The 57256-nt window shown below is 74.2% G+C and carries 50 protein-coding genes, 2 tRNA genes and 1 riboswitch; of the genes, 27 read left to right on the forward strand and 25 right to left on the reverse strand.

The window, feature by feature from the left end; translation table 11 throughout:
• Positions 1–142 precede the first annotated feature (142 nt).
• The 10 genes from ndk to ACWFNE_RS14700 all read right to left on the reverse strand — a co-directional run bounded on the left by ndk (position 143) and on the right by ACWFNE_RS14700 (position 11509).
• Complete coding sequence (gene ndk / locus ACWFNE_RS14655; RefSeq protein WP_452123167.1) at positions 143–595, reverse strand: nucleoside-diphosphate kinase; 453 nt, start codon at positions 593–595, stop codon at positions 143–145.
• 32 nt (positions 596–627) lie between these two features.
• Positions 628–1077 carry a DUF4233 domain-containing protein gene (locus ACWFNE_RS14660; RefSeq protein WP_452123168.1) on the reverse strand — a complete coding sequence of 150 codons (450 nt, stop codon included), beginning with the start codon at positions 1075–1077 and terminating at the stop codon, positions 628–630.
• Complete coding sequence (locus ACWFNE_RS14665; protein ID WP_452123169.1) at positions 1074–2828, reverse strand: MDR family MFS transporter; 1755 nt, start codon at positions 2826–2828, stop codon at positions 1074–1076. Before ACWFNE_RS14665 ends, ACWFNE_RS14660 begins: the two co-directional genes overlap by 4 nt.
• Before the next feature lie 86 nt (positions 2829–2914).
• Positions 2915–3553 (reverse strand): TetR/AcrR family transcriptional regulator, encoded by a 639-nt coding sequence (locus ACWFNE_RS14670; RefSeq protein WP_452123170.1) that lies wholly within the window; start codon positions 3551–3553, stop codon positions 2915–2917.
• Positions 3554–3611: 58 nt separating this feature from the next.
• Positions 3612–4367, reverse strand: a complete 756-nt coding sequence (gene dhaM, locus ACWFNE_RS14675; protein ID WP_452123171.1) for a dihydroxyacetone kinase phosphoryl donor subunit DhaM — start codon at positions 4365–4367, stop codon at positions 3612–3614.
• Positions 4364–5041, reverse strand: a complete 678-nt coding sequence (dhaL, locus tag ACWFNE_RS14680; RefSeq protein WP_452123172.1) for a dihydroxyacetone kinase subunit DhaL — start codon at positions 5039–5041, stop codon at positions 4364–4366. Before dhaL ends, dhaM begins: the two co-directional genes overlap by 4 nt.
• 34 nt (positions 5042–5075) lie before the next feature.
• Positions 5076–6071: a dihydroxyacetone kinase subunit DhaK gene (gene dhaK / locus ACWFNE_RS14685; protein WP_452123173.1), complete on the reverse strand. Its 996-nt coding sequence runs from the start codon at positions 6069–6071 to the stop codon at positions 5076–5078.
• 205 nt (positions 6072–6276) lie between these two features.
• The gene (locus ACWFNE_RS14690; protein WP_452123174.1) at positions 6277–7698 is read right to left on the reverse strand and encodes a bifunctional folylpolyglutamate synthase/dihydrofolate synthase; all 1422 of its coding nucleotides are present in this window, start codon (positions 7696–7698) and stop codon (positions 6277–6279) included.
• Positions 7695–10916, reverse strand: coding sequence for an isoleucine--tRNA ligase (gene ileS / locus ACWFNE_RS14695; protein ID WP_452123175.1), 3222 nt, complete (start codon positions 10914–10916; stop codon positions 7695–7697). The genes ACWFNE_RS14690 and ileS overlap by 4 nt, the downstream gene beginning before the upstream one ends.
• Before the next feature lie 329 nt (positions 10917–11245).
• Positions 11246–11509, reverse strand: coding sequence for an antitoxin VbhA family protein (locus ACWFNE_RS14700; protein ID WP_452123176.1), 264 nt, complete (start codon positions 11507–11509; stop codon positions 11246–11248).
• Between the two features lie 100 nt (positions 11510–11609).
• Here ACWFNE_RS14700 and ACWFNE_RS14705 point away from each other — a divergent pair, with 100 nt between their 5' ends.
• Complete coding sequence (locus ACWFNE_RS14705) at positions 11610–12299, forward strand: HAD hydrolase-like protein (protein WP_452123177.1); 690 nt, start codon at positions 11610–11612, stop codon at positions 12297–12299.
• Positions 12296–12943 (forward strand): hypothetical protein, encoded by a 648-nt coding sequence (locus tag ACWFNE_RS14710; protein WP_452123178.1) that lies wholly within the window; start codon positions 12296–12298, stop codon positions 12941–12943. Before ACWFNE_RS14705 ends, ACWFNE_RS14710 begins: the two co-directional genes overlap by 4 nt.
• 25 nt (positions 12944–12968) lie before the next feature.
• Here the strand turns inward: ACWFNE_RS14710 and ACWFNE_RS14715 are convergent, their stop codons facing one another.
• A complete protein-coding gene (locus ACWFNE_RS14715) occupies positions 12969–13775 on the reverse strand; it encodes an SDR family oxidoreductase (protein ID WP_452123179.1) in 807 nt (268 codons plus the stop codon).
• A 250-nt stretch (positions 13776–14025) separates the two neighbouring features.
• Between ACWFNE_RS14715 and ACWFNE_RS14720 the strand changes: the two genes are divergently transcribed.
• The 5 genes from ACWFNE_RS14720 (at position 14026) to cofD (ending at position 19878) form a co-directional block, all read left to right on the forward strand.
• The gene (locus tag ACWFNE_RS14720) at positions 14026–15678 is read left to right on the forward strand and encodes a tetratricopeptide repeat-containing diguanylate cyclase (RefSeq protein WP_452123180.1); all 1653 of its coding nucleotides are present in this window, start codon (positions 14026–14028) and stop codon (positions 15676–15678) included.
• 193 nt (positions 15679–15871) lie between these two features.
• Complete coding sequence (locus ACWFNE_RS14725; protein WP_452123181.1) at positions 15872–16939, forward strand: putative F420-0 ABC transporter substrate-binding protein; 1068 nt, start codon at positions 15872–15874, stop codon at positions 16937–16939.
• 19 nt (positions 16940–16958) lie between these two features.
• Positions 16959–17990 (forward strand): putative F420-0 ABC transporter permease subunit, encoded by a 1032-nt coding sequence (locus ACWFNE_RS14730; RefSeq protein ID WP_452123182.1) that lies wholly within the window; start codon positions 16959–16961, stop codon positions 17988–17990.
• Complete coding sequence (locus ACWFNE_RS14735; RefSeq protein ID WP_452123183.1) at positions 17981–18880, forward strand: ATP-binding cassette domain-containing protein; 900 nt, start codon at positions 17981–17983, stop codon at positions 18878–18880. Before ACWFNE_RS14730 ends, ACWFNE_RS14735 begins: the two co-directional genes overlap by 10 nt.
• A complete protein-coding gene (gene cofD / locus ACWFNE_RS14740) occupies positions 18877–19878 on the forward strand; it encodes a 2-phospho-L-lactate transferase (RefSeq protein WP_452123184.1) in 1002 nt (333 codons plus the stop codon). The genes ACWFNE_RS14735 and cofD overlap by 4 nt, the downstream gene beginning before the upstream one ends.
• 23 nt (positions 19879–19901) lie before the next feature.
• Here the strand turns inward: cofD and cofC are convergent, their stop codons facing one another.
• The 3 genes from cofC to ACWFNE_RS14755 are packed head-to-tail and all read right to left on the reverse strand — an operon-like array spanning position 19902 to position 22401.
• Positions 19902–20633, reverse strand: coding sequence for a 2-phospho-L-lactate guanylyltransferase (gene cofC, locus ACWFNE_RS14745; RefSeq protein ID WP_452123185.1), 732 nt, complete (start codon positions 20631–20633; stop codon positions 19902–19904).
• On the reverse strand, positions 20630–21433 hold the full coding sequence (locus ACWFNE_RS14750) for a coenzyme F420-0:L-glutamate ligase (RefSeq protein ID WP_452123186.1): 804 nt from the start codon (positions 21431–21433) through the stop codon (positions 20630–20632). Before ACWFNE_RS14750 ends, cofC begins: the two co-directional genes overlap by 4 nt.
• A complete protein-coding gene (locus ACWFNE_RS14755; protein ID WP_452123444.1) occupies positions 21430–22401 on the reverse strand; it encodes a TIGR03557 family F420-dependent LLM class oxidoreductase in 972 nt (323 codons plus the stop codon). Before ACWFNE_RS14755 ends, ACWFNE_RS14750 begins: the two co-directional genes overlap by 4 nt.
• 295 nt (positions 22402–22696) lie before the next feature.
• On the opposite strand from ACWFNE_RS14755, the gene valS reads away from it, so the two are divergent.
• The 5 genes from valS (at position 22697) to ACWFNE_RS14780 (ending at position 29924) form a co-directional block, all read left to right on the forward strand.
• Positions 22697–25420, forward strand: coding sequence for a valine--tRNA ligase (gene valS / locus ACWFNE_RS14760; RefSeq protein ID WP_452123187.1), 2724 nt, complete (start codon positions 22697–22699; stop codon positions 25418–25420).
• Between the two features lie 138 nt (positions 25421–25558).
• The gene (locus ACWFNE_RS14765) at positions 25559–26368 is read left to right on the forward strand and encodes a transporter substrate-binding domain-containing protein (protein ID WP_452123188.1); all 810 of its coding nucleotides are present in this window, start codon (positions 25559–25561) and stop codon (positions 26366–26368) included.
• Positions 26369–26378: 10 nt separating this feature from the next.
• The gene (locus ACWFNE_RS14770; protein ID WP_452123445.1) at positions 26379–27221 is read left to right on the forward strand and encodes an amino acid ABC transporter permease; all 843 of its coding nucleotides are present in this window, start codon (positions 26379–26381) and stop codon (positions 27219–27221) included.
• Positions 27218–28057: an amino acid ABC transporter ATP-binding protein gene (locus tag ACWFNE_RS14775; RefSeq protein ID WP_452123189.1), complete on the forward strand. Its 840-nt coding sequence runs from the start codon at positions 27218–27220 to the stop codon at positions 28055–28057. Before ACWFNE_RS14770 ends, ACWFNE_RS14775 begins: the two co-directional genes overlap by 4 nt.
• 46 nt (positions 28058–28103) lie before the next feature.
• Positions 28104–29924 carry an AMP-dependent synthetase/ligase gene (locus ACWFNE_RS14780; protein WP_452123190.1) on the forward strand — a complete coding sequence of 607 codons (1821 nt, stop codon included), beginning with the start codon at positions 28104–28106 and terminating at the stop codon, positions 29922–29924.
• Positions 29925–30075: 151 nt separating this feature from the next.
• Here the strand turns inward: ACWFNE_RS14780 and ACWFNE_RS14785 are convergent, their stop codons facing one another.
• The 7 genes from ACWFNE_RS14785 to ACWFNE_RS14815 form a co-directional block, all read right to left on the reverse strand.
• Complete coding sequence (locus ACWFNE_RS14785; RefSeq protein WP_452123191.1) at positions 30076–31278, reverse strand: baeRF2 domain-containing protein; 1203 nt, start codon at positions 31276–31278, stop codon at positions 30076–30078.
• A gap of 336 nt (positions 31279–31614) precedes the next feature.
• On the reverse strand, positions 31615–31908 hold the full coding sequence (locus ACWFNE_RS14790) for a chorismate mutase (protein WP_452123446.1): 294 nt from the start codon (positions 31906–31908) through the stop codon (positions 31615–31617).
• Between the two features lie 125 nt (positions 31909–32033).
• The gene (gene clpX / locus ACWFNE_RS14795) at positions 32034–33323 is read right to left on the reverse strand and encodes an ATP-dependent Clp protease ATP-binding subunit ClpX (protein ID WP_258726620.1); all 1290 of its coding nucleotides are present in this window, start codon (positions 33321–33323) and stop codon (positions 32034–32036) included.
• 199 nt (positions 33324–33522) lie between these two features.
• A complete protein-coding gene (locus ACWFNE_RS14800) occupies positions 33523–34239 on the reverse strand; it encodes an ATP-dependent Clp protease proteolytic subunit (RefSeq protein WP_034624799.1) in 717 nt (238 codons plus the stop codon).
• Between the two features lie 39 nt (positions 34240–34278).
• On the reverse strand, positions 34279–34902 hold the full coding sequence (locus ACWFNE_RS14805; RefSeq protein ID WP_309485068.1) for an ATP-dependent Clp protease proteolytic subunit: 624 nt from the start codon (positions 34900–34902) through the stop codon (positions 34279–34281).
• A gap of 207 nt (positions 34903–35109) precedes the next feature.
• Positions 35110–36501, reverse strand: coding sequence for a trigger factor (tig, locus tag ACWFNE_RS14810; RefSeq protein WP_452123192.1), 1392 nt, complete (start codon positions 36499–36501; stop codon positions 35110–35112).
• 211 nt (positions 36502–36712) lie between these two features.
• A tRNA-Pro gene (locus ACWFNE_RS14815) sits at positions 36713–36786 on the reverse strand.
• A 160-nt stretch (positions 36787–36946) separates the two neighbouring features.
• Between ACWFNE_RS14815 and ACWFNE_RS14820 the strand changes: the two genes are divergently transcribed.
• Positions 36947–37020 (forward strand) — tRNA-Gly (locus ACWFNE_RS14820).
• Here ACWFNE_RS14820 and ACWFNE_RS14825 read toward each other — a convergent pair.
• Complete coding sequence (locus tag ACWFNE_RS14825; RefSeq protein ID WP_452123193.1) at positions 36989–37954, reverse strand: LysR family transcriptional regulator ArgP; 966 nt, start codon at positions 37952–37954, stop codon at positions 36989–36991. The two genes, ACWFNE_RS14820 and ACWFNE_RS14825, sit on opposite strands and share 32 nt — an antisense overlap.
• 98 nt (positions 37955–38052) lie before the next feature.
• Between ACWFNE_RS14825 and ACWFNE_RS14830 the strand changes: the two genes are divergently transcribed.
• From ACWFNE_RS14830 to ACWFNE_RS14885, 12 genes are all read left to right on the forward strand, one after another.
• On the forward strand, positions 38053–38667 hold the full coding sequence (locus ACWFNE_RS14830) for a LysE/ArgO family amino acid transporter (protein WP_452123194.1): 615 nt from the start codon (positions 38053–38055) through the stop codon (positions 38665–38667).
• A 114-nt stretch (positions 38668–38781) separates the two neighbouring features.
• A complete protein-coding gene (locus ACWFNE_RS14835; RefSeq protein ID WP_452123195.1) occupies positions 38782–39348 on the forward strand; it encodes an SGNH/GDSL hydrolase family protein in 567 nt (188 codons plus the stop codon).
• A gap of 323 nt (positions 39349–39671) precedes the next feature.
• A riboswitch (cyclic di-GMP riboswitch) is annotated at positions 39672–39746 on the forward strand.
• Between the two features lie 14 nt (positions 39747–39760).
• Positions 39761–40723 (forward strand): hypothetical protein, encoded by a 963-nt coding sequence (locus ACWFNE_RS14840; protein ID WP_452123196.1) that lies wholly within the window; start codon positions 39761–39763, stop codon positions 40721–40723.
• A gap of 537 nt (positions 40724–41260) precedes the next feature.
• Positions 41261–42196 carry a cysteine synthase A gene (cysK, locus tag ACWFNE_RS14845; protein ID WP_452123197.1) on the forward strand — a complete coding sequence of 312 codons (936 nt, stop codon included), beginning with the start codon at positions 41261–41263 and terminating at the stop codon, positions 42194–42196.
• A 2-nt stretch (positions 42197–42198) separates the two neighbouring features.
• A complete protein-coding gene (gene epsC, locus ACWFNE_RS14850) occupies positions 42199–42783 on the forward strand; it encodes a serine O-acetyltransferase EpsC (RefSeq protein ID WP_452123198.1) in 585 nt (194 codons plus the stop codon).
• A gap of 116 nt (positions 42784–42899) precedes the next feature.
• On the forward strand, positions 42900–43928 hold the full coding sequence (locus ACWFNE_RS14855; RefSeq protein WP_452123199.1) for an LLM class F420-dependent oxidoreductase: 1029 nt from the start codon (positions 42900–42902) through the stop codon (positions 43926–43928).
• 515 nt (positions 43929–44443) lie between these two features.
• The gene (locus tag ACWFNE_RS14860) at positions 44444–45298 is read left to right on the forward strand and encodes an ABC transporter ATP-binding protein (protein ID WP_452123200.1); all 855 of its coding nucleotides are present in this window, start codon (positions 44444–44446) and stop codon (positions 45296–45298) included.
• A gap of 54 nt (positions 45299–45352) precedes the next feature.
• A complete protein-coding gene (locus ACWFNE_RS14865) occupies positions 45353–46402 on the forward strand; it encodes an aliphatic sulfonate ABC transporter substrate-binding protein (RefSeq protein WP_452123201.1) in 1050 nt (349 codons plus the stop codon).
• A gap of 120 nt (positions 46403–46522) precedes the next feature.
• Positions 46523–47485: an ABC transporter permease gene (locus tag ACWFNE_RS14870; RefSeq protein WP_452123202.1), complete on the forward strand. Its 963-nt coding sequence runs from the start codon at positions 46523–46525 to the stop codon at positions 47483–47485.
• On the forward strand, positions 47482–49593 hold the full coding sequence (gene acs / locus ACWFNE_RS14875; protein ID WP_452123203.1) for an acetate--CoA ligase: 2112 nt from the start codon (positions 47482–47484) through the stop codon (positions 49591–49593). The genes ACWFNE_RS14870 and acs overlap by 4 nt, the downstream gene beginning before the upstream one ends.
• A complete protein-coding gene (locus ACWFNE_RS14880) occupies positions 49590–50900 on the forward strand; it encodes an O-acetylhomoserine aminocarboxypropyltransferase/cysteine synthase family protein (protein ID WP_452123204.1) in 1311 nt (436 codons plus the stop codon). Before acs ends, ACWFNE_RS14880 begins: the two co-directional genes overlap by 4 nt.
• Positions 50897–51481, forward strand: a complete 585-nt coding sequence (locus ACWFNE_RS14885) for a CoA-binding protein (RefSeq protein ID WP_452123205.1) — start codon at positions 50897–50899, stop codon at positions 51479–51481. Before ACWFNE_RS14880 ends, ACWFNE_RS14885 begins: the two co-directional genes overlap by 4 nt.
• 124 nt (positions 51482–51605) lie before the next feature.
• Here the strand turns inward: ACWFNE_RS14885 and ACWFNE_RS14890 are convergent, their stop codons facing one another.
• Together ACWFNE_RS14890 and ACWFNE_RS14895 are read right to left on the reverse strand one after the other, a co-directional pair.
• Entirely contained in the window at positions 51606–51938 is a 333-nt protein-coding gene (locus tag ACWFNE_RS14890; protein WP_452123206.1) for an MGMT family protein, read from the reverse strand.
• A gap of 14 nt (positions 51939–51952) precedes the next feature.
• Positions 51953–53050, reverse strand: a complete 1098-nt coding sequence (locus tag ACWFNE_RS14895) for a PP2C family protein-serine/threonine phosphatase (protein ID WP_452123207.1) — start codon at positions 53048–53050, stop codon at positions 51953–51955.
• Positions 53051–53143: 93 nt separating this feature from the next.
• Here ACWFNE_RS14895 and ACWFNE_RS14900 point away from each other — a divergent pair, with 93 nt between their 5' ends.
• On the forward strand, positions 53144–54409 hold the full coding sequence (locus tag ACWFNE_RS14900; protein WP_452123208.1) for a GNAT family N-acetyltransferase: 1266 nt from the start codon (positions 53144–53146) through the stop codon (positions 54407–54409).
• 59 nt (positions 54410–54468) lie between these two features.
• Here the strand turns inward: ACWFNE_RS14900 and ACWFNE_RS14905 are convergent, their stop codons facing one another.
• A complete protein-coding gene (locus tag ACWFNE_RS14905; protein WP_452123209.1) occupies positions 54469–54918 on the reverse strand; it encodes a ribose-5-phosphate isomerase in 450 nt (149 codons plus the stop codon).
• Positions 54919–55133: 215 nt separating this feature from the next.
• On the opposite strand from ACWFNE_RS14905, the gene ACWFNE_RS14910 reads away from it, so the two are divergent.
• Positions 55134–57119 carry a M13 family metallopeptidase gene (locus ACWFNE_RS14910; protein ID WP_452123210.1) on the forward strand — a complete coding sequence of 662 codons (1986 nt, stop codon included), beginning with the start codon at positions 55134–55136 and terminating at the stop codon, positions 57117–57119.
• Positions 57120–57256 lie beyond the last annotated feature (137 nt).

Consider the following 57256-nt stretch of genomic DNA (forward strand, 5'->3'; position numbering starts at 1 on the left):
GGCCTGGGTCGTTGAGGGCGGCCGTCCTGGGGCCCAGTATACGGGCTTGGGGGTCCCGTGCTGGGGTGGGGGAGGGTGGGTCTTGTCCGGGTGGGCCCCCGCGGTGGGGCGTCAACGCGTCAGGACGCTCGGGGGGCGTGCGTCAGAGCGAGGGGAACCAGAGCGCGATCTCGCGCTGCGCCGACTCGACCGAGTCCGAGCCGTGCACGAGGTTCTGGATGACCTTGAGGCCCCAGTCGCGGCCGAGGTCCCCGCGGATCGTGCCGGGGGGCGCGACGGTCGGGTCCGTCGTGCCGGCGAGGGTCCGGAAGCCCTCGATGACCCGCTGGCCCTCGGCGACGACCGCGAGCACCGGGCCGGACTTCATGAAGTCGACGAGCGGGGCGAGGAACGGCTTGCCCTCGTGCTCGGCGTAGTGGGCGCCGAGCAGCGCGTCGTCGGCGGTCTGCAGCTCGACGGCGACGAGCGTGTAGCCCTTCGCCTCGACGCGGCGCAGGATCTCCCCCGCGAGGCCCCGGCGGACGCCGTCGGGCTTGACGAGGATGAGGGTGCGCTCGGTCTGCGGGGCGTCGGCCTGGGATGCGGTCTGCGTCATGGTGCGACCCTAACGGGCGCCGCCCGCACGGTTCACCCGCTGACCTGGCCGGGGTGCGCGGCGTCCCACTCGGCGCGCTCGCGGTCGATCCGGCCGCCCAGCCGCAGGCTCACGACCCACAGCACCACGAACACGCCGCCGACGACGAACATCATCGGGATGACGAGGCCTGTCGCGAGCACGACGACCTGCACGACGGACCCCGCGACGTACCCGCCGGGGCGCCCGGGCATCCGGGAGAGCACGATCAGGACGAGCATGAGGACGCCGCCCGTGACCCACACGGCCGACGGTGGCAGCGGACCGGAGCCGGCGTTCGCGAGCCCGTACGCGACGAGCGTCGCGAACAGCACGAGGAACGCCTCGAGCAGGAGCATCGTCGAGGCGAACTGCTGGCGCGCGGGTCGCTTGCGACGGATCGACCCCGGCGCAGCGGGCTGCGCCGGGGTCGAGTCCGGGAGGGTCGGCTCCGGGGACGTCATCGCGCCAGGTTACCGGCGTCCTCGCGCTCGGTCCGCGCCGCGGGGTCACCGTCCGACCGGCCGGTGCCGTCGCGTCGGTGCGGCTCGGCGGACCCGTCGGGCTCGGTGACCGTCTGCGCCGACGGCGCGGCAGCCGCGTCGAGCACGGCGACCTTCGCCGGGTCCTCGACGGCCTCGCCGCGCGCCACCATGCCGGCGACGTCGGAGAGCGTGACCTCGCGCAGGAACAGCGTGAGGACGAACGCGAGCGCGACGAGCGGGACGAGGTACCAGAACGCGGGGGCGAGCGCGTCGGCGTAGGCGTTCACCACGCCGTCCCGCACGGCGTCGGGGAGCTGCGCGACGACCGCGGGGGTCAGGGAGGACTCGGCGCCGTGCGCGCCACCGCCACCGCCACCGCCGGCGGGGGCCTCGCCCAGCACGGGCACGAGCCGCTCGGTGAGCCGCGTCGTGAAGATCGTGCTGAAGAGCGCCGTGCCGACCGCCGCACCGATCTCGCGGAAGAAGTTGTTCGCGCTGGTCGCCGTGCCGATCTCGTGCGGGTCGACCGAGTTCTGCACCGCGAGCACGATCGTCTGCATCACGAGGCCGAGGCCCGCGCCGAGCACGAAGATCATCGCGCCGAACAGCCACATCGAGATGTCGCCGGTGAGCCGCGTGAGCCAGATCAGGCCGAGCGTCGCGACGGCCATCCCGACGATCGGGAAGTGGCGGTACCGGCCGGTCTTCGTGATCGCGATGCCGGAGCCGATCGCGGTGGCCATGACGCCGACCATCATCGGCAGCATGAGGAAGCCCGACTCGGTCACGCCGGCTCCGGTCGCCATCTGCAGGAACGTCGGCAGGAAGGCGAGGGCCGCGAACATGCCCATGCCGATGATGAGGCCGACGGTGGTCGCGATCGTGAACGTGCGGTTCTTGAACAGGTGCAGCGGGAGCAGCGGCTCGGCGGCGCGGCGCTCGACCAGCACGAAGGCGACGGCGGAGACCAGCGTGAGCGCCGCGAGGCCGAGCAGGCCGGCGTCGGACCAGTCGTAGGAGCGGTTCCCGCTCCAGCTCTGCCAGCTCGTCAGCAGGACGAGGCCGGAGGTCGCGACGACCATGAGGAAGATCCCGGCGACGTCGATCTTCTTGCCCGAGCGGTGGCTCGGGAGCTTGAGCGTGAACCACGCGGTGACGAACGCCGCGACGCCGATCGGGATGTTGATCCAGAAGCACCAGCGCCAGTCGAGGTGGTCGGTGAACAGGCCGCCGAGCAGCGGGCCGATCACCGCGGCGATGCCGAACAGCGCGCCCATCGGGCCCATGTACTTGCCGCGCTCCTTCGCGGGCACGATGTCCGCGATGATCGCCTGCGACAGGATCATGAGCCCGCCGCCGCCGAGGCCCTGGACCCCGCGCCAGAACACGAGCTCGCCGAACGACCCCGCGAACCCGGCGCCGGCCGAGGCGATCGTGAACAGGCCGATAGCGACGAGGAACGGGTACCGGCGGCCCCACAGGTCGCCGAACTTGCCGTACAGCGGCATGACGATCGCGATCGCGAGGATGTACGCGGTCACGACCCAGCCCTGGTGCTCGACCCCGTCGAGCTCGCCGACGATCGTGGGCATCGCGGTGCCGACGATCGACTGGTCGAGCGAGGACAGGAACATGCTCGCCATGAGCGCGCCGAAAATGAGCCAGACGGTGCGCTGGGTGAGGACGACGAGCGGCTTGTCGGGCGCCGTCGACGGGGGTGCGGTGGACATGCGGACCTCTTCGTGGGTGCGTGCGGGTGCGGGTCGGGCGGCGGGTCGGGGGACGGCGGCCGGCCGTGGTGGGCCGGCGCCGGGCGTCAGTCGTCCGCGAGGACGGCGCGCAGGTCGTGCATGACGTCCGGCAGGTGCTCGCGCGCGTCGCCGGCGCCGCCGGCGGAGTCCCAGCGGACGAACGTCGCGCGGGTGAGGATCATCAGGAGCATCCCGAGGAGCTCGACGCGGGCGGGCTCCGCGCCGGCGAGGCGGCGCTGCATGAGCTCCTGGACCGCGCCGCGGTGGCTCTCCATCCAGGCCATCTGCCGTACGAGGAGCCGGGGCTCCTGGCGCGCGAGCTCCATGACGGTCGCGAGCCGGTCGTGGCTGATCATCGGGCTCTCGAGCATCGCGGCGACGAGCACCTCGAGGTCGGCGCCGAGCCGACCGGTGGGCCCGCCGGTGGCGAACGCCTCGGCGACGCCGGGGTCGAGCGACCACGGCTGGATGCCCAGCACGGCGTCGTCCTTGGACTCGAAGTAGTTGAAGAAGGTGCGGGGCGACACGCCGGCGTCGGCGCAGATGGCGTCGACCGTCACGGCGTCGAGCCCGTGCTGCGCGACGAGGCGGTGGGTCGAGTCGATCAGCGCCTCGCGGCGCGCACGCTTCTTGCGCTCGCGCAGCCCTACGGGCAGCTCGGCCGTGTCGGGCGCGGCGTCAGCGGCGGGGTCGACTTTCTGCACGACTGCAACTTTACACCGCCTGCAGATTTGCAGCGGGTGAAGGTTCGCGCGACGCCGGTCACACCTCGCCGAATCCCTCCTCGACGGCCGCGACGAGCGCGTCGAGCGCGGCCCGGGCCTGCGGGCCGCTCGCGGTGACGGTCACGGACTGGCCGCCCGTGACGCCGAGCTTCATCAGCTCGAGGACGCTCGACGCACTGACCCCGTCGACCGTGACGACCGCCTCGAAGCCGCCCACGAGCCGCGCGAGCACCGCCGCCGGCCGGGCGTGCAGGCCGAGCGGGTTGCGCACGGTCACCTCGGCCGTCAGGTGCGCGCGCGGCTCGTGCACGCCGCCCGAAGGCGCCGGCTCCGCCTCGCGCCGGGGTGCCGCGGCACCGGCCCGGCCGCGCCCGACCGGGGCCGACTCGGCCGCCGCGAGCACCTCGTCCGCGGACCCGCCGGTCTGCGCCCGCACCGCCGCCGCGACGGCGCCCTCGACGAACGGCGCGTCGGCGACCCGCACCCGCGCGGCGACGTCGGGATCGGCGAGCTCGAGCACCGACTCGGTCGTCAGCAGCGCGGACCCGAGGTCGACGAGCACGACCGCCGAGCGGCCCCCGTCCGTCGCGGCCGCGACCGCGTGCTCGACCGCGTCGTAGCTGGTCCCGAGCCCGCCCTGCCCGTCGCCGCCCGCGGCGACCAGCGGGACGTCGGGGGCCATCTGCCGCGCGAGCTCGACCGCCCCGTCGGCCAGCAGACGCGAGTGCGAGACGAGCACGAGACCCACGCGCACGCCGGATGCCTCGTGGGCGTCCGCGGTGGACGCGCTCACGCCGCGCCACCCTCCCCGGCAGCACCCGGTGCGCCCGTCCCGGTCGACGCCGTCTGCGCGGCGGCCCGCAGGATCAGCGCGCTCGACGTCGCGCCCGGGTCCCGGTGCCCCGCGGACCGCTCACCCAGGTAGCTCGCCCGGCCCTTCGTCGCGACGAGCGGCACGGTCGCGTCCGACCCGCGCTCCGCGGCGTCCGCAGCCGCCGCGAGGACGTCCGCCGGCCCGCCGCCCGCGTGCGCCGCAGCGACGGCGGCCTCGACCGCGGGGCTCCACGCGTCGACCATCGTCTTCTCGCCCGGCGACGCCTTGCCCCGCACGACGATGCCCTCGAGCGCGGCCTCGAGCATCGCGACGACGCCCGCGCTGTCGAGCGCCGGCGTGCCGGTGATCTTGGCGGCACGCAGGTACGCGGTGCCGTAGAGCGGACCGGCTGCGCCGCCGACGCTCGACATGAGCGTCGTGGCGACGAGCTTGAGCACGTCCCCGATCTCGGCGGGCGGCTCGTCGAGGGCGTCGAGCCGGGCCAGGACCGCGCTGAAGCCGCGCGCGAGGTTCTCGCCGTGGTCGCCGTCGCCGATCTGCCGGTCGAGCTCGACGAGCTCGTCGCGGTGCTCGAGCACCGCCGCCGCCGACGTCCGGACCCACGCCGTCGCCCACGCCACGTCCACCGTCATGCCTGCTCCCGCCTCAGCCGTCCGGACCGCCGCCTCACCACCGGAGAGCGGCGGTGTGCACCGGTGCGTCCCACAGGGCGGTCAGCTCGTCGTCCAGCCGGAGAACGGTCACCGAGGCGCCCTGCATCTCCAGTGATGTCACGTAGCTGCCGACGAGCGACCGGGCCACCTCGACCCCCCGCGCCTCGAGCAACCTGCGTGCCTGACCATAGACGACGTACAGCTCCGAGGCAGGGGTGCCGCCCATACCGTTGACCAGGAGCAGCACCCGCTCGCCCGACGTCAGCGCGAGGTCGTCCGCGACGGCGGTGACGAGCATCTCGGTGATCGCGTCGGCGCTCGCGAGCGGGATCCGGTGCCGACCCGGTTCCCCGTGGATGCCGATGCCGATCTCGACCTCGTCGTCGGGCAGGTCGAAGCTCGGCCGGCCGGCGTGCGGCACGGTGCACGCGGTGAGGGCGACGCCCATGGTCCGGACGTTCGCCACGACGCGCTCGGCGACGGCCGTCACGGCGTCGAGGTCGTCACCGCGCTCGGCCGCGGCGCCGGCGATCTTCTCGACCGCGACGGTGCCCGCGACGCCGCGGCGCCCCGCGGTGTACAGCGAGTCCTCGACCGCGACGTCGTCGTTGACGAGGACCGTGCGGACCACGAGGTCGTCCGCCTCGGCGAGCTCGACCGCCGTCTCGAAGTTGAGGACGTCGCCGGTGTAGTTCTTGACGATCGCGAGCACTCCCGCACCGCCGTCCGCCGCGGTGAACGCCGGGGCGATCTGGTCGGGGGTCGGCGAGGTGAACATCGCGCCGGGGACGGCCGCGTCGAGCATGCCGTGGCCCACGAAGCCCGCGTGCAGCGGCTCGTGCCCGCTGCCTCCGCCGCTCACGAGCCCGACCCTGCCGGCCACGGCGCCTCCGGCACGAGCCACGAACAGCGGGTCGGCGTGCACCGTGACGAGGTCGGCGTGCGCGAGCCCGAAGCCCTGGACGGACTCGGTGACCACGTGCTGCGGGTCGTTGATGAGCTTCTTCACCGGGGACCTCTCCTTCTGTGCGGACGCGTTCCGGGATGCGTGCCGGCCGCCTGCCGGACGCGCGCCGGACCGCCGGCCGCGGCCACCGGCGGCGGCGCCGGGGTCCCCTCACACTCGCTGCGCCCTGGACGAGCGTCAAGCGCACGCCGGGCGCGCGACGCCCCCGGTGCACGTAGGTGCACCGGGGGCGTCGTACGTCCGGGTGTCAGTCGCGCCCGAGCAGCGTCCGCGCCTGCGCGACGAGCACGACCGAGCCCGTGATCAGCACGCCCGCACCGAACTGCACCTCGCTCTCGGCCCGGTTCGACGCCAGCGCGATCGCGTCGTCGAGCCGCTCCGCGACGTGCACGCGGTCCTCGCCGAACACGTCGACCGCGACCTCGGCGAGGTCCGGGACGTCGAGGGCCCGCGACGAGGCGGCACGCGTCACGACGACCTCGGCGAGGAGCGGCTCGAGGCCCGCGAGGATGCCCTCGGGGTCCTTGTCCGCCATGACGCCGACGACGCCGACGAGCCGCGTGAACTCGAACGCCTCCTCGACCGCCGACACGAGCGCGGTGACCCCGGCGGGGTTGTGCGCGGCGTCGACCAGGATCGTCGGGCTCGTCCGGACCACCTCGAGCCGCCCGGGCGACGACATGTCCGCGAAGGCCGCCTCGACGACGTCGCCGCTGAGCGCCGCGCCGCCCGTGAGCAGGCTCTCGACCGCGACGAGCGCGAGCAGCGCGTTGTGCGCCTGGTGCTCGCCGTAGAGCGGCAGGAACACGTCCTGGTACACCGCGCCCGTGCCGCGCAGCGCGAGGAGCTGCCCGCCGACCGCGACCTGGCGGTCGACGACCTCGATGTCGACACCCTCGCGCAGCACCCGCGCACCGCGCTCGGCGGCGGCCTGGAGCAGCACGCCCTCGACGTCCTCGTCCTGCGCCGCGAGCACCGCGGTCGCGCCGTCCTTGATGATCCCCGACTTCTCGCTCGCGATCTCGACGAGCGTGTCGCCGAGGTAGCGCTCGTGGTCCTTGGCGACCGTGGTGAGGACCGCGACCTCGCCGTCGACGACGTTCGTCGCGTCCCACGTGCCGCCGAGGCCGACCTCGATCACCGCGACCTCGACGGGCGCGTCGGCGAACGCCGCGAACGCCATCACAGTGAACACCTCGAAGAAGCTGAGCCGCGGACCGCCGCGCTCGAGCGAGCGGGTGTCGACCATGTGCACGTACGGCGCGACGTCCTGCCACACCTCGACGAAGCGCTGGTCGCTGATCGGCTCGCCGTCGACCGTGATGCGCTCGGTCACCCGCGTGAGGTGCGGGCTCGTGAACCGGCCCGTGCGCAGCCCGTGCTCGCGCAGCAGCCGCTCGACCATGCGTGCGGTCGACGTCTTGCCGTTGGTCCCCGTGATGTGGACCGTGCGGAACGCGTGCTGCGGGTCGCCGAGCAGCTCGCAGACCTCGCGCACGCGGTCGAGGGACGGCTCGATGTCGTTCTCGGGCGCGCGATCGAGGATCGCGGCGTACACCTCGTCGGCGGCCGAGCGCGCGGCCGCCTCGGCCTCGCGGCGCAGGTGCTCCGCCCCGCCCGGCTCCCCGGAGTACCCGGACGGGCCGCTCCCCCGCTTCGCGGCGCTCATGCCCGGGCCACCCGGACGACGAGCTCGGTGCCGCCACCGGGCGTCACGACGATCTCGGTCGCGAGCGTCTCGGCCGCGAGGAACTCCCGGTGCGTCTCGATCGCGGTCAGCCCCTCGGCCGGCACGTCGAGCTCGAGCACGATCCGGTCGCTGACCTGCAGCCCGGCGGCCTTGCGCGCGTCCTGCACGGCACGGACGGCGTCGCGCGCGTAGCCCTCGGCGCGGAGCTCGTCGTCGAGCGCCAGGTCGAGCACGACGAACCCGCCGCCGGGCAGCACCGCGGCGGCCAGGTCGCCCGCTCCCCCGGCGGCCACGACCGTCGTGAGCTCGTACTCGCCGCCCGCGAGCGTCACGTCGCCGCCCGCGGTGCGCACCACGACGTCGCCGTCCGGGGTCTGCTCCCAGTCGCCGGCCTTCGCTGCACGGATGACGTCCTGGACGCCGCGCCCGAGCCGTGGCCCGGCGGCGCGCGCGTTCACGGACAGCCGCGTCTCGACGCCGACGTCGGTCGCCGCGGCGTCGTCGAGCGAGAGCAGTGTGACGCCCTTGACGTTGAGCTCGGCGCGCACGAGCTCCACGAACGGCTCGACGTCCGTCGGGTCCGCGAGCGCGACCCGGAGCGCGCGCAGCGGCTGGCGCACGCGCAGGGAGTGCGCCTTGCGCAGCCCGAGCGCGGTCGACACGATCGCGCGGACGCGGTCCACGGCGGCGACGAGCTCGTCGTCCGCCGGCAGTGCGAGGTCGTCGACGGAGCCGGCAGCGAGGCTCGGCCAGTCGGTCAGGTGCACGCTCCGGCCGCCGGTCAGCCCGCGCCAGACCTCCTCCGAGACGAGCGGCGCGAGCGGGGCCATGACGCGCGTGAGCGTCTCGAGCGCCGTCCACAGCGTGTCGAACGCACCCGCGTCCTCGCTCCAGAACCGCTCGCGCGACGTCCGGACGTACCAGTTGGTGAGCACGTCGAGGTGCTCACGGACGCTCTCGCACGCGCCCGGGACGTCGTAGGCGTCGAGCTGGGCGGTGACCTTCTCGACGAGCGTGCGCGTGCGGGCCAGCAGGTACCGGTCCATGGTCGCGAGCCCGGGCAGGTCCTCGGCGGTCACCCGGCGCGCGGTCAGGCCCTCGCCGCCGTTCGCCGCACCCGCGTACAGCGCGAAGAAGTACCACGTGCTCCACAGGGGCAGCAGCACCTGGCGGACCTCGGCGCGGATGCCCTCCTCGGTCACGACGAGGTTGCCGCCGCGCAGGATCGGGCTGGCCATCAGGAACCAGCGCATCGCGTCGGAGCCGTCGCGGTCGAGCACCTCGGAGACGTCCGGGTAGTTGCGCAGCGACTTGCTCATCTTGCGCCCGTCGGACCCGAGCACGATGCCGTGCGAGACGGCCGTGCCGAACGACGGGCGGTCGAACAGCGCGGTCGCGAGCACGTGCAGCGTGTAGAACCAGCCGCGGGTCTGCCCGATGTACTCCGTGATGAAGTCGCCCGGGTAGTGGTGCTCGAACCAGTCGGCGTTCTCGAACGGGTAGTGCACCTGCGCGAACGGCATCGAGCCCGAGTCGAACCACACGTCGAGCACGTCGGGGATGCGGCGCATCGTGGACCGGCCCGTCGGGTCGTCCGGGTTCGGGCGCGTGAGCTCGTCGATGAAGGGGCGGTGCAGGTCGGTCACCTCGACGCCGAAGTCGGCCTCGAGCTCGGCGAGCGAGCCGTACACGTCACGGCGCGGGTACGCCGGGTCGTCGCTCTCCCACACGGGGATGGGCGTGCCCCAGTACCGGTTCCGGGAGATCGACCAGTCGCGGGCGCCGGCGAGCCACTTGCCGAACTGCCCGTCCTTGATGTGGTCGGGGACCCAGGTGATCTTGTCGTTGAGCTCGACCATGCGGTCGCGGAACTCGGTGACCCGCACGAACCAGCTCGACACCGCCTTGTAGATCAGCGGGTTCCGGCAGCGCCAGCAGTGCGGGTAGGAGTGCTGGTACGTCTCGTGGCGGACGACGACGGCGCGCTCCTCGGCGTGCACCGCGGCGAGCGGGCCGGTGCCGGCCTTGAGGTCGGCGATGACGTGCGGGTTGGCCTCGAAGACCTGCTGACCCGCGTAGTCGGGCACCTCGGTCGTGAAGCGGCCCTTGGAGTCGACCGGGACGACGGGCGTGATGCCCGCCGCGGCGCACACCGCCATGTCCTCCTCGCCGAACGCGGGCGCGAGGTGCACCAGGCCGGTGCCGTCCTCGGTCGACACGAAGTCGCCGACCAGCACGCGGTGGGCGTTCGGGTGGCCCGCGAAGTACGGGAACGGCGGCGTGTACGACCGGCCCGCGACCTCGGCACCCGTGAGGTGCTCGACGACCGTGGCGTCCTCGCCGAGCTCGCGTGCGTAGGACGCGAGGCGCGACGCCGCGAGCAGCACACGGTCCCCGGCGAGCGGGCCCTCGACGGGCGCGACGACGACGTAGTCGATCTCCGGACCGACCGCGACGGCGAGGTTGCTCGGCAGCGTCCACGGCGTCGTCGTCCAGACCAGCGCGAGCTCGCCGGTCTCGAGCCGGACGCCCACCGTCAGCGCCGGGTCCTGGCGCGACTGGTAGACGTCGTCGTCCATCCGCAGCTCGTGGTTCGACAGCGGGGTCTCGTCGCGCCAGCAGTACGGCAGCACCCGGTAGCCCTCGTAGGCCAGGCCCTTGTCGTAGAGCTGCTTGAACGCCCAGACGACCGACTCCATGTAGGTCAGGTCGAGCGTCTTGTAGTCGTTGTCGAAGTCGACCCAGCGGGCCTGGCGCGTCACGTACTCGCGCCACTCGTCGGTGTACTTGAGCACCGACGTGCGGCACGCCTCGTTGAACGCGGCGATGCCCATCTCGTCGATCTGCGACTTGTCGGTGATGCCGAGCACGCGCTCGGCCTCGAGCTCCGCGGGCAGCCCGTGCGTGTCCCACCCGAACCGGCGCTCGACCCGGCGGCCGCGCTGCGTCTGGTAGCGCCCGACGAGGTCCTTCGCGTAGCCCGTGAGCAGGTGGCCGTAGTGCGGCAGGCCGTTCGCGAACGGAGGGCCGTCGTAGAAGACGAACTCGTTCGCGCCGTTCTCGTCGGCGGGGCGCTGGTCGATCGAGGCCTGGAACGTGCCGTCGGCCGCCCAGTGGGCGAGCACGTCCTTCTCGAGGGACGGCAGGTCGGGGCTCGCGGGCACACCGTCGTCGGCGCGGTGCAGCGGATAGGCCATGGTCTTCGGGCTCCCGGGGTCGGTCGTGCGCTCTCGTCACCTGCACGAGGACGACGGCTCCGGCTCGCACCGGTCACCACCGCGGTACCACCCCGCTTGCCGCGACCCGCGAACGGGTGCGCGACCACTCTCCGACGGCTGTGACGGGCCTGCCCCGTCCGGTTCTACTGGGCGGCGCGCTCCCGGGGGCCGGGCGTGCACCGCTGTTCTTCCGGAGGCTCGCCGGTGATGGCCGGGTCGACGCCTGTGCCCGCCATCCTAGACGCCGGTCCGGTGGGTGCCACCAGCGGGAGGCGCGCCGCGCCGGGCCCCCGTCCCGGAGCCACGTGTCAGACCGCGGCCGAGCCGCCCGGGCGCCAGACGGCCTCGTCGACCCAGTGCCGGGTCGCGGCCTCGTCGACCCGGCGGTCGTACTCCTCGGCCGTGATGGCCCCGCTCTCGAGCGCGGTCAGGTTCTCGACGTCCTCGCGGTTCGGCACCCAGCCACCCTCCTCCGCCCGGACGAACGACTGCGCGACCGAGCGGCGCTGCTGCTCGTCGAGCGGCTCGAACAGCTCGGGCCACAGGGCCTCGACGTCGGGCTCCTCGTGCATCGCCGGTCCCCCTCCTCGCGCCGCGCGACGGACGGTCGGGCAGCACGGCCGACTGTACGCAGCGCCGGTCCGGACGTCCTGCGGTGCGATGATCTCGCCCGTGACCTACCGCCTCGCCCTGCTCGACCTCGACGGCACCCTGACCGACTCGGCCCCCGCGATCACCGCCTCGGTGCGCGCCGCGTACGCCGCGATGGGCGTCCCCGCGCCGGACGACGCGACCCTGCGGACGTTCGTGGGCCCGCCGATCTGGGACAACTTCACGGCGCACGGCGTCCCGCCCGAGCTCGTCGAGACCGGCATCGCGGCCTACCGCGCGGACTACGCCGAGCGGGCGACGCGCGACGCGGTCCTCTACCCCGGGATCGCCCGGCTGCTGACCGCGCTGCGCGCCGCGGGCCTGCGCACCGCGGTCGCGACGTCCAAGCCGGAGCCGACGGCCCGCCGCGTCGTCGCGCACTTCGGTCTCGACGTGCTCGTGGACGGCGTGTTCGGGGCGACGTTCGACCAGAGCCGCGCGAGCAAGGCCGCCGTGGTCGCGCACGCGCTGGACTCGCTCGACGCGTGGGACCTCGTGGCGCGCGGGGAGGTGGTCATGGTCGGCGACCGCCACCACGACGTGCTCGGCTCGCGCGCGCACGGCGTCGAGTGCGTCGCGGTGACCTGGGGGTACGCGCCGCCCGGCGAGCTCGACGCCGCGGCCCCGCTCGCGACCGTCGCGTCCGTCGACGAGCTGCGGGCGCTGCTGACCGCGGGTCACGGCGGGACGGGTCCGGTGGGCGCAGCGTGAGCGCCGTCGACGTCCTCGGCTGGGCCGGGTCCGCGCTGCTCGTCTACTCGGTGCTGCAGTCGCGCATGCTGCGGTTCCGCGTGCTCAACCTCGCCGCGTCCGGGGCGCTCGTGGTGTTCAACGCGCTCATCGGCGTGTGGCCGATGGTCGCGATGAACGTCGCGCTGTGCGCGATCAACGCCTGGTTCGTCGTGAGCCTGCTGCGGCGCCGGAGCACCGGGACCGCGTTCGAGTGGGTCGCCGCCGCCCCCGACGACCCCTTCGTCGCCCGCTTCCTGGGCCAGCACGGGGAGGACGTCGCGCGGTTCTGGCCCGCGGCGCGGGCGCTGCCGACGCTCGACGCCGCGCCCCCGAACGTGCTGTGCGCGGTCGTGCTGCACGGCGACGTCACGGTCGGGCTCGTCGTGGCGGTCCGCGAGCGCGACGTCGCCGGCACGGACACGTGGGAGCTGCTCGTCGACTACGTCGTCCCGGGCTACCGCGACTACACCGCCGGCTCGCTCATCTACTCCCCCGCCGGACCGTTCGCGGCACGCGGGGCCGAGCGCGTCGTCAGCACCGGGGTCGTCGCCGCGAGCGTGCGGCCGTACCTGCACCGCTCCGGGTTCACGCTCGATCGGGAGCGGTGGGCGCGCACCCTCTGAGGCGGGCGCGCCCACCTGCCGGTGCTCAGCCCCCCGCGGGCCGCCGGGCGATCTGCGTGTTCGAGACCTGCGCGCGCGGGCGGACCACGAGCGTGTCGATGTTCACGTGGTGCGGGCGGGTGAGCGCGAACGCGATGACGTCCGCGACGTCCTCCGCGAGCAGCGGCTCGTAACCCTCGTAGACCTTCGCTGCCCGCTCGGTGTCGCCGCCGAACCGGACGAGCGAGAACTCCTCCGTCGCGACCGCACCGGGCGCGACGTCGATGACCCGCACCGGCTCGCCGATGAGCTCGAGGCGCAGCGTCGTCGTGAGCATGCGCTCGGCGTGCTTGGCCGCGGTGTACCCGGCGCCGCCCTCGTACGCCCCGATCGCCGCGGTCGAGGTCACGACGAGCACGTCGCCGCGCCCGCTCGCGCGCAGCGCCGGCAGCAGCGCCTTCGTGACGCGCAGCGTCCCGAGCACGTTCGTCTCGTACATCCGGCGCCAGCCCTCGACGTCGGCGTGCTCGACACGGTCGAGCCCCAGCGCGCCGCCCGCGTTGTTGACGAGCGACGTGAGGCCGCCGGTCGCCTCGACGTGCGCGGTGAGCCGCGCGATGTCGTCGTCCGAGGTGATGTCGCACGGGAACGGCTCGGCACCCGTCTCCGCCGCGAGCGCCTCGAGCCGGTCGGCGCGGCGCGCGACGGCGACGACGTCCCAGCCCTCGGAGCGCAGCCGGCGCACCGTCGCGGCCCCGATGCCCGACGACGCCCCCGTGACGACGGCGCGCGACCAGCGCCCGCCGTCGGTCCCGTCGGTGTCCACCTCGGTCGTGCCGTGCGTACCCGTCATGCGTCCGCTCTCCTTCGCTCGTGGTCGTTCCCCCGGTCGTGCGCGTCCGCCCCGCGCCACGTCGTCCAGCGTGGCGCGGCGGTACGTGGCGCCCGCCGGCAGCGAGGAGCGGCGCGACCGAGGGACATCATCTCCGACCCCCGCCACCTGGACGCCCGTCCGACGACATGGCTCAGGTCCCGGCCCGGACCGCCGATAGGAGGTCGAGCAGCGCGCACCCGGGCAGCGCCGCCGGCGGGGAGGTGGTGGCATGTCGGTGACCGACGCGCCGCACGCGACGTTCGCGCACCCGGTGGACGCCCCGGACTGGGACGCGCTCGTCGACGAGCTCGAGCTGCTGCAGGACTCCGACGCACCCGCCTGCGTCGAGCGGGCACGCGAGTACCTCGACCTCGCGCGGCTGCACGGCGACGAGCACGCCGAGATGCGCCTGTCGTGCTGCGTCGCGTTCGCCCACCACGTGCTCGCGCAGGACGCCGACGCGCTGCGGGCCGCGGGACGCGCGCAGCACCTCGCGCACGAGCTCGGCGACCTCGTCTGGGAGTCCCGGGCGCTCGTCTGCCAGGGGCTCGTGCACCACGAGATCGGCGACGTCGAGGGGGCGATCGACGAGCTCGACCGCGCGCTCGGGCTCCGCCGGCAGACCGCCGACGACGCCGGCACCGCGTCGGTCCTCAACAGCCTCGGCACGGTCTACATGGGCATGCCGCACTTCGCGCCCCAGGCCGCGCAGGTGCTCTCCGAGGCACGCCGGCTCTGGCTCGCGGCCGACGACCCCGACCACGCGTCGATGGCCCTGACGAACCTCGCGAAGGCCTACGTCGTGACGAGCGGGCGCCTCGTCGCGGGCAACCCGCGCGGTGCGCTCGCCGCGGCACGCCACGCGCTCGGCATCGCGCGCCAGTCGGTCGACGAGGCCGACGCCGCGGGGCTCGCCCGGACCGGCATCGACGCCCGGCTCGCCGTCGTCGGCGCCCACATGCACGCGGGCGACCTCGAGGCCGCCGGGCAGGCGCTCGAGGGGACCCACGCGATGCTTCGCACGTTCCCCTCGGCGCGTCAGGAGCTGCAGTACCACGGGCTGCGCGGACGCTGGCTCGTGCGCAGCGGGCGCCTCGACGAGGCCGTGCTCGCGCTGTGCGACGGGCTCGACCTGTGCGCCGAGCTCGACCGGCCGGGTGAGCGCATCGAGCTGCTCGCGGCGCTCGTGGACGCGCACGAGGGCCGCGGCGACCTGCCGTCGGCGCTGTCGGCCCTGCGCGAGCTCCACGAGCTGACCCTCCAGCAGGGCGACGCCATCGCGGACCGCCGCGCGCTGCTGCTGAGCTCGCGGCTCGAGGTCGAGCGCGCCGAGCGGGCCGCCGACGCCGAGCGCACCCGGGCCCGTGCCCTCGAGGAGCACAACGCGCGCCTCGAGCACGAGGCGACGCACGACGCGCTCACCGGTCTGCCGAACCGCCGCGCGCTCGACGTCGCGCTCGCGCGCTGGGCGGGCGACCCGTCCCGGCGGTTCGCGTGCGTGCTGCTCGACATCGACCACTTCAAGCGCGTCAACGACCAGTTCTCGCACCAGGTCGGCGACCAGGTGCTGGCCCGGCTCGGCGAGGTGCTGCACGACGTCGTGCGGGCGAGCGACCTCGCGGCGCGCTACGGCGGCGAGGAGTTCGCGATCCTGCTCGACGGGCTCACGGACGTGAACGCGGCCGACGCGTGCGAGCGGATCCGCCGCGTGATCGTCGCGCAGCGCTGGGACGACCTCATTCCGGGCGGGACCCTGACGGTCAGTGTCGGCGTCGCGGTGCACCGCCCCGACGAGACCGTCGCGTCGATGCTCACGCGCGCCGACGAGGCGCTCTACCACGTCAAGCGCAACGGCCGGGACGCGGTGCACGTCGCGCACTGACGGCTGAGCCCGCGCGCGGCGCCCGGGTGCACCGGGGCTACGATGACGCTGGATCCCGGGCTGGACTTGGCCCGGAGCGAGGGCCTGGACATGGGCCCGGGTTCGACGTCGGCGAGCTGCGCCGACCCCTGACGTCGCGGGCCCGACGCTGCGCCCCGAGCCGCACCCAGCACCGCACCCCAGGAGCGCCCCCATGTCCCGCCCTGCCCGTCGCACACGCCAGGCGCCCGCCGCACGCGCGACCGCCCGCACGCGCGTGCGCCGCCACCCCGCCTCCGCCCTCGTCCTCGCGCTGTCCGTCGGTGGCGTGCTCGCCGCGTGCGCGCCGTCGACCGCGACGCAGGAGCCCGTCACCGCGTCGCCGTCGCCCTCGGGCGGCTTCTCCCCCGTCACGCTCGACAACTGCGGGACCGAGGTCACCCTCGACGCACCGCCCGAGCGGGTCGTGACCATCAAGTCGACCGCGACCGAGATGCTGCTCGCGCTCGGCCTCGGGGACGCCCTGGTCGGCACCGCGTTCGCCGACGGACCCGTCCCCGAGGAGTACGCCGACGCCGCAGCCGGGATCCCCGTGCTCTCGGACAAGGTCCCCGGCCAGGAGGCGCTGCTCGAGGTGCAGCCCGACCTCGTGTACGGCGGCTGGGAGTCGACCTTCTCCCCGGACGGCGCCGGGGACCGCGGGGCGCTCGCCGCGCTCGGCATCGCGACGTACGTCGCGCCCGCCGCGTGCAAGGGCGAGGCGTACATGCCCGACCCGCTGACGTTCGACGAGCTGTTCGACGAGATCCGCGAGGTGGCGTCACTGTTCGGCGTGACCGACCGCGCCGAGGAGCTCGTCGCGGAGCAGGAGGCGGCGCTCGCGTCCGTGACCCCGGCGGCCGAGGGGACGACGGCGCTCTGGTACAGCTCGGGCACCGACACCCCGTACGTCGGTGCGGGAATCGGCGCCCCGCAGATGATGCTCGAGGCGGTGGGCCTGACCAACGTCTTCGCCGACGTGCACGACACGTGGACCTCCGCGGGCTGGGAGCAGGTCGTCGCCGCGGACCCCGACGTGATCGTCCTGGTCGACGCCGCGTGGAACACGGCAGCGTCCAAGATCGAGCTCCTCGAGTCGAACCCGGCGACGCGCGAGCTCACCGCGGTGCGCGAGCAGCGCTACCTCACGCTGCCGTTCCCCGCCGCCGAGGCGGGCGTGCGCAACGCCGACGCCGTGGTCGACCTCGCCGAGCAGCTCGCCGCGCTGCCGGCCGCACGCTGACGGGCGGGCGACCCCCGGCATGGACCGAGCCCCCTGGCGTCCGCCGCTGACCGTGCTGCTCGCGGTCGGCGGCGCGCTGCTCGTCGCCACGGTGCTCGTGACCGTGACGATCGGGCCCGCGGACATCGCGGTCGCCGACGTGGGCCGCAGCATCGCCGCGCACCTCGGGCTCCCCGGCGCTGCGCCGGTCCCGCGCCTGCTCGACGCGATCGTGTGGGAGCTGCGCCTGCCGCGCGTGCTGACCGCCGCCGCGGTCGGTGCCGGGCTCGCGCTCGCGGGGGCCGTGATGCAGAGCCTCACGCGCAACCCGCTCGCCGACCCCTACCTGCTCGGGCTGTCCTCGGGCGCGTCGCTCGGCGCGGTCGCGGTGCTCGTCGTCGGCGTCGGGCTGCTCCTCCCGGTCGCGGCGTTCGCGGGTGCGGTGGCCGCGCTCGTCGCGACCCTCGCGCTCGCGCGCACCGGTGGTGTGCTGACCCCGGGGCGGACCGTGCTCGCGGGCCTCGCGGTCTCCCAGCTCGCCGCCGCCGGCACGTCGTTCGTGATCTTCTGGACCGCGACCGGCGACTCCTACCGCGAGATCCTCAGCTGGCTCATGGGCTCGCTCGCGGGCGCCACGTGGTCCTCGGTGTGGATCGCGGGCGGCGCGCTCGCGGTCGTGGGCGTCGTGCTGGTGCTCAGCGCGCTGCGGCTCGACGCGTTCGCGTTCGGGGACACGTCCGCCGCGGCGCTCGGCATCGACGTGGGCCGCACGCGCTGGACGCTCATGACGCTCGTCGCGCTGCTCACGGGCGCGATGGTCGCGGTGAGCGGAGCCATCGGCTTCGTCGGGCTCGTCCTGCCGCACGCCGTGTCCGTGGTCACGGGGCCCGCGCACCGCCGGCTGCTGCCCGTTGCCGCGCTCACCGGAGCCGTCTTCCTCGTCTGGGCGGACACGCTCGCGCGCACGCTGTTCGACCCGCGCGAGCTGCCCGTGGGGATCATCACCGCGCTCATCGGCGTCCCGGTGTTCGCGGTGCTGCTGCGCCGCGGTCGGGGGGTCGCATGGAGCTGACGCTGACGGGCGTGCGGACGCGGCTCGGCGGGCGCTGGGTCGTCGACGGGATCGACGCGACGCCGCCCCCGGGCCGCCTGACAGGGCTGCTCGGCCCCAACGGCGCGGGCAAGACGACGCTGCTGCGGCTCGTCGCGGGGCTGCTCGTGCCCGAGGGCGGGGCGGTGCTCGTCGCCGCCGGGGACGACGTGGCGGGCGCCACGGTGCCGGCCGGCCCGTCGACCCCCGGCGCCTCCGGGCGCACCGCCGCGCGGGCCCCGGGGCAGGTCCCCGTGCACGGGCTCCCCCGCCGCACCCGTGCCCGCCGGATCGCGCTGCTCGAGCAGGAGTCGTCGAGCACCGTCCCGCTGTCGGTGCACGACGTCGTCGCGCTCGGCCGCATCCCCTACCGGACGGTATGGGGCACCGACCCGGACCCGGCCGCGGTGACGCGCGCGCTCCAGCACGCCCGCGCCGAGCACCTCGCGGAGCGCCCGTGGTCGTCGCTGTCGGGCGGCGAGCGCCAGCGCGTGCACGTCGCGCGCGCCCTCGCGCAGGAGCCCGAGCTGCTGCTGCTCGACGAGCCGACGAACCACCTCGACGTCAGCACCCAGCTGAGCCTGCTCGCGTTCGTCCGCGACCTCGGCACGACGACGGTCGCGGCGCTGCACGACCTCAACCTCGCCGCGGCGTTCTGCGAGCACGTGCTCGTGCTCTCCGACGGTCGGCTCGCCGCCGCCGGGCACCCGCGCGACGTGCTGCGCCCCGCGCTCCTGCGCGAGGTCTACGGGGTGGACTGCGACGTGCTCACGCACCCGCGCACGGGGCGCCCCGTCATCGCGTTCGCGGACCCGGTCGGCGACGCGGCGCCCACCTCCCCCGCACCCCCGACCGACGGAGCGCCCGCATGAAGATCACGGTCCTGTCCGGCGGCGTCGGCGGTGCCCGGTTCACGCGCGGGCTGCTCGCCCACCTGCGCACCGTCCTTCCTGGCGGACCGGGAGACGCCGGGGGCACGTCCGCCGAGGTCACGGTCGTCGCGAACACCGGCGACGACATGTGGTTCCGCGGCGTGCGGGTCTGCCCCGACCTCGACACGCTCCTGTACACGCTCGGCGGCGCGGTGCACGAGGACCAGGGCTGGGGCCGGCGCGAGGAGACGACGCGCACGAGCACCGACCTCGCCGCGTACGGGCTCGGGGGCGAGTGGTTCACGCTCGGCGACCTCGACCTCGCGACGCACCTGGCCCGCACCGAGCTGCTGCGCACCGGGCTCGGGCTCGCGGACGTGACGGCCCGGCTGTGCCGACGCTGGGCCCCCGGCGCACGCCTGCTGCCGATGACCGAGCAGGAGGTCGAGACGCACGTCGAGGTCGACGGACCGGACGGCACACCCGTGCTGCTGCACTTCGAGGAGTGGTGGGTGCGGCACCGCGCCGCGCTCCCCGCGCGACGGTTCGTGCAGGTGGGCCTCGAACGGGCGACCGCGGGCCCCGGCGTCCTGGAGGCGCTGCTGGGCGCCGACGTCGTGGTCGTCCCGCCGTCGAACCCGGTGGTCTCGGTCGGCACGATCCTCGCGGTCCCCGGGGTGCGCGATGCACTGCGGACGACGAGCGCGCCGGTCGTGGGCGTGAGCCCGGTGATCGGCGGGGCGCCGGTGCGCGGCATGGCCGACGCGTGCCTGCGGGCGATCGGCGTCGAGACGAGCGCCGCCGCGGTCGCCCGGCACTACGGGCGGCGCGCCACGGGCGGGATCCTCGACGCGTGGCTCGTCGACACGGTCGACGCGGGCGCGGCGCAGCACCTCGCCGCCGAGGGCTGGGCGACCCGGGCCGTCCCGACGCTCATGACCGACGTGCCCACCACGGCCCGGATCGCCGCGGACGCGCTCGCGCTCGTCGGGGTCTGAGAACCAGGCGCGTCCCGCGCGCGTCAGGCCGCGGGGAGCCGGCCCCACGTCCGGAGGACCGCAGCGGTGCGCGGGCCCGCGCCGAGCTGGGCGACCGCGTCGAGGTCGGCGCGCACGTCGACGTCCTGGCGCAGGCTCGACCCCGGGCGCACGTCGAGCGCGACGTGACCGGCCGCGGCGTGCGCGGCGGCCGAGCCCGCGCCGAACCGCGGCCGGGGCGCGACGTGCGGCGCGACGGTGAGCAGCGTCGTCCCCGTCCCGCCGGCGTCGGCGACGTGCGCGCGCGGGTGCTCCGCGGCGGCCGCGAGCGCGGCGTCGAGGTCCGCCGTCCGCAGCGCGGGAAGGTCGCCGAGCAGCACCGCGACGCCCGTGCACGCGTCGAGCCCGCGTGCCCGGTCGATCCCCGCCCGGACCGCCGCCCCGAGCCCTCCGGGGAACGGCTCGGCGACGACGTCGACGACGGCTCCGGGGGTGGCGAGCGCCTCCGCCGCGACGACCTCGTCGCCCGTGACCACCACGACCCGCACGACGGCGTGCGCGAGCGCGGCCGCGTGCACCGTGTCGGCGGCCATGGCCCGCACGAGCTCGACGCGCTCGTCCGGCGCGAGGTCCCCCGCGAGCCGGGTCTTGCCGAGCCGCGCGGCCTTGACCGGCACGACGACGGTCCAGCGCGCGCCCGCCGCACCGCTGCTGTGGGGCACCTGGCCGCCGCCGGCCGCCGCGCCGCCGCCGGTCGCCGCGCCGTCCCCGCTCACGCGGGTGCCCGGCCCCCGTGCTGGGGACCGCCGCGCCCGTCGGCCGCGTCCTTCCAGCCCTGCGCGTACGCCTCGGCGCTGCCCTGCTCGAACATGTCCTCGGGGCCGAGCCGCACGAGGCTGCGCGCGCCCGGGCCGTCGTCGTCGGTCACGTGCTCCGCGAGCCCGCGCACGACCGCGACGGGCCGCCCCGTGGCCTTGCCCTTGACGAGCTCCGCGGCGCCCGCGATCTCGTCGGCGACCGCCGCCTGGCTGACCTGCAGCGCACGGCCGTGCGTGTCGAGCTGCCCGCGCTGGTCGTCGAGCACGCGCACGCCCGCGGCGCCGATCGCGAGGTCGGTCTGCCCGTGCCGCCAGGGCCGCCCGGCGGTGTCGGTGAGCAGGACGCCGAGCCGCACCCCGAACCTCGCCCGCAGGCCGTCGCGCAGGCGCCGCGCGGACGCGTCGGGGTCGAGCGGCAGCAGCAGCACGGTGCCCTCGGGCGTGTTCGACGCGTCGACCCCGGCGGCCGCCATCACGAGCCCGAGCCGGTTCTCGACGATCCGCGTGACGCCGCCGGGGTGCTCGCGGGTCGCGACCACCCGGACGGTCTCGGCGGTGATCGCGTCCTCGCGGTCCGCCGCGGGCACGACCCGCCCCTCGGCCTTCGACACGATCTTGCTGGTCACGACGACGATGTCGCCGTCGGCCGGCGAGGGCAGCGCGGGATCGGCGAGCGCACCGGCGACGAGCGCGACGAGGTCGTCGCCGGGCACCACCTCGGGCAGCCCGTCGGGCGCCCAGACGCGCAGCTCGCTCATCGCACCAGGCTCGGCAGGACGTCGCGCCCGAAGACGTCGATCCACTCGCGCTGGTTGCGCCCCACGTTGTGCAGGTAGATGCGGTCGAAGCCGAGGTCGACGTACTTCTGGATCTCGGCGCGGTGCACGTCGGGGTCCGCGGAGATGACCATGCGGCCCTGGAAGTCCTCGGGGCGCACGAGCTTGGCCATCTGCTCGAAGTCGAACGGCGAGCGGATGTCGGCCTTGGGGAACTTCATGCCGCCGTTGGGCCACTCGGTCATCGCGTTGGTGAGGGCCTGCTCGTCGGTCTCGGCCCAGGACAGGTGGAGCTGGAGGACCTTGGGCATCGCGTCGGGGTCCTTGCCGGCCTCGCGCGCGCCCTCCGCGAACTTCGCGAACAGCCCGGAGATCTTCTCGAGCGGCGCGCCGACCGTGATGAGCCCGTCGGCGTGGCGGCCCGTGCGCTTGGCGGTCACGGGCCCGGCGGTCGCGACGAGGATCTCCGGCGGGACCTCGGGCATCGTCCAGAGCCTGGTCGACTCGAGCTTGTAGAACGTGCCCGAGTGCTTGACGTCCTTGCCGGCGAGCGACGCCGTGAACAGCTTGTTGATGATCTCGATGGCCTCGAACATGCGGTTGATCCGCTCGGGTGCCTCGGGCCAGTACCCGGCGACCACGTGCTCGTTGAGCGCCTCGCCGGAGCCGAGCCCGAGCCAGTGCCGCCCGGGGTACATCGCCGCGAGCGTCGCCGAGGCCTGCGCGACCATCGCGGGGTGCCAGCGGAAGGTCGGGGCCGTCACGCCGGGGCCGAGGTCGCCGCGGGTGCGCTCGCCCAGCGCCGACAGCACGTTCCACACGAACGCGGACTGCCCCTGCGCGGGCACCCAGGGCTGGAAGTGGTCCGCCGCCATGACGCCCGAGAAGCCGTTCTCCTCGGCGTACGCGGACAGGTCCACGACCTCGGTCGGGTGGAACTGCTCCAGCATCGCCGCGTACCCGACCGTCAGTCCGGCCGCCGTCACACCCTGCGCCACGTCGCCACCTCTCTCGGGCCGACCTGACCGCGGTCGGCGCCCGCACACCAGCACCTCGGACGAGCGTGCCTCGTCGAGCCTAACCAGTCGGGGTTTCCCGGATGTTCCCGCGCCCCCCGCAGCGGGCCCGCGCCACCCTGGGCGTCGCGCGGCGTCGCGCGGCGGCGCGCGCGCGGCGCGCGGGCGTCGCGGCGGGCACGGGTCGCGGCGCGTCGGCAGGGCCGCGCGTCTGGGAGGATGTCGCACCATGAGCGACCTGCGTCCCGAGCCGACCCCGACCGCACCCGGCAGCCCCTCCGGCAGCACCGCGGCGAACCCGACCAGCGCAGCGACGACCGCCCGCCCCGTACCCGACAAGGTCTCGCTCGACGGGCTCGAGCAGCGCTGGGACACGGCGTGGGGCGAGCAGGGCACCTACGCGTTCGACCGCACCGCGGAGCGCGCGCAGGTCTACTCGATCGACACCCCGCCGCCGACCGTCTCGGGCTCGCTGCACGTGGGCCACGTCTTCTCCTACACGCACACCGACGTCGTCGCCCGCTTCCAGCGCATGCGCGGCAAGGCGGTCTTCTACCCGATGGGCTGGGACGACAACGGCCTGCCGACCGAGCGCCGCGTGCAGAACTACTACGGGGTGCGGTGCGACACGTCGCTGCCCTACGTCGAGGGCTACGAGCCGCCGTTCGCGGGCGGTGACGGCAAGAGCGTCAAGGCCGCCGACCAGCAGCCGATCAGCCGCCGCAACTTCGTCGAGCTGTGCGAGCGCCTGACGGCGGAGGACGAGCGCCAGTTCGAGGCGCTGTGGCGCCACCTGGGCCTGTCCGTCGACTGGTCGCACCACTACCAGACCATCGGCCGCGAGGCGCAGAAGGTCGCGCAGACCGCGTTCCTGCGCAACGTGGCGCGCGGCGAGGCGTACGCGGCCGAGGCGCCCGGGCTGTGGGACGTGACGTTCCAGACCGCCGTCGCGCAGGCCGAGCTCGAGGCGCGCGACTACCCGGGGCACTTCCACAAGGTCGCGTTCCACTCCACCGTCGACGGCACCGACACGCCCGTCCACATCGAGACGACGCGCCCCGAGCTGCTGCCCGCGTGCGTCGCGCTCATCGCGCACCCCGATGACGAGCGCTACCAGCACCTGTTCGGCACGACGGTCCGCTCGCCGCTGTTCGACGTCGAGGTCCCCGTGCTCGCCCACCCGGCGGCCGAGCCCGACAAGGGCGCGGGCATCGCGATGTGCTGCACGTTCGGCGACCTGACCGACGTGCAGTGGTGGCGCGAGCTCCAGCTCCCGACGCGCTCGGTCCTCGTGCGCGACGGCCGCCTGACCCGCGAGGTGCCCGACTGGATCACGTCGGAGCGCGGGACGGCCCTGTTCGCGGAGATCGCGGGCAAGACGACCTTCTCGGCGCGCACGGCGGTCGTCGACGCGCTGCGTGAGTCGGGCGACCTCGACGGCGAGCCCGTCGCGACGCAGCGCAAGGCGAACTTCTTCGAGAAGGGCGACAAGCCGCTCGAGATCGTCACGTCGCGCCAGTGGTACATCCGCAACGGCGGGCGCGACGTCCCGCTGCGTGAGGAGCTCCTCGCGCGCGGCGCCGAGCTCGGGTTCCACCCCGACTTCATGCGCGTGCGCTACGAGAACTGGGTCGGCGGCCTCAACGGCGACTGGCTCGTCTCGCGCCAGCGCTTCTTCGGAGTCCCGATCCCGGTGTGGTACCCGCTCGACGCGCAGGGCGAGCCCGACTACGACCACCCGCTCGTGCCCGACGAGGCGACGCTGCCGGTCGACCCGTCGTCCGACGTCCCCCCGGGGTACTCCCCCGACCAGCGCGGCGTCCCCGGTGGCTTCACCGGTGACCCCGACATCATGGACACCTGGGCGACGAGCTCGCTGACGCCGCAGATCGCGGGCGGCTGGCTCTCCGACCCCGACCTGTTCGCGCGCGTCTTCCCGATGGACCTGCGCCCCCAGGGCCAGGACATCATCCGCACGTGGCTGTTCTCGACCGTGGTCCGTGCGCACCTCGAGCACGGCAGCCTCCCGTGGGCCAACGCGGCGATCTCGGGCTGGATCCTCGACCCGGACCGCAAGAAGATGAGCAAGTCCAAGGGCAACGTCGTGACGCCGATGGGCCTGCTCGAGGAGCACGGCTCCGACGCGGTGCGGTACTGGGCGGCGTCCGCGCGGCTCGGCACCGACGCGGCGTTCGAGGTCGGCCAGATGAAGATCGGGCGCCGGCTCGCGATCAAGGTGCTCAACGCGAGCAAGTTCGCGCTCGCCTTCGGCTCGCCCGAGGACCGCGCGCGCCTGCTCGACGCCACGCTCGTCACGGAGACGCTCGACCGCGCGATGCTCGCCGGGCTCGCCGACGTCGTCGACCGGGCGACCGCGGCGCTCGAGGCGTACGACCACACGCGCGCCCTCGAGCTGAGCGAGACGTTCTTCTGGACGTTCTGCGACGACTACCTCGAGCTCGTCAAGGACCGCGCGTACGCGGGCGGCGCGGCCGACGCGGACGTCCCCGCGGAGTCGGCCTCCGCGCGCGCGGCACTGGGCATCGCGCTCGACACCCTCCTGCGGCTGTTCGCGCCGGTGCTGCCGTTCGCGACCGAGGAGGTCTGGTCCTGGTGGCGCGAGGGCTCGGTGCACCGCGCCCCGTGGCCCCTCGCCGAGCCGCTGCGCGCGGCCGCGGGCGACGCGGACGCTGCCGTGGTCGGAGCCGCCGGTGCGGCGCTCGCGGCGCTGCGCAAGGTCAAGTCCGAGGCGAAGGTGTCGATGCGCACCGAGATCACGCGGGTGACGCTCGCGGTCCCGGCCGCGCACACCGCCGGCGTGGAGGCGGCGCTCGCGGACGTCCGGTCGGCCGGGCGTGTGACGGGCCCGCTCGACCTCGTGGCCGAGGACGGCGAGACCGTCGTCGCGCGCGACGCCGAGCTCCTGCCGCCCGAGCCGAAGGTGCAGGGCTGACCGCTCCGGCGTGCGCGGCACCACCCGGGCGCAACGTGGCGCAGGATGGGACCACGGTCCCACCCTGCGCCACTTTGCATGATTACTTGAGATTGCGCATACTCATGCACGAACGCTCATCGTGAGAGGACAGCCGTCATGACCCGCACCCACCGCCTCGTCCCCCTGGGGCTCGCCGCGACGCTGCTGCTCTCCGCCTGCAGCGGCGGCGACGGCAACCCCGCCGCCACGTCCGACAGCGGCGTCCCGCTCGTCGCCGAGGGCAAGCTGACCGTCTGCACCAACCCGCCCTACGAGCCGTTCGAGTACACCGACGACTCCGGCGAGATCGTCGGCCTCGACATCGACATCGTGAACGAGATCGCGAAGGACCTCGGCGTCGAGCCCGAGATCAAGGTCGCGCAGTTCGAGGGCATCCAGTCGGGCGCGGACCTCGAGACCGGCAACTGCGACGTCGTCGCCTCCGCGATCACGATCACCGACGAGCGCGCCGCGCGCATCGACTTCTCCGAGCCCTACTTCGACGCCGACCAGGGCCTGCTGCTCCCCGCCGCCGCCGGCGTCGAGCCGATGGACGAGGAGGAGGCGCTCGCGTCCCTCGAGGGCTCGACGATCGGCGTGCAGCAGGAGACCACCGGCGCTGCCTGGGCGACCGAGAACGGGCTCACGACGATCGAGTTCGAGGACCTCGGGCTCCAGGTCCAGGCGCTCGAGAACGGCCAGGTCAACGCGATCATCAACGACGTCGCGGTGCTCGGTCCGTTCGTCGAGGACGGCTACACGTTCGGCGCGACGTTCACGACGGGCGAGCAGTACGGCCTCGGGGTCAAGAAGGGCAGCACCGCGCTGCTCGAGGCGGTCAACGACACGCTCGAGCGCATCCAGGGCGACGGCACCTACGACGCGATCTACACCGAGCGCATCGGCGACATCCCGACGGCCGACTGACGTGACCGCGATCTCGCGCCCGGACGCCGCCGTCCCGCCGCGGCTGCCGGCGGCGCGGCGGCGCACGAGCCCGCGCCGCCGCCGGCGGATCATCCGCGGCGTGCAGTACGCGGTGCTGCTCGTCGCCCTCGTCGTCGTCGCGGTCGCGACCGACTGGGCGCGCGTCAGCACGCAGCTCTTCAACCCGGCGGTCGCGGCCGACATGGCCTCGTCGCTCCCGGGCGCGCTCAAGAACACGGTGGTCTACACGATCGCGGCGTTCGCGATCGGCCTGAGCCTCGGCACGGTGCTCGCTCTCATGCGGCTGTCGTCCGTCGGCCCGTACCGCTGGATCGCGACGCTGTACATCGAGTTCTTCCGCGGTATCCCGGCTCTCCTCGTCGTCATCGCCTTCGGCTACGCCGTCCCGATCGCCCTCGGGGTGCGCATCGAGTCGGTCGTCGCGAAGGCCGGGCTCGCGCTCGGCATGGTGTCGGCGGCCTACATCGCCGAGACCCTGCGCGCCGGCATCCAGGCCGTCCCGAAGGGCCAGGTCGAGGCGGCGCGCTCGCTCGGGATGTCCCCGACCCGCACGCTCGTGCAGGTCGTCATCCCGCAGGCGTTCCGGATCGTGCTGCCCCCGATGACGAACGAGCTCATCCTGCTCACCAAGGACACCTCGCTCATCTCGGTCGTGGGCCTGCTGCCGACGCAGTTCGACCTCACGAAGGTCGGGCGCGACATGCTCAACAGCGCGACCGGCGGCCTCACGGCGCTGTTCGTGGTCGGCGCGTGCTACCTCGTGATCACCATCCCGCTCGGCCTGGTCGCACGCTGGCTCGAGCGCCGCACCGGAGGGGGCTCGCGCCCATGACCGTGTCCCCCGAGGCCCACGCCGGCGCCGCCGCGACCCGCACCGGCGGCGAGGACGTCGTCGTCCGCATCGACGCGCTGCACAAGTCGTTCGGTGACAAGCAGGTGCTGCGCGGCATCGACCTGGAGGTCCGCTCGGGCGAGGTGGTCTGCGTGATCGGGCCGTCCGGCTCGGGCAAGTCGACGCTCCTGCGCTGCGTCAACCTCCTCGAGGAGCCCACGGGTGGCAGCATCGAGGTGCTCGGCACCGAGGTCACCGACCCGGACGTCGACCTCGACCACGTCCGCACGCACGTCGGCATGGTGTTCCAGCAGTTCAACCTCTTCACGCACCGTACGGTCCTCGACAACTGCACCATGGCGCAGCGGACCGTCCTGCGCCGCTCGCGCGCCGAGGCGGAGCGGGTCGCACGGGACAACCTCGCCCGCGTCGGGCTCACCGGCACCGAGGCGCTGATGCCCGCGCAGCTGTCGGGGGGGATGCAGCAGCGCGTGGCGATCGCGCGGGCCCTGTCGATGGACCCGCAGCTCATGCTGTTCGACGAGCCGACGTCGGCCCTCGACCCGGAGCTCGTGGGCGACGTCCTGGGCGTCATGCGCGACCTCGCCGAGGGCGGCATGACGATGATCGTCGTGACGCACGAGATGGCGTTCGCACGCGAGGTCGGCGACCGGGTGGTCTTCATGGACGGCGGCGTCGTCGTCGAGGACGGCCCGGCGGACGAGGTGATCGGCGCCCCGCGCGAGGAGCGCACGCGCGAGTTCCTGCAGCGCGTGCTGGACCCGACCCACCGGCACGACGAGCAGGCACCCGGCGGTCCCGGACCCACGCGCTGAGAGCGGTCTAGGGTCTGGGTGTCCGGCCCGCCGACCAGGAGCACCGATGCCCGAGACCCGATCCCCCGCCCTCGTCGAGCCCGACGCGGCGTGGAGCATCCCGCGCCTGCTCGCCGAGCGCGTCGCCCGCGACCCGCACGGCACCGTCGTCGAGCGCTCGACCGGGCTCGGCGGCACGTGGCGCCCCGTGAGCGCCGCGGCGTTCGCGGACGAGGTGGCCGGCGTCGCGCGCGGGCTCGTGGCCCGCGGCATCCAGCCGGGCGACAGCGTCGCGATCATGTCGCGCACGCGCTACGAGTGGACGGTCGCCGACTTCGCCGTCTGGGCCGCAGGTGGCGTGAGCGTCCCGGTGTACGAGACGTCGTCGGCCGAGCAGGTCCGGTGGATCCTGTCCGACGCGCGGGTCCGGCTCGCGCTCGTCGAGACCGCGGCGCACGCCGCCGTCGTCGAGCAGGTCCGTGGCGAGCTGCCCGAGCTGGGCGACGTCCTCGTGATCGACGAGGGCGCGCTCGACCGGCTCACGGGGACCGGGACCGACGTGCCCGCCGCCGAGGTCGAGCGCCGGAGCGCCGCGACCGTCGCCGCCGACCTCGCCACGATCATCTACACGTCCGGGACGACCGGGCGGCCCAAGGGCGTCGAGCTCACGCACGGGAGCTTCGCGGCGATCACGCTCAACGGCGTCGCAGGGCTGACCGACGTCGTCGCCTCCCCGGGCTCCCGCACGCTGCTGTTCATGCCGCTCGCGCACGTGTTCGCGCGCTTCATCCAGGTCCTGTGCATCCCGTCCGGGGCCGTTCTGGGCCACACGCCGGACACCCGCAACCTGCTCGCCGACCTCGGGACGTTCCAGCCGACGTTCATCCTCGCGGTCCCGCGCGTCTTCGAGAAGGTCTACAACTCCTCCGAGCAGAAGGCCGGCACGGGCGCGAGGCTGCGGCTCTTCCGCTGGTCCGCCAAGGTCGCCATCGCGTACTCGCGCGCGCTCGAGCAGCCCGGCGGGCCGGGCGCGGCGCTCCGGGCGCAGAAGGCGGTCGCCGAGGTCCTCGTCCACCGCAGGCTGCGGGCGGCGCTCGGCGGCCGCGCCCGCTACGCCGTCTCGGGCGGCGCGCCCCTCGGCGAGCGGCTCGGGCACTTCTACCGCGGCATCGGCCTGATCGTGCTCGAGGGCTACGGCCTCACGGAGACGACCTCGGCGACCGCCGTGAACCGCCCGGAGCTCACGAAGATCGGGACCGTCGGCCCGGCGTACCCCGGCGCGTCGCTCCGGGTCGAGGACGACGGCGAGATCCTCGTGCGCGGTCCGCACGTCTTCCGCGGCTACCACGGCAACCCCGAGGCGACCGCGGAGGCGCTGCAGGACGGCTGGTTCCGCACGGGCGACCTCGGCACCCTCGACGAGGACGGCTGCCTGCGGATCACCGGCCGCAAGAAGGAGATCATCGTGACCGCGGGCGGCAAGAACGTCGCGCCCGCGGTGCTCGAGGACCGGCTGCGCGGCCACCCGCTCGTGAGCCAGGTCGTCGTCGTCGGCGACGCCCGCCCGTTCATCGCGGCGCTCGTCACGCTCGACGCGGAGATGCTGCCCGGGTGGCTCACGTCGCACGGCCTGCCCGTCACGGACGCCGCCACGGCCGCGGCCCACCCCGAGGTGCTCGCCGCGCTCGACCGCGCCGCCGAGCGGGCCAACGACGCGGTCTCGCGCGCCGAGTCCATCCGCAAGATCCGGGTGCTGCCGCTCGACCTCACCGAGGCGAACGGCTACCTGACACCGTCGCTCAAGGTCAAGCGGTCGCTCGTGCTGCGCGACTTCGCCGGGGAGATCGACGCCCTCTACGTCGACACGCGGGACGCCCGCGGGGACTGAGCCGCCCGGCGCGCGCGCACCGGCCGCACCCGCGACGCCGTCCGGGGACGCGAGCCAGCCGTGGCGCCGGCGTCGCCCCTCCCCGTCGCACGCTCGGGCATGCGCACCGGCCGCCGGGCCGGTGCGCACGCCGAGGACGTGCCGCCGTCCGTCAGACCACGTCGTGCACGCGAGTCCTGTCGCCCGACTGCGTGAGCAGCGACTCGCTCGGCGTCGACGGGTCGTGCCACCGCAGCACGGCGCCGACCCCGTCGATGAGGTCGACGCTGCCGTCCACGGCGAACGTCAGCCCGGCGTCCTGACCGAGCGCCGCGCGCACCACCGCGATGTCGGCACGCAGCTCGCGCGCACCCTCGTCGACGCCCATGGCCTCGAGCCCGGCTCGGTCGACCGCGATCTGCAGCGGGTCCGGACCGACCCACACCGTGCGCTCCGCGAGCGCCGACGCGGGCGTGCTGACCGACTCGTGCAGGACGAGCTCGGCGACCTGGCCGCGCTGCAGCACGGCGATCACGTCCCCGAGCTGGGTCACGGCCGCGCCGGCACGGCCCTGCTCCTGGCGGAACCGGTCGAGCACCTCCTCGCGGCGCCGCGCCCGGAACGCCTCGAGCGTCGCCTGGACGCGCTCGTCGAACGCGTCCTGCTTGACGCCCTCGGCGCGCGAGCCGCCCGGCACGTCGACGACAAGCTCCTTGGTGCGGTGACCGAGCGCCTCGCGCAGCAGCGGGACCTCGCGCACGTCCCCGGTGAGGACCACGAGCTCCGGGCAGCGGTCGACGACCTGCCGGTCGATCTCCGCCGCGACGGTCTCGGCGTTGCGCTCCCAGGAGTCCTCCGCGCGCATCTGCATGCGCCGGTGCGCCCAGCCGTCGCCGCTGCGGACCTTGCGGATCACGTCGTGGTCACCCTCGACCACGTCGTGCTGCCGGCCGTCGAGCCGGCCCGCCTCGTCGCTCCAGTAGAGGTCCGCGCCCTGCCGGTCGACCTGCACGAGCAGGTAGCTGACGGCCTCGTCGGCGGCGCGTGCCGCCGGGAGGAGCGAGGGAACGGGCCCGTGGACGGCGGAGTTGCTCGCGGGTGGGTCGGCGAGCACCCGGTCGATCGCGACGCCCTGGGAGTCGGCGATCAGCACGCGTCCGTGCGGGCCGGGAACCCGGGTCTGGGTGGCGACGCGCTCCTCGATCTCGTCGAGGAGGGTCGCCGGAGCGCCCTGGCGGTCGAGCTCGCGGCGCAGCCCCTTCCACCGGTCGAGCACCTCGGTCTCCCCCGCGGCGTCGGCGCGGGTCGCGTCGAGGTAGACGGTCGTGAACGGACCCGTGCGTCCGAGCAACGGCTTGAGCCAGTCGAGCTTCATGGGCAGCCCTCCGGGGATGCTGTGGAGTGGACCCGGCCCTCCTGCTCGGCCAGGTGCTGACCCCTCCACCATGGTTCACCCCGCAGGGCGGCGCCACCCGGTCGGACGTCCTGATGAGGCGCTCCGGGTGCCGACAGCGTCCCGGACCGGCCGGTGTCCGGACAAGTCACGACACGCGGTTGCGCCCCGGCGCCGACGTCCCAGGCGGACCGTGCCTCGCCCGAGGCGGACCGTCGCGGCGTTCGCCGGCGGACCATCGTGGCGTTCCCCGTCGGACCGTCGCGGCGCCGCCGAGCGGGATCCGTCCCGGCGCTCCCGCGGCCCGCGTCGGGCGGCTCAGCCGACGGTGCGCGCGTCGGAGGCGATCGCCTCGTGGTGGCGGATCACCTCGTCGACGATGAACGCGAGGAACTTCTCGGCGAAGACCGGGTCGAGCTCGGCCTCGTGCGCGAGCGTGCGCAGCCGAGCGACCTGGCGCGCCTCGCGAGCAGGGTCCGAGGGCGGCAGACCGCGCGTCGCCTTGAGCACGCCGACCTGCTGCGTGGCCTTGAACCGCTCCGCGAGCAGGTAGACCAGCGCGGCGTCGATGTTGTCGATGCTCCCCCGCAGCCGGACGAGCTCGGCCGGCAGCGCGGGGTCGGCCGAGCGCGTGGCCTCGGCGTGCTGGGCGGCGGTCTCGGTCGGCGTCGTGCGGCTCTCCTCGGTCACCCGCCGATCCTAGGCACGGCGGGCCGACCCGTGACGAGAGCGTCCGCTCAGGCGGACTTCTCGCGCGGTGTGCGCTTCGGGGTGCTCGCGTCCCGCGGGACGAGCGTCGGGTTGACGTTCTCGAGGACGACCTCGCGGGTGATGACGACCCTGGCCACGTCGTCGCGGCTCGGGACCTCGAACATGACCTGCTGGAGGACCTCCTCCATGATCGCCCGCAGCCCGCGCGCGCCCGTGCCCCGCAGGAGCGCGAGGTCGGCGATCGCCGCGATCGCGTCGTCGGAGAACTCGAGGTCCACGCCGTCGATCTCGAACATCCGCTGGTACTGCTTGATGAGCGCGTTGCGCGGCTCGGTCAGGATGCGCATGAGCGCCGACTGGTCGAGCGGCGAGACGGTCGTGATGACGGGGACGCGGCCGATGAACTCGGGGATGAGCCCGAACTTCAGCAGGTCCTCGGGCATGACCTCGCCGTAGACGTCCGTGTCGTCGGCGGAGTGCAGCGGCGCACCGAACCCGATCCCGCGGCGACCCGAGCGCGACGTGATGATCTCGTCGAGCCCCGCGAAGGCGCCCGCGACGATGAACAGCACGTTCGTCGTGTCGATCTGGATGAACTCCTGGTGCGGGTGCTTGCGGCCACCCTGCGGCGGGACCGACGCGGTCGTCCCCTCGAGGATCTTCAGCAGCGCCTGCTGGACGCCCTCGCCCGAGACGTCTCGCGTGATCGACGGGTTCTCGCTCTTGCGGGCGATCTTGTCGACCTCGTCGATGTAGATGATGCCCGTCTCGGCCTTCTTGACGTCGTAGTCCGCGGCCTGGATGAGCTTGAGCAGGATGTTCTCGACGTCCTCGCCGACGTAGCCGGCCTCCGTCAGCGCGGTCGCGTCGGCGATCGCGAAGGGCACGTTGAGCATGCGGGCGAGGGTCTGCGCGAGGTACGTCTTGCCGCAGCCCGTGGGGCCGATCAGCAGGATGTTGGACTTCGCGATCTCGATCGGCTGCTCGCCGCCGGACCCGGGACCCAGGCGGCCGAGCTCGCCGGCCTGGATGCGCTTGTAGTGGTTGTACACCGCCACGGCGAGCGACCGCTTCGCGGGCTCCTGACCGATGATGTACTGCTCGAGGAAGGCGAAGATCTCCTTCGGCTTGGGCAGCTCGACCATGCCGACCTCGGTCGCCTCGGCGAGCTCCTCCTCGATGATCTCGTTGCACAGGTCGATGCACTCGTCGCAGATGTACACCCCAGGGCCCGCGATGAGCTTCTTGACCTGCTTCTGGGACTTCCCGCAGAACGAGCACTTGAGGAGATCGGCTCCGTCCCCGATGCGAGCCACGTGCGTCCCCTTCCTCGGTGTCGCTCTCCGCCCGGTCGGGCGGCGCGTCAGTCCTGCGCAGAGCTCTCCGGTCGCCGACCTCGGCGTTCCCCCGTGCTCCCCACCATTGCACACCACGAGGGCCGACATGTCAGCCCGCCGGGCCGGTGGAGGCCCGACTGACCGCCGGGCCCGCAGGTCGCGGGCCCGGCGGCACGTCTCAGACGGGCTGGACGACCGGCGTCACGACGCCCTTGCGCGACGCGAGCACCTGGTCGACGAGGCCGTACTCGTGCGCCTCGGCCGCGGTCAGGATCTTGTCGCGCTCGATGTCGTTGCGCACCTGCTCGACGTCCCGGCCGGTGTGCTTCGCCAGCGTCGCCTCGAGCCACTCGCGCATGCGGATGAGCTCGTTGGCGTGGATCTCGATGTCCGACGCCTGGGCGTAGCCGCCGCCCTCCATCGCGGGCTGGTGGATCAGCACGCGGGCGTTCGGCAGCGCGAGGCGCTTGCCCGGGCTGCCGGCGCCGAGCAGCACGGCCGCCGCCGACGCGGCCTGCCCGAGGCAGACCGTGACGAGCTGCGGCTTGATGTACTGCATCGTGTCGTAGATCGCCGTCATCGCGGTGAACGAGCCACCGGGCGAGTTGATGTACAGCGTGATGTCACGGTCCGGGTCCGTGCTCTCGAGCACGAGCAGCTGGGCCATGATGTCGTCGGCCGACGCGTCGTCGACCTGCACCCCGAGGAAGATGATGCGGTCCTCGAAGAGCTTGGTGTAAGGGTCCTGGCGCTTGAAGCCGTAGGCCGTGCGCTCCTCGAACTGCGGCAGCACGTACCGGCTGCTCGGGGACGCGGGCCCCTGCCCGGACCAGCCGGACGCGCCCGGCCCGGCCAGGCGCCCGGCGCGGGCGATGAACTGGGACTCGATGCTCACTGGGTTCTCCTCAGGTCTCGGTGGTCGGTCGGGACTCGGTCAGGACGCCGTGGTCCCGCCACCGCCGGAGACCGATCCGGCGTGGGTGACGACGTGGTCGACGAAGCCGTACTCGAGCGCCTCGTCCGCGGTGAACCAGCGGTCGCGGTCCGAGTCGGCGTTGATCTGCTCGGGCGTCTTGCCGGTCTGCTCCGCGATCAGGTCCGCGAGGACCTTCTTCATGTGCATGATCAGCTGGGCGTTGATCCGGACGTCCGTCGCGGTGCCGCCGATGCCGCCCGAGGGCTGGTGCATCATCACGCGGGTGTGCGGGGTCGCGTAGCGCTTGCCCTTGGTGCCCGAGGAGAGCAGGAACTGCCCCATCGACGCGGCCATGCCGATCGCGACGGTGGCCACGTCCGGCTGGATGTACTTCATGGTGTCGTAGATCGCCATGCCGGCCGTGATCGAGCCGCCGGGCGAGTTGATGTACAGGAAGATGTCCTTGTCCGGGTCCTCTGCGGCCAGGAGCATCATCTGGGCGCAGATGGCGTTCGCGTTCTCGTCGCGCACCTCGGAGCCCAGCCAGATGATGCGCTCCCGCAGGAGCCGGTTGTAGATGTGGTCGTTGAGGCCGAAACCGGGGGAATCGGCCCGGGCGATCGCCGGCATCTGGTCGTTCACGAAGGCTCCCTCGTCAGACTGCGTCCGCTCCCGGAACCGGGGGCGGACCTGCATGTGCAAGGACCCTAACGCGCACGTGCGACGGCGAACGTCCCGCGGGCGCGCGTTTTCGCTGACGGCGCACCCGGCCCCGCGCCCCTCACCCGGACGCACGCAGGGCCCCGCACCGGGTGGGTGCGGGGCCCTGCGTCGACGGACCGACCGGGGTCAGGCCTTGGCGTCCTCGGCGGGCACCTCGTCGTCGAAGACGATGTCCGAGTCGTCGGCGCCGACGCTCGCCTGCACGGCGGCGTCCTCCGCCGCGTCCTCCTCGTCGGACCCGATGAACTCGGAGAGGTCGACGGGCGCACCGCTCGTGTCCGTCACCGCGACCCGGCGCAGCGCGATCGCGAGCGCCTTCGAGCGGGCGACCTCACCGACCATCGCGGGGATCTGGCCCTGCTGGTCGACGGTCTGGATGAACGTGTTCGGGTCCATGCCGTACTGGCGCGACGCGCTCACGAGGTAGTCGAGCAGCTCGTTCTGGCTGACCTTGACCTCGAGCTGCTCGGCGAGCGTGTCGAGCAGGAACTGGTTGCGCAGGGCCGTCTCGGCCTGCTCCCCGACCTCGGCGCGGTGCTCCTCGTCCTCGAGGCGACCCTCGTTCTCGAGGTGACGGTGCACCTCGGCCTCGACGACCCCGGCCGGGACCGGGATCTCCGTGGCGGCGAGGAGCTGCTCGAGGAGCAGGTCGCGGGCCTGGACGGCCTGGCCGGACGCCTTGTTCTTCGCCGCCTGCTCGCGCAGGTCGGTCTCGAGCTCGGCGAGCGTGTCGAACTCGCTCGCGAGCTGCGCGAAGTCGTCGTCCGCCGCGGGCAGCTCGCGCGTCTTGACGGTCGTCGCGGTGACCGTGACCTGGGCCTTCTCGCCCGCGTGGTCGCCGCCGGCGAGGGTCGTCTCGAACGTCGTGGTCTCGCCGCCCGAGAGGCCCGCGAGCGCCTCGTCGAGGCCCTCGAGCATGTTGCCCGAGCCGATCTGGTAGCTGATGCCGCTGACCGAGTCGACCTGCTCGTCGTCGATCGTCGCCTCGAGGTCGAGCACGACGAAGTCGCCCTCGACCGCCGGGCGGTCGACGCCCACGAGGGTGCCGAAGCGCTCGCGCAGCGCGTCGAGCCGGGTCGCGACGTCCTCGTCGGAGACGGTGACGTCGTCGACGGAGACCGTCAGGGAGTCGAGCGCGGGGACGGTGATCTCCGGGCGGACCTCGACCTCGGCCGTGAAGTGCAGCTCGCCCTCCTCGCCCGCGGGGGCGGCGGTCAGCGCGGGCACCTTGGTGACCTCGACCTCGGGCTGGCCGAGCGGGCGCAGCTTGTTCTCGCGGACGGCCTCGGCGTAGAAGCCCGAGAGGCCCTCGTTGACGGCGTGCTCGATCACGGCCACGCGACCGACGCGCTGGTCGATGATGCGCGGGGGCACCTTGCCCTTGCGGAAGCCGGGGACCGTGACCTGCTCAGCGATGTGCTGGTAGGCGTGGTCGATGCTCGGCTTGAGCTCGTCGTACGGCACCTCGACGGTCAGCTTGACCTTGGTGGCGTCCAGGGTCTCGACGGCGCTCTTCACTTCGATGATCTCCAACTGGTCGGGGCGGGCGCCGGCGACTCCGGCGATCTCCGGGGCCGACGCGCGGCCCCGCGCCAGGCAGCCCGGCAGGTGACCGCACGCTGGCGACCCTCGATCCTACGTCACCCGGTCCGGCGCCCCAAGCCGCCAGGTCACGCGCGGGGACAGCCCGGTCGGACGGAGCACGGCGCGGTCGGGCCGGTCGCACGAGTCGGGATGGCGGGATTCGAACCCACGACCTTCCGCTCCCAAAGCGGACGCGCTACCAACCTGCGCCACATCCCGTGCGGGCCGAGTCTAGTGGCGCCGCACGCGGCGAGGGCCGCACGGGCGGGGTGCGGTCCGGGGTGCTGTCGGGACGGGGCCGGGGTGCGGGACGGGCGCGTCGCACGGCGCTGCGCGGAGCCGCTAACCTGGGGCCGCTGGTCCGGCGAGAGCCGACCGCGCGGGTGTAGCTCAATGGTAGAGCCCCAGTCTTCCAAACTGGCTACGCGAGTTCGATTCTCGTCACCCGCTCCACCCCTGCCCCGGCGGCCCCACCCGGACCGCCGCCGGCCGCGACCGGCGCCTGGCGGCGCAGCTCGACCGCCGCGTGCTCGACGACGCGCCCCGTCAGCTCGCCCAGCCAGCGGGAGCCGACCTTCCAGTGCTGCCAGTACAGCGGCACGTCGAGGTGGTGCCCCGGCGCGAGCTCGACGAGGTCGCCCCGGGCGACCGCCGCCCGCGCGGCCTGCTCGGGCACCATGCCCCAGCCGAGCCCGCGCACGACGAGCTCGACGAACGCGTGGTTCGAGGGCACCAGGTGCCGGGGCGGGTCGGCGCGGCGGCCCGTGAGCCGGGTGGCGAAGCGGTCCTGCAGCGCGTCCTTGCCGGTGAAGGCGAGCAGGGGTGCGCGATCGAGGGCCTCGGGCGTCGGCCCGTCCGGGAGCCACCGCCCGACGAAGCCCGGCGCGGCGACGGCCAGGTACCGCATGTCGCCGAGGTGGTGCACGCGGCAGCCCTGCACGGGGGCGCTGTCGGTCGTCACGGCGGCCATCACGGAGCCCTCGCGCAGCAGCGCCGCGGAGTGGTCCTGGTCCTCCCGGCGCACGTCGAGCAGGACGTGCCCCGGGAGCCCCGCGAGCACCGGGGGGAACCACGTCGACAGGGAGTCGGCGTTGACGGCGATCGCGAGCCGGACGTGCGCCTGCGGGTCGTCGCCCCCGAGCGCCCCGGCGGCCTCCGCCTCCAGCACGCTCCACTCGCGTGCGAGGCGGAGGAGGGCGCGGCCCGGCACGGTCGGCTCGCACGGCCGGGCCCGCCGGACGACGACGTGACCGGCGGCGCGCTCGAGGGCCTTGATGCGCTGGCTCACCGCGGACGGCGTCACGTTCAGCGCCCGCGCCGCGCCCTCGAAGCTCCCCTCGTCGACGACGGCCGCGAGCGCCTTGAGCTGAGCCGGGTCGAGGTCCATGAAGCGATGCTAACGATGCGTGCGTAACATTCGCTGGTCTGCACTTGCCGCGCTGCCTACGGTCGAGCCATGCGCTCACCGCTCCCCCGGACCTGCCCGTGACCGGCTCCGCTCCCGCCGACGCCCTCGTCGGGCTCGTCACGGGCCTCGGTCTCATCGTCGCGATCGGCGCGCAGAACGCGTTCGTGCTCCGGCAGGGCCTGCGCCGCGAGCACGTGCTCGGGGTCGTGCTCGTCTGCGCGCTCGCCGACGCCGCGCTGGTGACCGCCGGCGTCGCCGGACTGGGACCGGTGCTGACCGCGCACGAGACCGTCATGACGGCCGTGCGGTACGGCGGTGCGGCGTTCCTCGGCTGGTTCGCGGTGAGCGCCGCACGCCGCGCGCTGCGGCCCGCGACCCTGCAGCCCGCCGGGGACGACGTGCCGGGCGGACGTGCCCGCGTGCTGCTCACGTGCGCCGCCCTGACGTTCCTCAACCCGCACGTGTACCTCGACACCGTGGTGCTGCTCGGCTCGGTCGCGCACCAGCAGGACCGCCCGTGGGCCTTCGCCGCGGGGGCGGTCGCCGCGAGCATCGGCTGGTTCGTCACCCTCGGCTTCGGAGCCGGGCGGCTCGCGCCGCTCTTCGCCCGCCCGCGCGCCTGGCAGGTCCTCGACGGGCTCGTCGCGGTCGTGATGGCGACGCTCGCGGTCACGCTCGTCATCGGCAGCTGACCGGGTTGTCCGTCCCGGGCGCGTGTGCTGCAGTTCGGGGCATGACGCTTCTCGAGGCGGGCGACCGCATCCTGCTCACCGGCGACTCCATCACCGACGGCGGGCGCGACCGCCGTGACCCGGCGAGCCTCGGGCACGGGTACGCGATGGTCGTCGCGGCGCTCGCCGGCGCTCGCCGGCGCACGCCGGCCCGACCTGGGGCTCACGTTCCTCAACCGCGGGATCGGCGGCGACACCGCCCACCAGCTGCGCGACCGCTGGGAGACGGATGCGCTCGCGCTCGAGCCGACCGTCGTCTCGGTGCTCGTCGGGATCAACGACACGTGGCGCCGCTACGACTCGGGGCGCGCGACCTCGATCGACGCGTACGAGGAGGACTACCGCGCAGTGCTCGACTCCGCGCGCGACCGGCTCGGCGCGCGGCTCGTGCTCGTCGAGCCGTTCGTCGTGCCCGTCGAGGAGGCGCAGCACCGCTGGCGCGAGGACCTCGACCCGCGCATCGGGGTCGTCCGGAGGCTCGCCGCCGAGTTCCGCGCGACGCTCGTGCCGGCCGACGGGCTGTTCGCCGCGGCCGCCGTGCGCACGACCCCGGCCGCCTGGGCGTACGACGGCGTGCACCCGACACCCGCCGGGCACGGCCTGCTCGCCGAGGCGTGGCTCGACGCCGTCGGGCTCGACTGAGCACCTGGCGCAGTGCACCGGCGGCGGAGCACCCGCACCACCCCTGCGGGTGCACCCGTACGTGAATGCGACGCATGCACCCCTTTGCGGGAGAAACGGATATCTCGGGCGCGTCCGCGCCATGCCCGGGCGCCGGTCCGGAACTCGTCGAAAACAACGCCTTCTGCCGCATTCTCGCGCCCGTGACCTGCAGGATCGCCCCGGTCCGCCCGCGCCGTTATCACCGGCGCACGAGCCCCGCCGTCCGAACGACACCTTTTCACCCGGCTGCCGGGTGCTGTGACTCTTGTCGGGAACCGCTACGACCGCATACGGTCCTCCTGTCCACGAAAAGGCAAAGCTGCCGCGAGGCAGTGACGCAAAGCCATGGGACCCACGAGGTTCGCCAGGCTGCCGAACGACGGAGAATCCAGTGCTCAATGCAGTCCGTAGCTTCCGCGCGCCCATCGACGCCGCGGCCGGTCGTGACGACCGCCGCACGTCCCGCCGCCGGGCCCGCTCGCTCGCCCTCGTCGCCGGCCTCAGCGTCGCCGCGACGCTCGCCGCGACGGTCCCCGCCTCGGCCGCCGGTGTCGCACCCAGCGCGCTCGACATCCCGCTCCTGAGCAACGCCGGCTCCACCACCACGGGCGTCCCGGCCGGGACGGTCCTCACGGTCGTCACGGGCGACCTGGTCGTCACCACGCCGGGCGCGGTCGTCGACGCGGTCGACGTCCGCGGCTTCATCAAGATCAAGGCGCCGAACGTCACGATCAAGCGCTCGATCGTCCGCGGCCGCCCGATCACCGGCAGCTTCGGGCTCATCACGAACGACGCCGGCGTCTACCCCTTCACGGTCGAGGACAGCGAGCTGATCGCGACCGAAGCCTCGCCGTGGATCAACGGGATCATCGGCCACAACTTCACGGTGCGACGCACCGAGATCGCGAACGTCATCGACTCGGTCCACATCACCGGCTCGAACGTGCTCGTCGAGAGCTCGTGGCTGCACGCGAACCTGTTCTACGCCCAGGACCCGAACCAGAAGGGCGGCCCGAGCCACGCCGACAGCGTCCAGATCCAGGGCGGGTCGAACATCAGGATCGTGCGCAACAACATCGAGGGCGCGTACTCCTCGGCCGTCCAGACGACGCAGGACCGCGCCGCGGTCTCCGACCTGACCATCCGCGACAACCGCATCGGCGGCGGCGGGTGCACCGTCAACGTGGCGTACGGCAGCCGCCCGGCGATCGCCGGCCTGGCCGTGGCCAACAACGTCTTCCGGCTCGACACCCGGCACACGCGCTGCGCGCTCATCGCCCCCAGCACGAACACGATCGCGAACGTCGACAACTACTTCACGGACGGCGCGACGGTGAAGATCTCGCGCGGCTGACGCCACGGGAGCAGAGCCCGTCGCGGACGGGCGCTCGACGCGAGCGGTGCACGGGCCTCCCGTGCACCGCTCGCGTGCGTCGTGGCACCGGCGCAGGTGATGTCCCGAGCCTCGGGCATGCTTTGCACCGCGGGGACGTTGTCGATAGCGTCAGCGCGTCCATGACCGACCGGGAGGAGAGGTGACCGTGCTGCTCCGCGCGAACGTCACCACCCCGGTCCCGTGCGGCGCCGTGTGCGCCGGGCCCCACCGGGTCGCCCTCGCCAGCTGTCGCTGTCACTAGAGCGCTGGCCGCTCCCGCTGCCCTCGCAGCCGGAGGCCCGCACGGGCACACCCCCCGCGCCAGCGCTCGCCCCTCGCGCCGCACCGGTCACCCCCCGGCGCTCGGCGGTCCTCCGGCAGCGCGCCCCGCGCGGCGCCGAGGGGGACGACGAGCCCCCGGCACGGCGCGCGACCCAGGAGCCGTCCCGGGCCCCCGCCCCGCCCCACCTCCCCCACCCCGCCACGCACCCGTGGCCCCGCACAGACGAGGACGACATGGCCCGCATCTACGACGACGCGACGCAGCTCATCGGCAACACCCCGCTGGTCCGCATCAACAAGCTGACCGAGGGCGCCGGCGCCACGGTGGTCGGCAAGCTCGAGTTCTACAACCCCGCGAGCTCGGTCAAGGACCGCATCGGCGTCGCGATCATCGACGCGGCCGAGGCGTCCGGCGAGCTCCCCGCCGGCGGCACCATCGTCGAGGCGACCAGCGGCAACACCGGCATCGCGCTCGCGTTCGTCGGCGCGGCCCGCGGCTACGACGTGGTCCTCACGATGCCCGAGACGATGTCGAAGGAGCGCCGCGCGCTGCTGCGTGCGTACGGCGCCGAGCTCATCCTGACCCCCGGCTCCGAGGGCATGAAGGGTGCGGTCAACCGTGCGAACGAGATCGCCGCGGAGCGCCCGGGCGCCGTGCTCGCGCGCCAGTTCGCGAACGCCGCCAACCCGGCGATCCACCGCGCGACGACCGCCGAGGAGATCTGGGCCGACACGGACGGCAAGATCGACATCTTCGTGGCCGGCATCGGCACGGGCGGGACCATCACGGGCGTCGGTCAGGTGCTCAAGGAGCGCAACCCCGACATCCAGGTCATCGCGGTCGAGCCGGCGGAGTCGCCGATCCTCAACGGCGGCCAGCCCGGCCCGCACAAGATCCAGGGCCTCGGCGCGAACTTCGTCCCGGAGATCCTCGACACGTCGGTCTACGACGAGGTGTTCGACGTCAACGCGGAGACGGCCGTCGAGTGGGCGCGCCGTGCGGCGAAGGAGGAGGGCCTGCTCGTCGGGATCTCGTCCGGCGCCGCGCTGTACGCCGCCGTGGAGGTCGCGAAGCGTCCCGAGAACGCGGGCAAGCTCATCGTCACCGTGATCCCGTCGTTCGGCGAGCGCTACCTGACGTCGATCCTCTACGCCGACCTGCTGGACTGACCGTGCCGTCGCTCACCCGCTTCCTCGGTGTCCTGCGCGAGGACCTCGACGTCGCGCGGCGCCGGGACCCCGCGGCCCGCTCCGTCGTCGAGGTCGCCCTCGGGTACCCGGGGGTGCACGCGGTGTGGGCGTACCGGCTGTTCCACCGCATGTGGCGTGAGCCCGGCCTGAGGCTGCCCGCGCGCCTGCTCTCGCAGGCGACGCGGGCGGCCACCGGCATCGAGATCCACCCGGGCGCGCGGCTCGGGCGCCGCCTGTTCATCGACCACGGCATGGGCGTCGTGATCGGCGAGACGGCGGTCGTGGGCGACGACGTCGTGCTGTTCCACGGCGCGACGCTCGGTGGCCGCACGATGCGGGTCGGCAAGCGGCACCCGACGCTCGGGAACGACGTCGTCGTGGGCGCGGGCGCCAAGATCCTGGGCCCGGTCTGGATCGGCGACGGAGCGCAGATCGGCGCGAACGCGGTCGTGGTCAAGGACGTGCCGGCGGGCTCGGTCGCCGTCGGGGTCCCGGCCGAGGTCCGGCGCCGGCCCGCGGCGTGGACGACCGAGGAGATCGTGGACGACCCCGCCATCTACATCTGACGGCTCCCCGGTCGTTCCCGACCACGCTCGCGGTGCACCTGACCTGGACGGTCACGACCTGACAGACTCCTCCCGGGCGCGACGAGGCGCCCGCACGAGGCAGGGACGAGGGCGCGATGCGACTGGGTTACCACACGGGCTACTGGTCGGCGGGTCCGCCGCAGGGCGCGCAGGAGGCCGTGCTCGCGGCCGAGCAGCTCGGGTTCGACTCGGTGTGGACCGCGGAGGCGTACGGGTCGGACGCCCTGACCCCGCTCGCCTGGTGGGGAGCCCGGACGTCGCGCGTCCGGCTCGGCACCGCGATCGCGCAGATCTCGGCACGCACCCCCACCGCGGCCGCGATGGCCGCGCTCACGCTCGACCACCTGTCCGGTGGGCGCTTCACGCTCGGCCTCGGGGCGTCCGGGCCGCAGGTCGTCGAGGGCTGGTACGGCCAGCCGTACCCACGCCCGCTGGCCCGCACGCGCGAGTACGTCGACGTGGTCAGGCAGGTGCTCGCCCGTGAGGCGCCGGTGACGTACGACGGGGCGTTCTACCAGCTCCCGCTCCAGGGCGGCGCCGGCCTCGGCAAGGCGCTGCGCTCGACGGTGCACCCGCTGCGCGCGGACCTGCCGGTCCACCTCGCCGCGGAAGGGCCCAAGAACGTCGCGCTGTCCGCCGAGATCGCGGACGGGTGGCTGCCGCTGTTCTACTCCCCGCGCATGGACGCGACCTACCGCGAGCTGCTGGCCGACGGCTTCGCGCGGCGCGGCGCGGGCGCGCGGCCCGCCGAGGAGTTCGAGGTGACCGCGACGGTGCCCGTCGTGCTGGACGACGACGTCGAGCGTGCGGCCGACCAGGTGCGGCCGTTCATCGCGCTGTACGCGGGCGGCATGGGCGCCAAGGGCGCGAACTTCCATCGCGACGTGCTGGACCGGCTCGGCTACGCGGACGCGTGCGACGAGATCCAGGCGCACTTCCTCGCCGGCGACCGCACCCGTGCGACGGCGGCGGTGCCGCTCGAGCTCGTGCAGGACGTCGCGCTCGTCGGACCTGCGGAGGAGATCCGGGGCCGGCTGCCGTCGTGGCAGAGCACCGCGATCACCACGCTGCTCGTGCAGGCGGACCCCAGCACGCTCCCGCGGATCGCCGCTCTGCTCGCCTGACCTGCGCCGACGCGCAGCACTGCGGAGCAGGCCCAAGGCCGACCGTCGCCGGGACGTCGGAGCGACCGCGGCCCCGGCTCGCCGCAGCCACCTCCGCCGCACGACGCCGTCGACCCGTCACGGCCCCTCGCGACGCCACCCGAGCGGGTGACGTCCGCAGCGGCATGCCTCGACCGGGTTGGCCCCGGCCCCCCGAGGGCGCTACTGTCGGGCCGTTCCCACTGTGTGAACAAGGTGTCCCAGAGTGTGGACACCTGACGGCGACGAGAGGCAGGCACATGGCGCACCGCACCCTGCCCGTCCCGTCGCGCGTCGTCGCGACGAGCTGTCGCGCGTGCTGTTGTCCGCAGCCGCACCTCAGCCGCGCCTGACGGGTCCGCCCGCCCAGACCCTCCCCGGTCCCCGACCGGACGCGCCCGCCGGTGCACCCACAGCCCGCAGCTCTCCAGCACGCGCGCACCCGGCCGGCGCCCAGCCCCGCCCCGGAGCCCGCGCCCGACTCCCCCAGGACGGCCATGGCCCTGACCTCTCCCCTCGCGAGCCGCACCCCCGGCTCCACGGGCGCCCACCCCGTCGCGCTGCGCGGCGTCGGCCGGACGTTCCCGACCGCCGCGGGGCCGCGCGTCGTGCTCCACGACGTCGAGCTCGAGCTCCCCGCGAGCGAGATCGTCGCGATCATCGGTCCCTCGGGCTGCGGCAAGTCGACGCTGCTGCGCCAGGTCGCCGGGCTCGACGTGCCGGACACCGGCGAGATCCTGCTCGACGGCAGCCCAGTCGCCGGGGTCGACACCCGCACCGCCGTGGCCTTCCAGGAGCCGCGCCTGCTGCCCTGGCGCACGCTCAGCCAGAACGTCGCGCTCGGCCTCCCGCGCGGCACGGAGCGGGCCGCCGGAGCCCGCCGCGTCGCCGAGCTGCTCGAGCTCGTGGGGCTCGCGTCGTCCGCGGGGCTGCGGCCCCGACAGGTCTCGGGCGGGATGGCGCAGCGCGCGTCCCTCGCCCGGGCGCTCGCCCGCAACCCCGGCGTGCTCCTCCTCGACGAGCCGTTCGGCGCGCTGGACGCCCTCACCCGGCTCAAGATGCAGGACCTCCTCCTCGAGATCCACGCCGCGGAGCCGACGACCGTGCTGCTCGTGACGCACGACGTCGAGGAGGCCCTCTACCTCGCCGACCGGGTCGTGCTGCTCACGACGCTGGCCGCCGCGGAGCCCGGGACCGGCTCCGTCCGCTCCGTCATCCGGGTGCCCGGTGACCGCCCGCGCGACCGCGCCGACCACGTGCTCGCCGAGCTGCGCGCCGAGCTCCTCGAGGGCCTCGGGGTGCCGACGCACCACCGCAGCCCCGACGACCCGGACCTGCACCACTCCATCTGACCTTCGCTCCCCCACCCGCGCCGTCCCCCCGGCGCACCACCCGAGAGAGAGACCATGAAGATCCGTACCGCACTGCCCGCCGCCGCCCTCGTCACCGTGCTGGCCACGAGCGTGCTGAGCGGCTGCGTCGCGGGCGAGGGCGCCGCCGCCGAGCCCGACGACGCGGCCACGCCCGCAGCCGACGCCGGCTGGAGCGACACCGAGCTCACCCTCGACTTCGCGACCTACAACCCGCTCAGCCTCGTCATCAAGGAGCAGGGCTGGATCGAGGAGACCCTCGGTGACGACGTGACCGTCACCTGGGTCCAGTCGGCCGGCTCGAACAAGGCCAACGAGGCGCTGCGTGCCGGTGCCGTCGACGTCGGCTCGACCGCCGGCTCCGCAGCCCTGCTCGCGCGCGCCAACGGCTCGCCGATCAAGGTCATCGACATCTACTCCCAGCCGGAGTGGGCGGCCATCGTCGTGCCCGCGGGCTCGGACATCACCGACGTGAAGCAGCTCGCCGGCAAGTCCGTCGCCGCGACCAAGGGCACCGACCCGTACTTCTTCCTGCTCCAGTCGCTCGACGAGGCCGGCGTCCCGCTCGCCGACGTCGAGGTGCAGAACCTCCAGCACGCCGACGGCAAGGCCGCGCTCGAGAACGGCAGCGTCCAGGCGTGGTCCGGCCTCGACCCGCTCATGGCCGCGAGCGAGGCGACCGCGGGCTCGAAGCTGATCTACCGCAACATCGACTTCAACACCTACGGCTTCCTCAACGCGACCGAGGAGTTCCTCACCGAGAACCCCGACCTCGCGCAGGTCGTCGTCGACGCGTACGAGAAGGCACGGGCGTGGGCGCAGGAGAACCCCGAGGAGGTCGCCGCGATCCTCGCCGAGGTCGCCGCGATCGACCCGGCCGTCGCCACGACGGTCATCACCGAGCGCACCAACCTCGCCGTCGACCCGGTCCCCGGCGACGCGCAGCGTGAGGTGCTCGAGGTCGTCGGCCCGATCTTCGTCGAGTCCGGCGACGTCGCGAGCCAGGACCTCATCGACGACGCGCTCGAGGCGCTCCTCGAGCCGGCGTTCGCCGAGAAGGCCGACCCGAGCACGATCGCGGACTGAGCTTCCGTGCCGGTCCCCTGCGCCGCCCCGTGCGGCGCAGGGGCCGGCGGGGACGACCCGCCCTCGCGACCTCCGGGCCGCACACCGCACCACTTCGCACCCGCACCACCTGGAGCACTCATGACGATCCCCGGCAGCCTCGGGGCCGGACCGGTGACCGACGACGAGGGCCGCGTCCGCGCGGGCCTGAACCCGTTCGCGTCGTCCCCCACCGCGAACGAGTCGGACGGGGACCCCGCGGGCCGTGACCAGGCGGACGCGGGCTTGGCCATCGCGGGCGTGGCCGTCACGGGCGGCACCCCCGCCCGCGGCCACCGCCGCCCGGCGCTCTCGCACGCCTGGGTGCGTGCCGTCCTCGGTGCGGTGCTGCCGCTCACGCTGCTCGGCGTGTGGCACGTGGTGACCGCGGCGGAGCTCGTCCCGGCCTACCAGCTCCCGGCGCCCGCGTCGGTGTGGACCGCGGCGGTCGACCTCGCCGAGCGGGGGCAGCTCGGGCAGTTCACCGCGATCTCCACCCAGCGCGTGCTGCTCGGCTTCGCGATCGGCGGCAGCCTCGGCCTCCTGGTCGGGGCACTCGTCGGGCTCTCGCGCGTCGCGAGCGCCCTGCTCGCGCCCACGATCGGCGCCGTGCGCGCGGTTCCCTCGCTCGCGTGGATCCCGCTCCTGATCCTCTGGATGAAGATCGGCGAGGAGTCCAAGATCACGCTCATCGCGATCGGGGCGTTCTTCCCGGTCTACACGACCGTCGCTGCCGCGCTGCGCCACGTCGACCCCCACCTCGTCGAGGTCGGGCGCGCGTACGGCCTGCGCGCCGTCTCGCTCTTCAGCCGCGTGCAGCTGCCGGCGGTGCTGCCCTCGATGGTGTCGGGTCTGCGCCTCGCGCTCGCGCAGTCGTGGCTCTTCCTCGTCGCCGCGGAGCTCATCGCGTCGTCGATGGGCCTCGGGTTCCTGCTCATGGACTCGGGGAACAACGGCCGGATCGACCGGCTCCTGCTCGCGATCGTCCTGCTCGCCCTGCTCGGGAAGCTCACCGACTCGCTGATCGGCCTCGCCGAGAAGCACCTGCTCCGGAGGTGGTCGTGACGACCGGCACCGAGACCGTGACCACGCACGCCCGCGAGCGCTCCTACCCGGCGCCGGCCGCGTTCGCCGCACGGGCCCAGGTCGGCCCGGCCGAGCACGCCCGGCTCTCCGCCGCTGCCGACGCCGACCCGGTCGCGTTCTGGGAGGACGCCGCCCGGCGGCTGCAGTGGGACACGCCCTGGCACACCGCGCACACGTGGTCGCCCGCGGTCCCCACGAGCGACGAGCCCGATGCTCCGCTGAGCGTCCCCGAGGCGCGGTGGTTCCTGGGCGGGACGCTCAACGTCGCCGTGAACTGCGTCGACCGGCACGTCGCCGCGGGCCGGGGCGACAAGGTCGCGCTGTTCTTCGAGGGCGAGCCGGGCGACCGCCGGGCCGTGACCTACGCGGACCTGCAGCGTGAGGTGGCCCGCGCCGCGAACGCGCTCACGGCGCTCGGCGTCGGGAAGGGCGACCGGGTCGTCGTCTACCTGCCCGTGCTCGTCGAGACCGTCGTCGTCACGCTCGCGATCGCCCGGATCGGCGCCGTCCACTCGCTCGTCTTCGGCGGGTTCTCCGCCGAGGCCGTGCGGTTCCGGCTCCAGGACACCGGCGCGAAGCTGCTCGTGACGTCCGACGGGCAGTTCCGACGCGGCGTCGCGACACCCACGAAGGCGACCGCGGACCAGGCGGCCGCGGGGCTCGACACGCTCGAGCACGTCCTCGTGGTGCGCCGCACCGGCGACGCGACGCCCGACGTCCCGTGGACGGAGGGCCGCGACGTCTGGTGGCACGACGCCATCGACGCCGCGAGCGACGTGCACGAGGCGGAGTCGTTCGACTCCGAGACCCCGCTGTTCATCATCTACACCTCCGGCACGACGGGGCGGCCCAAGGGGCTCGTGCACACCGCGGGCGGCTACCTCACGCAGGCGTCGTGGTCGCACTGGCTGCACTTCGACGCGCGCGACGACGACGTGCACTGGTGCACCGCCGACCTCGCCTGGGTCACCGCCCACACGTACGAGATCTACGGCCCGCTCTCCAACGGCCTGACCCAGGTGATCTACGAGGGCGTCCCGAACGCCCCGCACCAGGAGCGTCACCTCGAGATCATCGAGCGGTACGGCGTGACGGTCTACTACACGGCCCCGACGCTCATCCGGACCTTCATGACGTGGTTCGGCGACGACCTTCCCGGCGGGCACGACCTGTCGTCGATCCGGCTGCTCGGGAGCGTCGGCGAGGCGATCAACCCCGAGGCGTGGGCGTGGTTCCACCGCAACCTCGGCCGCGGCGAGGCGCCGGTCGTCGACACGTGGTGGCAGTCCGAGACGGGCGCGGCGATCGTCGCGCCCGTGCCCGGCGTCTCGACCCTCAAGCCCGGCTCGGCGACCCGGCCGTCGCTCGGGGTCTCGGCCCGCGTGGTCGACGAGCGGGGAGAGCTCAGCGCGCCCGGCGAGCAGGGCTTCCTCGTGCTCGACCGGACCTGGCCCGCGATGGCCCGCACGATCTGGAACGACCGCGAGCGGTACCGCGACGCGTACTGGTCCCGGTACGCCGCGCAGGGCTGGTTCTTCGCGGGCGACGGCGCGCGGTACGACGAGGACGGCGACATCTGGCTGCTCGGGCGCGTCGACGAGGCGATCAACGTCTCGGGCCACCTGCTCTCGACCATCGAGATCGAGTCGGCGCTCGTCGCGCACCCGGCCGTCGGCGAGGCGGGCGTCACGGGCGTGCACGACGCGCTCACCGGCCAGGGCATCGCCGCGTTCGTCGTGCCGACGACGCCGCCCGGTCCCGTCGAGGACGTCGCGTCGTGGCGGGCGGCGGCAGCGGCGCTGCGCGAGGAGCTGCGGGCGCACGTCGCGACGGCGATCGGCCCGATCGCGAAGCCGCGCGACGTCGTCGTCGTCCCCGAGGTGCCCAAGACCCGCTCGGGCAAGATCCTGCGCCGCCTGCTCGCCCAGCTGCGCGACGGCGGGACGCTCGGCGACACGACCTCGCTGCAGAACCCGTGGGCGGTCGAGGAGATCGCCCGGATCCTGGGTACGGTGCAGCCGGGCACGTCAGCCGCCGACGTGACCCACCCCCGCACGACCGAGGCCGAGGAGGCCCGCACCGCATGACCGACCACCGTTTCGGGTTCCGCACCCGTGCGCTGCACGCCGGGGCCATCCCCGACGCCGCGACCGGCGCGCGCGCCGTCCCGATCTACCAGTCGACCTCGTTCGTGTTCCAGGACACGACCGACGCCGCGACGCTGTTCGCGCTGCAGAAGTACGGCAACATCTACTCGCGCATCGGCAACCCCACGGTCGCCGCGTTCGAGGAGCGCATCGCCTCGCTCGAGGGCGGGATCGGCGCCGTCGCGACCGCGTCCGGCATGGCCGCCGAGTTCATCGTGTTCGCGGCCCTCGTCGGCGCGGGTGACCACGTCGTCGCGGCGGCCCAGCTCTACGGCGGGACCGTCACGCAGCTCGACGTGACGCTGCGCCGGTTCGGCGTCGAGACCACGTTCGTGCGCGGCACCGACCCCGCCGACTTCGCCGCGGCGATCCGCCCCGAGACCAAGGTCGTGTACGTCGAGTCGATCGCGAACCCGTCGGGCGAGATCGCCGACCTCGCCGGGCTCGCCGAGGTCGCGCACGCCGCCGGCGTCCCCCTCGTCGTCGACTCGACGCTCGCGACCCCGTACCTGCTCCGGCCGATCGAGCACGGTGCGGACATCGTCATCCACTCGGCGACGAAGTTCCTCGGCGGGCACGGCACGACGCTCGGCGGTGTCGTGGTCGAGTCGGGCCGGTTCGACTGGGGCAACGGGCGCTTCCCGCAGATGACCGAGCCCGTGCCGTCGTACGGCGGCGTGAGCTGGTGGGAGAACTTCGGCGAGTACGGCTTCCTCACCAAGCTGCGCAGCGAGCAGCTCCGCGACATCGGCCCGGCGCTGTCCGCGCAGTCGGCGTTCCAGCTGCTCCAGGGCGTCGAGACCCTGCCGCAGCGCCTCGACGCGCACCTCGCGAACGCCCACGCGGTCGCCCGGTGGCTCGAGGAGGACCCGCGCGTGTCCTACGTGAACTGGGCCGGGCTGCCGAGCCACCCCCACCACGAGCGCGCCGCGCGGTACCTGCCGCAGGGACCGGGCTCGGTCTTCGCGTTCGGGCTCGCGGCGACGCCCGAGCGGGACGGCCGCGAGGTCGGCCGCCGCTTCATCGAGGCGCTGCAGCTCGCGAGCCACCTCGCGAACATCGGCGACGCCCGCACGCTCGTCATTCACCCCGCGTCGACGACGCACCAGCAGCTGAGCGCCGAGCAGCTCGTCGCGGCGGGCATCCCCGCCGACCTCGTCCGGCTCAGCGTCGGCATCGAGGACGTCGAGGACATCCTGTGGGACCTCGACCAGGCCCTCACCGAGGCGAGCGGAGCGACCCGATGAGCACCGTCATCCCCCCGGTCGGCGGCGGCGACGCGTGCGCGGTGCCGGCTGGGTCCCCCGTGCCGTCGACCTCGGCCGAGCGCGACCCCGCGCCCGCCCCGGCCCGCACGTGGACCGGCCCCGGCGCCCAGGAGCGGCTCGCGCTGCTGCGGCGCACGCGCACGGTCGCGATCGTCGGGGCCTCGACCAACCCCGCGCGCGCGAGCTACTTCGTGTCGACGTACCTGCTGTCGAGCTCGCCGTACGAGGTGTACTTCGTCAACCCGCGCGCGAGCGAGATCCTCGGCCGACCGGTGTACCCGTCGCTCGCGGCGCTGCCGGTCGTGCCCGACCTCGTCGACGTGTTCCGCCGTCACGACGACCTCCCCAGCGTGCTCGACGACACGCTCGCGGTCGGCGCGAAGGCGCTGTGGCTCCAGCTGGGGTCGTGGCACGAGGACGTCGCCCGCCGGGGCGAGGCCGCGGGACTCGAGGTCGTCATGGACCGCTGCCTCAAGATCGAGCACGCGCGCTTCCACGGCGGCCTGCACCTCGCGGGCTTCGACACGGGCGTGATCAGCTCGCGGCGCGCCTCGTCGTGACGGGGGCGCCGGTCCGGACCGTGCGCCCGGACCGGCCCGACGCCCCGACCCGGAGCACCTGCGACGCGCGGCGCGGCCGCACGCTCGCGACGGACGACGGCTGACGCCCGCCCCGGTGCGGGCGTCAGTCGTCGTCCGGGAACCAGATCGCCCGGCGCAGCGCGACGCGGGTGCCGTCGGGCGTGAGGGGGGTGCCCTCGGCGCCGAGCTGGTCGAGCGCCCGCCGCGCCGCGTGCACGGGCGGGCGGCCGGCGGCGTTCACGACGCGCCACCACGGGACCCCGCTGCCGGCGCGCGCGAGCACCTGACCGACCTGGCGCGGACCGCCGCGCGCGGTGCCGCCCGACGCCGTGAGCCCGTCGGCGACGACCTCGGCGATCGTGCCGTAGGTCATCGCCCGCCCCGCCGGGATCCGCTCGACGAGGTCGAGGACCGCCTCGAGGTACTCCTCGTCCACCGCGCCCTCCCCGGTCAGTCGCGGTGCAGGAGCACGAGGGCACGGTCGTCGTTCTCGCCCGCGCGCACCTCGGCGAGCACGGCCTCCGCGCCGCCGCGCCGGGTCGCGAGGAGCTGCTCCGCAGCGCCCATGAGCCGGTCGATGCCCAGGTCGAGGTCGTAGCCGGGCATCTCGACGAGCCCGTCGGTGTACAGCAGGAGCACGTCGCCGTGGTCGAGCCGCCCCGAGCGCGCGGTGTAGGTCACGCCGCCGACGACCCCGAGCGCCGGGCTGCCGACCGTGTCGACGACGTCGATGCGTCCGGAGCCCGCGTGCAGGTGCACTGCGGGCGGGTGCCCCGCCGACGAGATCCAGTACTCGCCCGTGCCCAGGTGGACCGCGACGTGCACCGCGGTCGCGAACCCCTCCTCCCACGCCTGGGAGAGCAGGTACTCGTTGGCTGCCGCGAGGAACTCCGTGCGCGGCATCGAGCCGAGCAGCCCTCCGAACGCACCGGACAGCAGCAGCGAGCGCACCCCGGCGTCCTGCCCCTTGCCCGAGACGTCGACGAGCACCATCTCGAGCTGGTCGCCGCGCTCGCGCTTCGTGGCGACCATGAAGTCCCCGGAGAACGCCTCGGCGTGCGCCGACCGGAGCGCGGTGTCGACGCGCCAGCCGGGCGGGAGCGGCGGGATGCGGCCGTGCGCCGCGAGGCGGTCGCGCAGGTCGACGAGCATGAGCTCGCCCGGCGCACCCTGGAGGCCGAGCCGTGCGCGGGCCCGCGCGAAGGACAGCACGGCCACGACGGAGATCGCGAGCACCACGAGCACCCCGGGGACGAGGGTCCGCAGGCCGGTCGACCACAGCAGCACGATCTCCACGAGGACGAACGCGCACAGCACGACCATGCCGCCGAAGCGCAGCAGGAACGCGCCCACGAGCAGGAGCAGCAGGAACGTCGCGGGCGGCACCCAGTCCGGGAACGCGAGCGCCCCGAGCACGATGAGGACGCTCAGCCCGGTGAGCGCCGCGGTCAGGACGACCTGCGACTGCAGCCCGAGGCGTCGTTGCCGCGCGGCGACCCGGGCGCGCACGGACGCGCGGCCCCGCCTGGGGACCCCCGATGTCGTCACGTCGTGAGGGTATCCAGGGCGCGGGTCCGGGGACAGGCGGACGCGGCCCGAAATGCACGTGACCTGCGCCGCCACCCGCCGGAGGATGGCGGCATGACCTCTGCTCCCGCCGGTTACCGCGTCGTCGAGATCCCCGAGTCGCGCAAGGACGAGCTCCTCGAGGTCGACCACCTCGCCTTCGCCTTCGAGCCCGACGCGGAGACGTCCGCGCAGGTCCCGATGACGCTCGAGTGGGACCGGACCGTCGGCGTCGAGGCGCCGGACGGCACGCTCGCCGCCGTGCACGGCTCGTTCCGCCTCGTGCTGCCCGTGCCGGGCGGCTCGGTGCCGTGCGCCGGGCTGACGTGGGTCGGCACGCGGCCGGACCAGCGCCGGCGCGGGCTGCTGCCCACGATGGTCGACGCGCACGTCGCGCGGTCGCTGGACCGCGGAGAGCCGGTGTCGGCGCTCTACGCGGCGGAGACGGCGATCTACGGCCGGTTCGGCTACGGCAGCGCTGCCCAGAGCGTCCGGATGACCGTCCCCCGCGGTGCCGCCCTGCGTCCCGTGCCGGGGTCGGACGCCCTGGCCGTGCGGTACGAGAAGGTCGACCCGGACGTGCACGGGCCGCTCGTGCAGAGCGTGCACGTCGCGGCGGGCGCGGGCCGCCCGGGCTGGGTCACGCGCGACACGGACGCCCTGCGGCGCAAGCACCTGGCCGACCCGCCGGCGTGGCGCGACGGTGCCGAGCCGCTGCGCGTCGTCACGGTCCTCGACGGTGACGAGCCCCGCGGCTACGCGCTCCTGCGCCGCAAGGAGGTGTGGACGGACGGGCAGCCCGCGATGGTCGTGCGGGTGCACGACCTCGCCGCGCTCGACGCGGCCGCCGCGCACCGCCTCTGGTCGGTGCTGCTCGACCTCGACCTGACCTCGGTCGTCGAGACCCCGGGGCTCGCCGTGGACGACGCGCTCGTGCAGCTGCTCCTCGACCCGCGCGGCCCGCGTCCTCGCGTCGCCGACAACCTGTGGCTGCGGGTCCTCGACGTCCGTACCGCGCTCGCCGCCCGCCGGTGGAGCGCGCCGGTCGACGTCGTGCTCGAGGTGCAGGACGCGCGGCTGCCCGCGAACGCCGGGCGGTGGCGCCTCACGACGGGGGAGCCCGGCGCCGACGGCACGTGGGGCGCACGCGTCGAGCCGACGCACGACCCGGCCGACGTCGCGCTCGACGTGCGCGAGCTCGGGGCCGTCTACCTGGGCGGACGCTCGCTAGGCGCGCTCGGCCGGGCCGGGCTGGTCACCGAGCTCGTGCCGGGGACGCTGCACCGGGCGTCCGCGGCCTTCGGGTGGCCGCTCGCGCCGGTGTGCAGCTGGTCGTTCTGACGCGGGCCCGGTCGGCTGCGCGCGGAGGCCGGGGCGAGGGAGGGCCGGTCCCCCGAGCGTCAGCGACCGGACCCGTACGCCGTCAGCAGGTCGATCCGGCGCTGGTGGCGCGGGTCGCCGCTGAAGGGCTCGGCGACGAAGGCCTCGACGAGCGCGACGGCGTCGTCGACCGAGTGCTGACGCGCGCCGATCGCGATGACGTTCGCGTCGTTGTGCTGCCGGCCGAGCTGCGCCGTCTCGGTGCTCCACGCGAGGACGGCACGGACGCCGGGCACCTTGTTCGCGGCGATCTGCTCGCCGTTGCCCGACCCGCCGATCACGATGCCGAGCGAGCCGGGCTCGGCGACGACGGCCTCGCCCGCCGCGAAGCACACCGGGGGGTAGTCGTCCTGCGCGTCGTACTCGTGCGCGCCGTGGTCCACGACCTCGTGCCCCGCAGCCTGCAGGTGCTCGGTGAGGGCGGACTTGAGCTCGAAACCGGCGTGGTCGGCGGCGACGTGGATGCGCATGGGCCGATTCTGCCGCATCGTGGACCGACCGCGCGGAGCCGTCCGGGGCCCTCTCCGTCCGCCGCCCGCCGAGCAGCCGCCCGGCCACCCGCGGCCGCTGCACGCCTCCAGCGAACACCGCGGCGCGGCCCGTCACCGGCGAGCACGCCGCGCCTACGCTGGGTGCTCGCGCACGAGGAGAGCTCGTGGGACGCCCGAGGAGAGCGAGAGAACGCATGGCACGCAGCGGCATCGACCTGACCGCGCTCGACACCGACGTCCGCCCCCAGGACGACCTCTACGCGCACGTCAACGGCCGGTGGGTCGCGTCGCACGAGATCCCCGCGGACCGGGCGACGGACGGTGCGTTCCGGGCGCTGCACGACCGCGCGGAGGAGCAGGTCCGGGTCATCATCGAGGAGGCTGCGGCGCGCGCGGCCGCGGGCGAGGGCGCGGGCGTCGAGGCGCAGGTCGGCGCGCTCTACGCGAGCTTCATGGACGAGGACGGGGTCGAGCTCGCGGGCGTCGAGCCGCTGCGCGCGGACCTCGCCCTGGTCGACGGCGCGACCTCCGCGGTGGAGCTCACGGAGGCCCTCGGCAGGCTCCAGCGCACCGGCGGCGCGGGCGCGGTCGGCTTCTGGGTCGACAACGACGCCAAGGACCCGACGCGGTACGTCGTGTACCTCGTGCAGTCGGGCCTCGGGCTGCCCGACGAGTCGTACTACCGCGACGCGCAGTACGCCGAGGTGCTCGCGGCGTACCGCCCCCACGTCGCCCGGATGCTGCGCCTCGGCGGCGCGGCGGCGGACGCCGAGCAGGCCGACGAGCTCGCGGGCCGGGTCGTCGCGCTCGAGACGCAGCTCGCCGCCGGGCACTGGGACGTCGTCAAGGACCGGGACGCGGACCTGACGTACAACCCCACGACGCTCGACGCGCTCGCCGCGTCCGCCCCGGGCTTCGACTGGCACGCGTGGGCCCGCGCGCTCGGTGCGCCCGAGGCGGCGCTCGAGCAGCTCGTGGTGCGCGAGCCGTCGTTCGCCGAGGCGTTCGCGCGGCTGTGGACCGAGCTGCCGCTCGAGGACTGGAAGGCGTGGCTCGCCTACCACCTCGTCTCCGCGCGTGCGCCGTACCTCCCGCGCGAGGTCGTCGAGGCCAACTTCGACTTCTACGGCCGCACGCTGACGGGCGCGCAGGAGCTGCGGGACCGCTGGAAGCGTGGCGTCGCGCTCGTCCAGGCGGCGCTCGGCGAGGCCGTCGGCAAGGTCTACGTCGAGCGGCACTTCCCCGCGGAGCACAAGCAGCGCATGGAGGTGCTCGTCGGGCACCTCGTCGAGGCGTACCGCGAGTCGATCGGCGAGCTCGACTGGATGGGTGAGGAGACGCGGGTCAAGGCGCTCGCGAAGCTCGACGCGTTCACGCCCAAGATCGGCTTCCCGGCGCGGTGGCGCGACTACTCGGCGCTCGTGGTCGAGCCCGGCGACCTGCTGGGGAACGTGCGGCGCGCCAACGCGTTCGAGCAGGACCGTGAGCTGGCGAAGATCGGGAAGCCGATCGACCGCGACGAGTGGTTCATGACGCCGCAGACCGTCAACGCGTACTACAACCCGGGCATGAACGAGATCGTGTTCCCGGCCGCGATCCTCCAGCCGCCGTTCTTCGACGCCGAGGCCGACGACGCGGTGAACTTCGGCGGGATCGGCGCGGTCATCGGGCACGAGATCGGGCACGGCTTCGACGACCAGGGCTCGAAGTACGACGGCGACGGCCGGCTCGAGGACTGGTGGACGGCCGAGGACCGTGCGGAGTTCGAGACGCGCGCGGCGGCGCTCGTCGCGCAGTACTCCGCGTTCTCCCCCGCGCAGCTCGGAGACGAGCACCGCGTGAACGGCGCGCTCACGGTCGGCGAGAACATCGGCGACCTCGGCGGGCTCACGATCGCGCTCAAGGCCTACCGGCTCGCGCTCGGCCGCCCGCTCGACGAGGCCCCGGTGATCGACGGGCTGACCGGCGTGCAGCGCGTGCTGCTCGGCTGGGCGCAGGTCTGGCAGACCAAGGCGCGCGACGAGGAGGCGGTCCGCCGCCTCGCGGTCGACCCGCACGCGCCCGCGGAGTTCCGCTGCAACGGGGTGCTGAGCAACCTCGACGAGTTCTACACGGCGTACGACGTGCAGCCCGGCGACGCGCTGTACCTCGCGCCCGAGGAGCGCGTGCGCATCTGGTGAGGCGACGGGCCGGGTCCCCGCGGTGACGCGGGGGCCCGGCTCTGCCGCGGTGGGCGACGCGCAGACCGCGGGCGGGCGACCGCGCGAGGGGCGCGGCACGCCGGCCGAGCGGACCGGGTCCGGCGGGCCGGCGAGCG

The organism is Cellulomonas sp. NPDC055163 (assembly GCF_053607065.1).

Bases quoted from the DNA above. Each gene is read 5' to 3' on its own strand.
- ACWFNE_RS14720 (WP_452123180.1), top strand. From the start codon at position 14,026: ATGTCGGTGACCGACGCGCCGCACGCGACGTTCGCGCACCCGGTGGAC.
- ileS (WP_452123175.1), bottom strand. From the start codon at position 10,916: ATGGCCTATCCGCTGCACCGCGCCGACGACGGTGTGCCCGCGAGCCCC.
- ACWFNE_RS14855 (WP_452123199.1), top strand. From the start codon at position 42,900: ATGCGACTGGGTTACCACACGGGCTACTGGTCGGCGGGTCCGCCGCAG.
- ACWFNE_RS14905 (WP_452123209.1), bottom strand. From the start codon at position 54,918: ATGCGCATCCACGTCGCCGCCGACCACGCCGGTTTCGAGCTCAAGTCC.
- ACWFNE_RS14865 (WP_452123201.1), top strand. From the start codon at position 45,353: ATGAAGATCCGTACCGCACTGCCCGCCGCCGCCCTCGTCACCGTGCTG.
- ACWFNE_RS14900 (WP_452123208.1), top strand. From the start codon at position 53,144: ATGACCTCTGCTCCCGCCGGTTACCGCGTCGTCGAGATCCCCGAGTCG.
- ACWFNE_RS14700 (WP_452123176.1), bottom strand. From the start codon at position 11,509: ATGCACGAGGAGCCCGACGTCGAGGCCCTGTGGCCCGAGCTGTTCGAG.
- ACWFNE_RS14755 (WP_452123444.1), bottom strand. From the start codon at position 22,401: ATGCTGGAGCAGTTCCACCCGACCGAGGTCGTGGACCTGTCCGCGTAC.
- cofD (WP_452123184.1), top strand. From the start codon at position 18,877: ATGAAGATCACGGTCCTGTCCGGCGGCGTCGGCGGTGCCCGGTTCACG.
- ACWFNE_RS14870 (WP_452123202.1), top strand. From the start codon at position 46,523: ATGACGATCCCCGGCAGCCTCGGGGCCGGACCGGTGACCGACGACGAG.
- valS (WP_452123187.1), top strand. From the start codon at position 22,697: ATGAGCGACCTGCGTCCCGAGCCGACCCCGACCGCACCCGGCAGCCCC.
- ACWFNE_RS14665 (WP_452123169.1), bottom strand. From the start codon at position 2,828: ATGTCCACCGCACCCCCGTCGACGGCGCCCGACAAGCCGCTCGTCGTC.
- ACWFNE_RS14860 (WP_452123200.1), top strand. From the start codon at position 44,444: ATGGCCCTGACCTCTCCCCTCGCGAGCCGCACCCCCGGCTCCACGGGC.
- ACWFNE_RS14780 (WP_452123190.1), top strand. From the start codon at position 28,104: ATGCCCGAGACCCGATCCCCCGCCCTCGTCGAGCCCGACGCGGCGTGG.
- ACWFNE_RS14750 (WP_452123186.1), bottom strand. From the start codon at position 21,433: ATGAGCGAGCTGCGCGTCTGGGCGCCCGACGGGCTGCCCGAGGTGGTG.
- ACWFNE_RS14730 (WP_452123182.1), top strand. From the start codon at position 16,959: ATGGACCGAGCCCCCTGGCGTCCGCCGCTGACCGTGCTGCTCGCGGTC.
- ACWFNE_RS14910 (WP_452123210.1), top strand. From the start codon at position 55,134: ATGGCACGCAGCGGCATCGACCTGACCGCGCTCGACACCGACGTCCGC.
- ACWFNE_RS14735 (WP_452123183.1), top strand. From the start codon at position 17,981: ATGGAGCTGACGCTGACGGGCGTGCGGACGCGGCTCGGCGGGCGCTGG.
- ACWFNE_RS14880 (WP_452123204.1), top strand. From the start codon at position 49,590: ATGACCGACCACCGTTTCGGGTTCCGCACCCGTGCGCTGCACGCCGGG.
- ACWFNE_RS14825 (WP_452123193.1), bottom strand. From the start codon at position 37,954: ATGGACCTCGACCCGGCTCAGCTCAAGGCGCTCGCGGCCGTCGTCGAC.
- ACWFNE_RS14785 (WP_452123191.1), bottom strand. From the start codon at position 31,278: ATGAAGCTCGACTGGCTCAAGCCGTTGCTCGGACGCACGGGTCCGTTC.
- ACWFNE_RS14660 (WP_452123168.1), bottom strand. From the start codon at position 1,077: ATGACGTCCCCGGAGCCGACCCTCCCGGACTCGACCCCGGCGCAGCCC.
- ACWFNE_RS14725 (WP_452123181.1), top strand. From the start codon at position 15,872: ATGTCCCGCCCTGCCCGTCGCACACGCCAGGCGCCCGCCGCACGCGCG.
- ACWFNE_RS14765 (WP_452123188.1), top strand. From the start codon at position 25,559: ATGACCCGCACCCACCGCCTCGTCCCCCTGGGGCTCGCCGCGACGCTG.
- ACWFNE_RS14690 (WP_452123174.1), bottom strand. From the start codon at position 7,698: ATGAGCGCCGCGAAGCGGGGGAGCGGCCCGTCCGGGTACTCCGGGGAG.
- ACWFNE_RS14885 (WP_452123205.1), top strand. From the start codon at position 50,897: ATGAGCACCGTCATCCCCCCGGTCGGCGGCGGCGACGCGTGCGCGGTG.
- ndk (WP_452123167.1), bottom strand. From the start codon at position 595: ATGACGCAGACCGCATCCCAGGCCGACGCCCCGCAGACCGAGCGCACC.
- cysK (WP_452123197.1), top strand. From the start codon at position 41,261: ATGGCCCGCATCTACGACGACGCGACGCAGCTCATCGGCAACACCCCG.
- ACWFNE_RS14715 (WP_452123179.1), bottom strand. From the start codon at position 13,775: ATGACGGGTACGCACGGCACGACCGAGGTGGACACCGACGGGACCGAC.
- dhaL (WP_452123172.1), bottom strand. From the start codon at position 5,041: ATGACGGTGGACGTGGCGTGGGCGACGGCGTGGGTCCGGACGTCGGCG.
- ACWFNE_RS14775 (WP_452123189.1), top strand. From the start codon at position 27,218: ATGACCGTGTCCCCCGAGGCCCACGCCGGCGCCGCCGCGACCCGCACC.